The sequence below is a fragment of the Psychrobacter sp. Pi2-51 genome (genome assembly GCF_904846665.1).
GTDB classification, from domain to species: domain Bacteria; phylum Pseudomonadota; class Gammaproteobacteria; order Pseudomonadales; family Moraxellaceae; genus Psychrobacter; species Psychrobacter glaciei.
The window spans coordinates 57,672-115,342 of record NZ_CAJHBP010000006.1 but is presented as its reverse complement, the minus strand read 5'-3'; the positions used below and the strand labels follow the sequence as shown (position 1 = coordinate 115,342).

The 57,671-nt window shown below is 43.4% G+C and carries 49 protein-coding genes and 1 other RNA gene (2 of these 50 cut by a window edge); 20 read left to right on the top strand and 30 right to left on the bottom strand.

The window, feature by feature from the left end; genetic code table 11:
- From creC to JMY08_RS04965, 3 genes are all read right to left on the bottom strand, one after another.
- Positions 1-274: the 5' portion of a two-component system sensor histidine kinase CreC gene (gene creC, locus JMY08_RS04975; RefSeq protein ID WP_201591704.1), read on the bottom strand. The gene continues 1,556 nt to the left of window position 1, outside the view; 274 of the gene's 1,830 nt are visible here — the first part of the coding sequence; it begins with the start codon at positions 272-274; the stop codon falls past the left edge of the window.
- A gap of 493 nt (positions 275-767) precedes the next feature.
- Positions 768-1,550, bottom strand: a complete 783-nt coding sequence (locus tag JMY08_RS04970; protein WP_201591701.1) for a response regulator — start codon at positions 1,548-1,550, stop codon at positions 768-770.
- 414 nt (positions 1,551-1,964) lie between these two features.
- On the bottom strand, positions 1,965-3,350 hold the full coding sequence (locus JMY08_RS04965) for a glycerophosphodiester phosphodiesterase family protein (protein WP_201591698.1): 1,386 nt from the start codon (positions 3,348-3,350) through the stop codon (positions 1,965-1,967).
- Positions 3,351-3,524: 174 nt separating this feature from the next.
- Between JMY08_RS04965 and JMY08_RS04960 the strand changes: the two genes are divergently transcribed.
- The 3 genes from JMY08_RS04960 (at position 3,525) to JMY08_RS04950 (ending at position 5,405) form a co-directional block, all read left to right on the top strand.
- The gene (locus JMY08_RS04960) at positions 3,525-4,196 is read left to right on the top strand and encodes an alpha/beta hydrolase (protein ID WP_201591695.1); all 672 of its coding nucleotides are present in this window, start codon (positions 3,525-3,527) and stop codon (positions 4,194-4,196) included.
- Between the two features lie 85 nt (positions 4,197-4,281).
- Positions 4,282-4,660: a transfer-messenger RNA gene (gene ssrA / locus JMY08_RS04955) on the top strand.
- Between the two features lie 367 nt (positions 4,661-5,027).
- On the top strand, positions 5,028-5,405 hold the full coding sequence (locus JMY08_RS04950; protein ID WP_189584386.1) for a hypothetical protein: 378 nt from the start codon (positions 5,028-5,030) through the stop codon (positions 5,403-5,405).
- Between the two features lie 159 nt (positions 5,406-5,564).
- Here the strand turns inward: JMY08_RS04950 and JMY08_RS04945 are convergent, their stop codons facing one another.
- From JMY08_RS04945 to JMY08_RS04935, 3 genes are all read right to left on the bottom strand, one after another.
- Positions 5,565-7,226: an alkaline phosphatase D family protein gene (locus JMY08_RS04945; RefSeq protein ID WP_201591692.1), complete on the bottom strand. Its 1,662-nt coding sequence runs from the start codon at positions 7,224-7,226 to the stop codon at positions 5,565-5,567.
- Between the two features lie 148 nt (positions 7,227-7,374).
- Entirely contained in the window at positions 7,375-7,764 is a 390-nt protein-coding gene (locus JMY08_RS04940) for a hypothetical protein (protein ID WP_201591689.1), read from the bottom strand.
- Between the two features lie 179 nt (positions 7,765-7,943).
- Positions 7,944-8,459, bottom strand: a complete 516-nt coding sequence (locus tag JMY08_RS04935; RefSeq protein WP_010199475.1) for a hypothetical protein — start codon at positions 8,457-8,459, stop codon at positions 7,944-7,946.
- Positions 8,460-8,779: 320 nt separating this feature from the next.
- Here JMY08_RS04935 and recJ point away from each other — a divergent pair, with 320 nt between their 5' ends.
- A complete protein-coding gene (gene recJ / locus JMY08_RS04930; RefSeq protein WP_201591686.1) occupies positions 8,780-10,591 on the top strand; it encodes a single-stranded-DNA-specific exonuclease RecJ in 1,812 nt (603 codons plus the stop codon).
- Positions 10,592-10,856: 265 nt separating this feature from the next.
- Here the strand turns inward: recJ and JMY08_RS04925 are convergent, their stop codons facing one another.
- The 6 genes from JMY08_RS04925 to JMY08_RS04900 all read right to left on the bottom strand — a co-directional run bounded on the left by JMY08_RS04925 (position 10,857) and on the right by JMY08_RS04900 (position 16,355).
- Positions 10,857-11,522: a trimeric intracellular cation channel family protein gene (locus JMY08_RS04925; protein WP_010199481.1), complete on the bottom strand. Its 666-nt coding sequence runs from the start codon at positions 11,520-11,522 to the stop codon at positions 10,857-10,859.
- Positions 11,523-11,611: 89 nt separating this feature from the next.
- Positions 11,612-12,247 carry a trimeric intracellular cation channel family protein gene (locus JMY08_RS04920; protein ID WP_189584397.1) on the bottom strand — a complete coding sequence of 212 codons (636 nt, stop codon included), beginning with the start codon at positions 12,245-12,247 and terminating at the stop codon, positions 11,612-11,614.
- A gap of 14 nt (positions 12,248-12,261) precedes the next feature.
- Positions 12,262-13,398, bottom strand: a complete 1,137-nt coding sequence (locus JMY08_RS04915) for a multidrug resistance efflux transporter family protein (RefSeq protein WP_201591682.1) — start codon at positions 13,396-13,398, stop codon at positions 12,262-12,264.
- 70 nt (positions 13,399-13,468) lie between these two features.
- Positions 13,469-14,200, bottom strand: coding sequence for a 7-carboxy-7-deazaguanine synthase QueE (gene queE / locus JMY08_RS04910; protein ID WP_189584403.1), 732 nt, complete (start codon positions 14,198-14,200; stop codon positions 13,469-13,471).
- 226 nt (positions 14,201-14,426) lie between these two features.
- Positions 14,427-15,248, bottom strand: coding sequence for a 2,3,4,5-tetrahydropyridine-2,6-dicarboxylate N-succinyltransferase (dapD, locus tag JMY08_RS04905; protein ID WP_010199491.1), 822 nt, complete (start codon positions 15,246-15,248; stop codon positions 14,427-14,429).
- 165 nt (positions 15,249-15,413) lie between these two features.
- Positions 15,414-16,355, bottom strand: coding sequence for an alpha/beta fold hydrolase (locus tag JMY08_RS04900; protein WP_201591679.1), 942 nt, complete (start codon positions 16,353-16,355; stop codon positions 15,414-15,416).
- 302 nt (positions 16,356-16,657) lie between these two features.
- Between JMY08_RS04900 and JMY08_RS04895 the strand changes: the two genes are divergently transcribed.
- From JMY08_RS04895 to JMY08_RS04870, 6 genes are all read left to right on the top strand, one after another.
- Positions 16,658-17,773: an FAD-dependent oxidoreductase gene (locus tag JMY08_RS04895; protein WP_201591676.1), complete on the top strand. Its 1,116-nt coding sequence runs from the start codon at positions 16,658-16,660 to the stop codon at positions 17,771-17,773.
- Positions 17,774-18,043: 270 nt separating this feature from the next.
- Positions 18,044-19,042, top strand: a complete 999-nt coding sequence (arsS, locus tag JMY08_RS04890) for an arsenosugar biosynthesis radical SAM (seleno)protein ArsS (protein WP_201591673.1) — start codon at positions 18,044-18,046, stop codon at positions 19,040-19,042.
- A gap of 12 nt (positions 19,043-19,054) precedes the next feature.
- Positions 19,055-19,900 carry a DUF547 domain-containing protein gene (locus JMY08_RS04885; protein WP_201591655.1) on the top strand — a complete coding sequence of 282 codons (846 nt, stop codon included), beginning with the start codon at positions 19,055-19,057 and terminating at the stop codon, positions 19,898-19,900.
- A 14-nt stretch (positions 19,901-19,914) separates the two neighbouring features.
- Positions 19,915-20,628, top strand: a complete 714-nt coding sequence (locus JMY08_RS04880) for a TIGR04283 family arsenosugar biosynthesis glycosyltransferase (RefSeq protein WP_201591652.1) — start codon at positions 19,915-19,917, stop codon at positions 20,626-20,628.
- Between the two features lie 17 nt (positions 20,629-20,645).
- Complete coding sequence (locus tag JMY08_RS04875; RefSeq protein WP_201591639.1) at positions 20,646-21,293, top strand: TIGR04282 family arsenosugar biosynthesis glycosyltransferase; 648 nt, start codon at positions 20,646-20,648, stop codon at positions 21,291-21,293.
- 98 nt (positions 21,294-21,391) lie between these two features.
- Complete coding sequence (locus tag JMY08_RS04870; RefSeq protein ID WP_201591626.1) at positions 21,392-22,435, top strand: methyltransferase domain-containing protein; 1,044 nt, start codon at positions 21,392-21,394, stop codon at positions 22,433-22,435.
- Between the two features lie 312 nt (positions 22,436-22,747).
- Here the strand turns inward: JMY08_RS04870 and mtnP are convergent, their stop codons facing one another.
- Together mtnP and JMY08_RS04860 are read right to left on the bottom strand one after the other, a co-directional pair.
- On the bottom strand, positions 22,748-23,641 hold the full coding sequence (mtnP, locus tag JMY08_RS04865; RefSeq protein ID WP_201591623.1) for an S-methyl-5'-thioadenosine phosphorylase: 894 nt from the start codon (positions 23,639-23,641) through the stop codon (positions 22,748-22,750).
- 409 nt (positions 23,642-24,050) lie between these two features.
- On the bottom strand, positions 24,051-24,527 hold the full coding sequence (locus JMY08_RS04860) for a GFA family protein (protein WP_189584441.1): 477 nt from the start codon (positions 24,525-24,527) through the stop codon (positions 24,051-24,053).
- A 496-nt stretch (positions 24,528-25,023) separates the two neighbouring features.
- Between JMY08_RS04860 and JMY08_RS04855 the strand changes: the two genes are divergently transcribed.
- From JMY08_RS04855 to JMY08_RS04845, 3 genes are read left to right on the top strand one after another with little or no spacing between them, the layout of a single operon-like run.
- Positions 25,024-26,049 carry a TAXI family TRAP transporter solute-binding subunit gene (locus JMY08_RS04855; protein WP_201591607.1) on the top strand — a complete coding sequence of 342 codons (1,026 nt, stop codon included), beginning with the start codon at positions 25,024-25,026 and terminating at the stop codon, positions 26,047-26,049.
- Positions 26,027-26,572: a DUF1850 domain-containing protein gene (locus JMY08_RS04850; protein WP_189584445.1), complete on the top strand. Its 546-nt coding sequence runs from the start codon at positions 26,027-26,029 to the stop codon at positions 26,570-26,572. Before JMY08_RS04855 ends, JMY08_RS04850 begins: the two co-directional genes overlap by 23 nt.
- A 10-nt stretch (positions 26,573-26,582) precedes the next feature.
- Entirely contained in the window at positions 26,583-28,586 is a 2,004-nt protein-coding gene (locus tag JMY08_RS04845) for a TRAP transporter permease (protein WP_201591851.1), read from the top strand.
- A gap of 141 nt (positions 28,587-28,727) precedes the next feature.
- Here JMY08_RS04845 and lipA read toward each other — a convergent pair whose 3' ends face one another.
- Entirely contained in the window at positions 28,728-29,774 is a 1,047-nt protein-coding gene (lipA, locus tag JMY08_RS04840; protein ID WP_189584448.1) for a lipoyl synthase, read from the bottom strand.
- 368 nt (positions 29,775-30,142) lie between these two features.
- Between lipA and acnB the strand changes: the two genes are divergently transcribed.
- The 3 genes from acnB to JMY08_RS04825 all read left to right on the top strand — a co-directional run bounded on the left by acnB (position 30,143) and on the right by JMY08_RS04825 (position 34,380).
- Positions 30,143-32,746: a bifunctional aconitate hydratase 2/2-methylisocitrate dehydratase gene (acnB, locus tag JMY08_RS04835; protein WP_201591604.1), complete on the top strand. Its 2,604-nt coding sequence runs from the start codon at positions 30,143-30,145 to the stop codon at positions 32,744-32,746.
- 201 nt (positions 32,747-32,947) lie between these two features.
- Complete coding sequence (locus tag JMY08_RS04830) at positions 32,948-33,703, top strand: hypothetical protein (RefSeq protein WP_201591590.1); 756 nt, start codon at positions 32,948-32,950, stop codon at positions 33,701-33,703.
- 233 nt (positions 33,704-33,936) lie between these two features.
- Entirely contained in the window at positions 33,937-34,380 is a 444-nt protein-coding gene (locus JMY08_RS04825; RefSeq protein WP_227679596.1) for a PACE efflux transporter, read from the top strand.
- Between the two features lie 119 nt (positions 34,381-34,499).
- Here JMY08_RS04825 and JMY08_RS04820 read toward each other — a convergent pair whose 3' ends face one another.
- On the bottom strand, positions 34,500-35,297 hold the full coding sequence (locus JMY08_RS04820) for an enoyl-CoA hydratase/isomerase family protein (protein WP_201591560.1): 798 nt from the start codon (positions 35,295-35,297) through the stop codon (positions 34,500-34,502).
- 369 nt (positions 35,298-35,666) lie between these two features.
- Between JMY08_RS04820 and JMY08_RS04815 the strand changes: the two genes are divergently transcribed.
- Complete coding sequence (locus tag JMY08_RS04815; RefSeq protein ID WP_201591557.1) at positions 35,667-36,479, top strand: alpha/beta fold hydrolase; 813 nt, start codon at positions 35,667-35,669, stop codon at positions 36,477-36,479.
- A gap of 112 nt (positions 36,480-36,591) precedes the next feature.
- On the opposite strand, the gene JMY08_RS04810 is transcribed toward JMY08_RS04815, so the two are convergent.
- The 5 genes from JMY08_RS04810 to JMY08_RS04790 form a co-directional block, all read right to left on the bottom strand.
- Positions 36,592-37,707, bottom strand: coding sequence for an HpcH/HpaI aldolase/citrate lyase family protein (locus tag JMY08_RS04810; RefSeq protein WP_201591554.1), 1,116 nt, complete (start codon positions 37,705-37,707; stop codon positions 36,592-36,594).
- A 69-nt stretch (positions 37,708-37,776) separates the two neighbouring features.
- Positions 37,777-39,033 carry a cysteine protease StiP domain-containing protein gene (locus JMY08_RS04805; RefSeq protein ID WP_201591551.1) on the bottom strand — a complete coding sequence of 419 codons (1,257 nt, stop codon included), beginning with the start codon at positions 39,031-39,033 and terminating at the stop codon, positions 37,777-37,779.
- A gap of 38 nt (positions 39,034-39,071) precedes the next feature.
- Positions 39,072-39,890 (bottom strand): HAD hydrolase family protein, encoded by an 819-nt coding sequence (locus JMY08_RS04800; protein WP_201591548.1) that lies wholly within the window; start codon positions 39,888-39,890, stop codon positions 39,072-39,074.
- 42 nt (positions 39,891-39,932) lie between these two features.
- On the bottom strand, positions 39,933-41,255 hold the full coding sequence (locus JMY08_RS04795) for a phosphoribosyltransferase domain-containing protein (RefSeq protein ID WP_201591545.1): 1,323 nt from the start codon (positions 41,253-41,255) through the stop codon (positions 39,933-39,935).
- Between the two features lie 65 nt (positions 41,256-41,320).
- Positions 41,321-42,553: a S1 family peptidase gene (locus JMY08_RS04790; protein ID WP_201591542.1), complete on the bottom strand. Its 1,233-nt coding sequence runs from the start codon at positions 42,551-42,553 to the stop codon at positions 41,321-41,323.
- 859 nt (positions 42,554-43,412) lie between these two features.
- On the opposite strand from JMY08_RS04790, the gene JMY08_RS04785 reads away from it, so the two are divergent.
- Both JMY08_RS04785 and JMY08_RS04780 read left to right on the top strand, forming a co-directional pair.
- Positions 43,413-44,120: a hypothetical protein gene (locus tag JMY08_RS04785; protein WP_201591539.1), complete on the top strand. Its 708-nt coding sequence runs from the start codon at positions 43,413-43,415 to the stop codon at positions 44,118-44,120.
- Between the two features lie 121 nt (positions 44,121-44,241).
- Positions 44,242-44,982, top strand: coding sequence for an MHYT domain-containing protein (locus JMY08_RS04780; RefSeq protein WP_189584481.1), 741 nt, complete (start codon positions 44,242-44,244; stop codon positions 44,980-44,982).
- A gap of 248 nt (positions 44,983-45,230) precedes the next feature.
- On the opposite strand, the gene JMY08_RS04775 is transcribed toward JMY08_RS04780, so the two are convergent.
- Positions 45,231-46,385: an ATP-grasp domain-containing protein gene (locus tag JMY08_RS04775; RefSeq protein ID WP_201591536.1), complete on the bottom strand. Its 1,155-nt coding sequence runs from the start codon at positions 46,383-46,385 to the stop codon at positions 45,231-45,233.
- Positions 46,386-46,830: 445 nt separating this feature from the next.
- Between JMY08_RS04775 and JMY08_RS04770 the strand changes: the two genes are divergently transcribed.
- Positions 46,831-48,135 carry a TerD family protein gene (locus JMY08_RS04770; protein ID WP_201591534.1) on the top strand — a complete coding sequence of 435 codons (1,305 nt, stop codon included), beginning with the start codon at positions 46,831-46,833 and terminating at the stop codon, positions 48,133-48,135.
- Positions 48,136-48,274: 139 nt separating this feature from the next.
- Here the strand turns inward: JMY08_RS04770 and JMY08_RS04765 are convergent, their stop codons facing one another.
- The 8 genes from JMY08_RS04765 to JMY08_RS04730 form a co-directional block, all read right to left on the bottom strand.
- On the bottom strand, positions 48,275-48,883 hold the full coding sequence (locus JMY08_RS04765) for a TerD family protein (protein WP_010199561.1): 609 nt from the start codon (positions 48,881-48,883) through the stop codon (positions 48,275-48,277).
- 168 nt (positions 48,884-49,051) lie between these two features.
- Positions 49,052-49,804, bottom strand: a complete 753-nt coding sequence (locus JMY08_RS04760; RefSeq protein WP_201591515.1) for a TIGR00266 family protein — start codon at positions 49,802-49,804, stop codon at positions 49,052-49,054.
- A gap of 222 nt (positions 49,805-50,026) precedes the next feature.
- Complete coding sequence (locus tag JMY08_RS04755; protein ID WP_189584493.1) at positions 50,027-50,602, bottom strand: TerD family protein; 576 nt, start codon at positions 50,600-50,602, stop codon at positions 50,027-50,029.
- 480 nt (positions 50,603-51,082) lie between these two features.
- On the bottom strand, positions 51,083-52,150 hold the full coding sequence (locus JMY08_RS04750) for a DUF475 domain-containing protein (protein ID WP_189584496.1): 1,068 nt from the start codon (positions 52,148-52,150) through the stop codon (positions 51,083-51,085).
- Positions 52,151-52,444: 294 nt separating this feature from the next.
- Positions 52,445-53,020, bottom strand: a complete 576-nt coding sequence (locus tag JMY08_RS04745; protein WP_189584499.1) for a TerD family protein — start codon at positions 53,018-53,020, stop codon at positions 52,445-52,447.
- 254 nt (positions 53,021-53,274) lie between these two features.
- The gene (gene rlmKL, locus JMY08_RS04740; RefSeq protein WP_201591512.1) at positions 53,275-55,617 is read right to left on the bottom strand and encodes a bifunctional 23S rRNA (guanine(2069)-N(7))-methyltransferase RlmK/23S rRNA (guanine(2445)-N(2))-methyltransferase RlmL; all 2,343 of its coding nucleotides are present in this window, start codon (positions 55,615-55,617) and stop codon (positions 53,275-53,277) included.
- Positions 55,618-56,230: 613 nt separating this feature from the next.
- On the bottom strand, positions 56,231-56,758 hold the full coding sequence (locus JMY08_RS04735) for a peroxiredoxin (protein WP_201591496.1): 528 nt from the start codon (positions 56,756-56,758) through the stop codon (positions 56,231-56,233).
- 401 nt (positions 56,759-57,159) lie between these two features.
- Positions 57,160-57,671 carry the 3' end of a mechanosensitive ion channel family protein gene (locus tag JMY08_RS04730; RefSeq protein WP_227679595.1) on the bottom strand. The gene runs 676 nt beyond the window's last position, so the window shows 512 of its 1,188 coding nt (coding positions 677-1,188); its start codon lies off the right edge, out of view; the stop codon is at positions 57,160-57,162.

Here is a 57,671-nt window from a genome sequence, read left to right as displayed (position 1 = left end):
CGATGACTTGCTGCGCCGTCGGTTTGACATAACCAAACAGCTGAGTAAATGCGACCACACCGCAGATAATCAATACTAACGCCAACGCGAGCCAAATCCTAAAAAAAATACTCAAATTCAGCAGTCGTTTTGGTTTGGTGGTTTGCTGCGCGGTGCCAATGGGATGCAGTTTTGCATACCAATTGCTTTGGCTGGCATCAGTGCTATTGTCAGCTTTGTTATTAATATGAGTATTAGGGCGGCTATTAGCGCTATCACTGGTTTTATGATTCATATTTTTAGGTATGCTATTTGACGTTATAGAAGGTCGGTTTTAATCAAAATATGGCTATATAGTCGATACTAAATAAAATGGGTACACGACATAATGATGCGTGACTGGCACAAACTTTTCTTGCTTGCTGTGCCTACGCAGACAGAGGCTACGAAAAATTTATACCAGTCACGCTGTCTCTTTTTTATATTGACCTGACTACAGGGCGTGTTGAACATTCAACCATGGCACTGACAGAAACTATTTTTTAGACAGTTCGACGTTAAAAACAGTAAGTTTAGTTATTCTAAGCGTCTATTTTTAACAATGAAGTGGCAAAAAAGAGTTCTGTCTCCCTCTGTTGATATTAGAGCTGATGCTAAAACTTCCCCATACTGTGTTGTAAACCTAGTTAAGGCACTAGCATTACCGTCGTTTTACGCCTTGTTTGGAGCAGTTTTAGCGATCAGCAGTGCCTATTTGTGAATGTTCAACACGCCCTAGTTAGTTATGACTAAGCGGGACATAATGCGTAACCCAATCCACGATGAGTATGAATGACCTCAATGCTCGCGTCGACAGTGGACAGCTGCTTACGAATGGACTTGATATGACTGTCTATGGTTCTGGCCAAGCGATGATCAGGGTAGTCGCTCACAGCGCTGAGTAATTGCTCACGGCTAAAGACTTGATTGGGTGCTTGCAATAATGTCAGCAAAATTTTGCGCTCGGTATTGCTGAGCTCCAGCTTTTGCTCTTGCCACATCAAGGAATAATTGAGCGGTTGGTAATGCCAAACGCCAGATTGACATTCAAACGTCAATGCTTGCCCTGACATACTGTTCGAAGAAGCACGGTTAGTTGTATTATCGGTGGCTGTTGTATGAGTAGCAGATTGCTTAGACAGTAATTGCTCACGTCGCCAAATGGCTTTTAGACGGGCAACCAACTCGCGCGGGCTAAAAGGTTTGGCACAATAATCATCACCGCCCATCTCTAAACCCAAAATCCTATCAACCTCGTCACTACGAGCCGTCAAAAATACGATAGGGATGTCTTTTAAGCTATCGATATCGGGAGTGTGTCGTATTTGTTGGCAGAGGCTGAGACCATCACCATCTGGCAAGCCAACATCCAAAATAATCGCCGATAGATCTTGCGCCTCAAGGCTATGAAGCATTGGTAACACGCTGCTCGCATTGTCTAGCCAAGTGATTTTCCAGCCTTCACGTTTGCAAGTAACTTTGAGTGACATCGCAATAGCAGGGTCATCTTCCACCAGTAAAATATGGGTCATAGTTTCTATATCGTTTTATAATTTTAGTAAATTATCGTAGCACAAAACAGCAGCCTGCTCTTGCTACCACTATCCAAACAGTGTGAAAACTTGATGGAAAAGCAGGGTATTAGGGCATGTTCTCATTTTGAAAATGGAAATAAAAAGAGATAGATTTTTGCCAATCGATGGAAATTTTGCAGAGAATATGAACATATTGTCTATAAATTTTCGAAAAGTGGCGAGAATATAGCCTTTTTAAACCCATTTAAAAGGTTTTGTTCAGATTGAGGACACGCCCTAAGCAAATGGTCTATTATTTAATGATGCTGATACAACCAATGGAAAATAAAAAACCAGCTTAACAATAATTAAGCTGGTATTGGGTGTGTCTTAATATTAGACACTTAGATAAGAAAAAGGAGTTGGATTAACCTATTTTAAGCCTTTACAGTTGGCATAATAACTCACCGTAGCGGGCCAATCTGAAAAGATGCCTTGGACACCGACGTCTTGTGCCAACACATCGATATAATTCATCATATCACCATCATTATTGATAGCCTCGCCAAGACCACTATAATACCAGTCACCGCCATCGGTTAATGGCCCTGAACGCTCTATCGACCACGTAATGATTTTTAGGTCATTGGCTTTTGCTTGTTTTGCATAGGCTGACGGTATCATTTTTCCATTGTCATCAGTTGTGACTAATAGCCAAAGTGCTGGCGCAATGATGTTAATGCCACGGGCTTTGATCTCAGCCAAGGAGTGCTTCCATGTCGTCGCATCATCTTTATCAAACGTTTTGTTTTCAGCGGTTTCATTACTGTCATCGATGAGATAAACGGCATTGGCACCATAAGCTGGCTCATTTTTTATCCAGTAATCAAGGTCTTCTATATTGAATGACTGCGCAAATACATCATTTGCAGGCACACCCGCTGCCTTATAAGTCTCTATGAGCTGTTGGCGGTAATCGTCTAAACGATAACCATTGAACGGCATGGTCACGGCAGGCGCTTTTAGCTCAGGCGTGTGCTTCATGCCCAGTTGGCGTGCCAATGCGATATGCTCTTTCAAAGTCAATACCTTGCCATTTTGCGAGTACAAGTCTGTTCGCCAAGGCGCAGTCGCATTCATATATTCATCGATACTGGTCGCTTTTTTATTTGCGGCGTCCATTTTGCCCGTCAATGTTTTAAATTGATTGGCACTGATGTCTGAGGTACGGCATTCAATACTGTCGGCATTGGTCAGTACACCATTGGCATCTATGATTGGCGGCACGGTGCACTGTTTGGCCAGCGGGGTAGCAAGGATATTAGTAGTGGTATGCAGATCGTCTTGCGCATGGCGGCAGACCAGCTCGCCGTCATTGGTAAAAGCCACGTCACATTCCAAGATACCTGCGCCCATTTGCGCTGAGGCAACATAGCTATCATAAGTGTGTTCTGGCAGTTGTAATGGCGCACCTCGATGGGCAATAGAAAAGTTCGTTTTGCTAGGTAATTGTGCTTTGCAAGCCAACAGCTCTTCTTTTAATGGGCTCTCATCCATATCATTGACCAAATAGAAAGGCCGAACACCATAGGTATAAGCTTGAGGCGTGGCAGGCAGGTTTTTTGGTAGTTGTTTTAGTGATGGCTTGATAGTTTGATTGGATGTTTGAGTCAATGTGGTATTGCGTATATCGTCTGCGGCCATTGATAGGGTGCAAGTGGCCCCTAGTGCTATGGCTATACTGACCGTCTTAACGGTTTTAAATGGCGTTTTTTTGAGTTGATTGAGCGTCGCCACTGAATTATCTAACATTGTCATGTAAACTGTCCCTACAAAAAGTGAAAAATAATAAGTACAATATTGCTGTCATTTATCCATCCCTTACGTTACCTGATAATTTTTAAAAGATAATGACAGGCGAGTGATTGTTACAAAAATATTTCACTCCCAATTCTCAAAGCTAAACTATCAAAATTGTATTAAGGATCAGTCATGACTGACTATTTAGACGCTGTTATTGTTGAACATAACCCTTCTCAAAAAAAGATAGATCGCGCTGTCATTTGGTTGCATGGCTTGGGTGCCAGCGGCCATGATTTTGAGCCTGTGGTACCGCAGCTGGGCTTGGCTGATGATATGGCTGTACGATTTATTTTCCCACATGCACCAAAGCGAGCGGTGACGGTAAACGGTGGTATGGTCATGCCAGCTTGGTATGATATTTTAGAGATGAGTCTAGAACGTAAAATCGATGTGGCTCAAATTGAAGAGTCTGCCCAACAAATCAATGACTTGATCAGCCGCGAGATGGAGCGCGGTGTTGCTCCTGAGCATATTGTGATTGCAGGGTTTTCGCAGGGCGGGGCAGTGGCTTATCATGTGGCACTCGGCTATCCGAAGCGCTTGGCTGGCTTAATGACGCTCTCTACGTACTTAGCAACCAATGACAACATTAATTATAGTGCGGCTAATAAAGACATGCCAATATTGATTGAGCATGGTACTCACGACCCAGTCGTCCCTGTGATCTTAGGCGAGCAAGCGCAGCAGCTTTTATCAGCAAAAGATTATAATGTGTCTTATAATACCTATCCAATGGCACATCAGGTTTGTATGCCACAAATTCAAAATATTGGTAAATGGTTAAATAAAGTATTGGCTTAGAGAATTGAGCTGTAACGTAATGTAATGAGGGTGTTTTATAGGTTGAAAGTTGGCACTTAATTCCTATATAATACTCGACCTTATTGGGGATGTTCTGGCTTCGACGCTGGTGATGAAACTCAATGATGCATGTCGAGAGTATATGTCCTCTCGTTAATCCAACATATATTGTTATAGTCGCAAACGACGAAAATTACGCTCTAGCAGCATAAACCCAGTTTACTTGGTTTAGACCCTGCTTACTAAGTTGCTGATCACCTACAGTTGGTCAACTAAGTTGAAGCGTCCGCATGTAGGCTCGCCACAAGGGATTGTCTCAATCGCTTGGGTTCAAAAGTAGAGAATCGGCTAATCCATCCTGACTGTCGGATCGGTGCAGACTAAAATTAAAGACAGAAACTAAACATGTAGATTCATGAGCGTAATGCTGGCGGACGCGGGTTCAACTCCCGCCATCTCCACCAAATATTTTAAATGAAGTCAGTCACTTAGGTGGCTGGCTTTTTTTATGGCAATTTTTTTGTTATTAGCTTTCCTGATTAGCTTATATAAGCTTAACCATATCAACTATAGACAATAGTTACTTGGAGGAGTTTAGTTGATTCGGTGTAATGGACATTTTTTATGCTGGCTCAGATTTTAAATCTATATACCGTCTCACTATTACCAACCGCACACGCAGTTTTACATTTCCTGTCTTAAAAAATAGCCCTCTATCTTATAGGATAGATTAACAAAGCACGACCTACCAAGCATGCAAATGAATGCTGGGTGATGGTCATAAAGTCAGGCGTGCTAACGTATATTATAATTGAGGTCAGGGATATATCCATGTTTGATATCAAATCATTTTTTAAAAGAGAAGTAGAGAAAAAACTCATCAATGTAGACGATTATATTTTTATGCCTGAGCGAGTAGAGATGGAGCTGGAGGACGGATTATTAAATTGTGTACTCAACAGTGATGGTCGAGTCGATATTTTTTATAGTAAGCAAGGCGTGACAGAGGTCAGCTCGGCATCGCGTAAGCATCCCTTTACGGCATTCGAAACCGAACTATATCATGGTGTTTATGATGACGTTATTAATGATTTGATCAAAGAAGTAGACAAGATTATCGATGGCTCTTCTAAGTATTTTAGTCGCAGTAAAATACTGCCTTTTGCAGCAGCTCTGTCACAGAGTCCAGTTGACAAAAACAAGTTCTAAGCCAAAGTAATAAGCCAAAGTAATAAGCTGAGAGGAGTGGATGGTACAAGGACTCAGCAATAAAAAGGGTGCATTATAAATAATGCACCCTTTTTATTGTTTTGTATTCTCAACGAACATTACTTTAATGCTTTAAATATCTGTAGCACTTAACGATACTTATATTTTCATCTCGACGGCTTTATTTGCAGCAGCTAAAGCAGAGACGTTGGTGATAGGACGAGATTGACTACCTTCAACCAAGTGATTGGTCTTCGTCTGAGTATACAGCCCTTTGGCAAAGCGAGTACTGTCATCGCGCTCAGTCAGTGTATCCGTATAATACCAATCGCACTGGCAGGCCTGCTCGGTGATATCAAGTAGCATATACCCATGATCGGTTTGATTGTTAAACTTCTGATGGGGATTAGCCTCTGGTCCATTGTTATTTTCAGGGAAGGCAAGGGAAGTCAGAGCAGGGCAAACGAACTCGACGGCCAGCGACCCTGCACCAGTATTTGGGTTGTAGCTGATAGCATCGAATGGGTTTTTACAGACATCAAAAGCGAAAGAAGCGTGATAATCGCCAGTCAGCACGACGGTGTTATCGATATTGTTGTCTTCAATAAAATTGAGCAGACGATCGCGCGCACTTGCGTAGCCATTCCAAATATCTCCGGAGTTGGTCGCAGATGCACCTTTGAACGGCGCTAAAATGACTTGTTGTCCCAGTATTTGCCATGTCGCATCGCGGCGCTTTCCCTCTAGCATATTTAGATAGAGCCAGTTTTCTTGCTCAAGTCCTAGCAGTTGACGCTCGGGCTCATTACTGGCTGTCGCATCTAGCTTTTCACGGCCAAATATACGCGTGTCTAACATATTTAGATCAAACAATTTACCAAACTCAAAGCGTCGATAAATCCGCAGCTGACTGTCGAGCTCGTTGCTACTATCGTCACGGATAGGCATCCACTCGTGATAGGCGCGAACCGCTGACATTTTACGTTCTATATAGCTGCCTTTACTGTCAGTATGGAACCGAGCACCACCCTTCCATGAGTTGTCTGCGATCTCATGATCATCCCAAACAGCGATAAAGGGATGTTGGCGATGACATTCTTGCAAGTCAATATCAGTGCGATAGCAGGCATAGCGACGGCGATAATCTTCTAAGCTAATGATTTCATTCTTTGGGTCTATCGGACGCTCTTCTATCAAGGATTGATCGCGATAAAACCCCTCTGGATACTCATAAATATAGTCACCCAAATGCAACACGGCTGATATATCTGCTTGTTTAGCGATATCTGCATAGCCGTTAAAATAGCCATAACCATAATTAGAGCAGGAAACCACTGCTAAGCGCACGCGATCTACTTCGCTGGCTGGCAAGTCTGCATTGGGTATCGTGCGCGTGCGACCGATAGGGGATGTATAGCCTAAAGCTTCAAAAGCGTAATAGTAAGTGGTATTAGGTTGGGGAAGCTTTGGGTCGACTTTGACCGTAAAGTCAGACTCTGAGGTGGCGAATGCTCTGCCGCTAGCGACAATGTTTTTGAGCTCTGGATCTGTCGCGATGACATATCCGACTGGAATGCTAGTGGCACTGATACTGCCGTCATTGGTGATTCGTGTCCACAGTATCACTCGATCATGCAAAGGGTCACCGCTGGCGATACCGTGTACGAAAGGCGCTGCACCTTGATAACCTAAATCGTCTACCTTATCTAAGGTATTCGAATTGGTGGAGTCATCGTCTGATGAGCAAGCACTAAGCTGGGTCAATAATGCGCCAGCGACAGTAGCTTGACCGCCTAGTTTTATAAACTCACGTCTTTTCATCTATCATCCTTGATATAAAGTGAATTTCATTTACAACTAATTTATACGAGTAAGCTGGGTTAAGCAATCGCTAACCCAGCTTGTGTCAATATTAATATCAATGTCGAAAATACATTGTCAAAAATGTATTTGGCTATTTATTAAAAGTTTATTTGGTGAAACTTGCATAACACGTTTGTAGAGATTTGGCGACGACTCTGGTTACCAACTGTGTGCGATACTGTGTGTCTATCGCTGCATTACCCAATTCAACAAGGGTCACTTGCTGCGGGGCTTGCTCACTGACACAGCCACAGACATTGCTTTTTATGGCTTCTTCTTGCGTGTCAGTCATGGCTACACTGGCAATGCGCCAAGCGCTTTGATTTTCAATCTGACTACGGCACTGATTATCAACTGCTGCTTTAAATACGTTCATACCGATATTGTTTGCTGTGCCAATCGCAGTGCCAGCATTAGTATTCATACCGTCCGTCGTTGTGCAACCCGCTAGGGCGAAGGTAGCAAGCATAGCCGTTGAGATTAAGATTTTTTTCATGGGTTAGTCCTTTAAAGTGTCGGTGCCATCTAAAACTGTATATTATCAGCAAAACCTAATAATGACACCATCAACCAACTGGCTTATTTTAACTTCCAATTATGTGGTTCATGAAAAAGCCAGCTAAGTAGTTACTTAACTGGCTTGATACAGATGTAAACGAGATTGCTCAATTTGTCTTAGACATTCTTACCGTGTTGCTTTTGCTGAATGTCTTTTGCAAGCTTGTAGCACTCTTCGATATGATCATTCGCGATTTTTTTGAAAATCATATAGCCCATCGTAGCAGCAACCATTTGGCCACCTAACGGGATGAATTTCGTCACTTGCTTGGCAGCGATACGACCGCCGAAACCTTGTACGGTCTTTTTGACGATACCGCGCGTCGCCATTAATCCTGCAAAATCGACAGTACGATCTTTTAGAGCGCCCCAATGAATCGCGCGTGACTCTAGGTCAACTGCTGATTGACGTCCTTCAATCAAGCCAAAGCGTTCACTGATTTCTGGCAATAGCTGAGTAAGCATACCCGCATCCACAGCAACATCAAAAAATGGCACAGGAATGATGGCGACACCGGCAGAATATTTGGCGCGTTTTTTGACTAGCTTTTGGCACTCTTTTTTGACTGTTTCCAAATCTAAGCTAGGATCGATGGTATTTGGTAGTTTTTCAGCGGTTGGTGTGGTTTTCATAACGCATCCTTATAAATAGTTAAAATAAAAAAATCAGATTAAAAGTCTCAATAGATAGCAAGTCTCTCAGTTGGTTACTATTTTATGGATTTATAAGAGGCATACAATCATTGCTTTGTAGCAAAATGCAGAAAAATACAGTCACTATGCACCGTTTTTGTAAATGCGCAGTTATGTGCGCTAGGCAGGTAAGCATGGATAACTTGTTTTATGCAGGCAGTAAAGTATGATTTATTACAATGTAATGCAATCAAAAACGATATACCGAGACATTATAAATTACCATTGTGACCCTCTGCTAAAGCCAGTAGAATAGCCTCATGCTAAATTTAACCCCCCGTTATACCAGCACTCGCATCGACGAGTTGCCCACCGCGTTGCAACCACTTGCCGCCCAATCATTAACGCTCGCTCGCTTATATGCAGCTCGCGGTATTACCCAGCCCGATGAGCTTGAGACCGGATTGTCAGGTCTATTGCCTGCAGAGATGCTGCATGGCGTCACAGAAGCAGTGCGTCTATTAGACGTGGCTATCGATGACGGTCAGCGTATCCTTATCGTGGGCGATTTTGACTGTGATGGCGCGACCAGTACCGCGCTGATGATGCGAGCGCTCACAAAAATGGGCGCAGTCGTCGACTTCCTAGTACCAGATCGCTTTAAATACGGCTATGGTTTGACACCAGAAATTGTCGAATTAGGCATTAAGACGTATCAGCCAGAGTTGATTGTCACGGTAGACAACGGTATATCAAGTCATGAAGGCGTGGCACGTGCGCAAGCCGATGGCATCACTGTGGTCATTACAGATCATCATCTGACGACCAAAGCAACACCGCCTGCTGAAGCGGTGGTCAATCCCAATCAGCTCGACTGCAACTTTACCAGCAAAGCGCTCGTAGGGGTCGGCGTGGCATTTTATGTGCTCGGACGCTTAGCCAAGCTGCGCCGTGAAGCCGATAAATCTACCGTGCAAGTCAGTCAATATTTGGATTTGGTGGCGCTTGGGACGATTGCTGACGTTGGTGTACTGGATAAAAACAATCGCATCTTAGTGCATCATGGTCTAGCGGCTATCCAGCAAGGACGCTGCTGTCTGGGTATATTGGCATTGCTTGAACAAGCAGGTCGTGATCCCAAAAAAATGCAGGCACAAGATTTTGGTTTTGTGTTAGGGCCTCGTATCAATGCTGCCGGACGTATGGACAATATGCGCATCGGTATCGAGTGTTTGTTGACCGAAGACTGGAGTACGGCGCAGCGCTTGGCGCAAGAGCTTGAGCAGCTAAACCGTACCCGTCGTCACGTAGAAGGTGAGATGCGCGCGCAAGCGGATAGCATCGTACAAGCATTAGCTGCTACTAATAACGATAATGATGCTGACGAAAGCGGCGATACTATTATTCAGCATAAAACTGAGAGACAGGCTGTTAATAATCAAGATCGCAGCATTATTTTATATCAAGATGACTGGCATCAAGGTGTTATCGGTATCGTCGCTGGACGTTTAAAAGAAAGTCATTATTTGCCCAGTATCGTTTTTGCACCAGCAGATACAGAGCGTACAGGTGACGACGATGCTATCAAAGGTTCCGCGCGCTCTATCGCTGGCGTGCACATTCGTGATGCGATTGAACAAGTTGCTGAACGCCATCCTGACCTAATTAGCCATTTTGGTGGTCATGCGATGGCAGCAGGTCTGACCTTGAAGCGTCGCAATTTTGAGGCGTTTGCCACAGCGTTTAATGACGTCATGGCAGAGATGGAGGATGACGTATTTGCAGAGCAGAAGTTCACTGATGGAGCGTTGCAAGCAGGCGACTTTAGCTTATGGTTCGCTGAGCATTTGGCCAATGCCAGTATTTGGGGTCATGGCTTTGCACCGCCGATATTTGATGGGGTATTCGACGTATTAAGCTTTAAGGTATTAAAAGACAAGCACCTTAAACTATCACTGCGTTATCCTGATGTGCAGTATCCGATTGAAGCGATTTATTTTAACTTCGATAGCGAGGCATGGGACTATCGTGCCGAAAAAGTGCATGTGTTATTTCAATTGGATATTAATGAATGGAATGGCAAGCAAAGTCTGCAACTGATGATAAGGGACTTAGCAGTCGTTAATGAATAAGGATGTTACCTTATTCTAAGACTACGAAAAGACAATAATAAGGCGTCAACTGTGTTTAAGGTTGACGCTTTTTTAATATTGGCATTGTAGGGCGTGTCTTCATTTCAGAAATGGCGATAAAAATGAGATAAATTGCCGTCAAACAAGAAAAATAGCGTAGATAATATCGGGATATTAACAAGCTATTTGACGATGTTTGGCAAGATTTAGCCATTTTTAGCCCATTTAGATGACTATCGAGTGAATTGAAGACACGCCCTAGGGTTCAATACTTCCATTCAAGAGCAGGGAATTGCCAATCGTAGCGAATGGCGAGCATTCTTAACGTAAAAATCGTAGTCATGGCAGAGATGTCAGCAATCCAATCCGCCACGCCTAAATTGTGCAGGGCAAAGTATAGAATGCCGCCTGTTAAGGCTGCGGTGATATAAATCTCTTGCTGTAGCACCAGCGGAATCTCATTGCAAATCATATCGCGGATGATGCCGCCGACAATAATAGTAATCACCCCAAGTAATAACGCCACAGGCACATTGGCGCCCATGCTATCGGCAACCTTGATACCGATCAAGGTAAAGGCTGACAGACCAATGGTGTCGGAGAGCTTGAGAAATCTATCGACGCGTCTTGAATTAGGACGAAAAAATATTTGTGTCGCTAATGAGCAGAAGGTGATGACGGTCAAGTAGCTCATATCTACCATCCAAAACAGCGGATGACGATCCAAAATCACATCACGTACCGTACCGCCGCCGATAGCGGTCACGATTGATACCAACAAGCAGCCAAAAACGTCAAATTTTTTATGTTTTGCTAGGATAGTCCCTGAGATACTACAAGCCACAATGCCGATCATGTCAAACAAGTAGAGCAAAGAACGCGGGTCGAACGTCGTGATCAGTACCGTAGGGTCCAATGCGATAGCCAACATGTGCGAATCTCAGTAAGTTTTTATGATGATTGGCTAAGCATTATAAGCGAATATAAGAGAGGTTGCTTTTTAAACAATCCAAATCCGTCTTATTTAACCAAGCGAATAGAAGGCAGGTGCCAATCAAAGCGCAACGCTAACATTCGCACTGCAAAGATAACGCCCAGCATAACAAATTCATTCAATCCGGCATCCATACCCAAACTGTCAAGCAGCAAATAAGTGACCGAGCCTACAATACTTGCAGAGATATAAATCTCGCGCTGTAGCACCAGCGGTATCTCATTACAAATAATATCACGTAGCATACCGCCAATGATGGCTGTCCAAACACCCATCATAATGGCAATCACGGGCGACATATCTTGGGTCAATGCTATTTTGAAACCAATAACGCTAAAGGCGGCTAGTCCAATGGCATCAAAGAGTTTGAGGGCGTTATCAATCTTGTGATACAGATGAAAAAATATCTGTAGGATAAGGGAGGTGACGGTGATGACAATCACATAGTTAAGATCGGTCATCCAAAATAGCGGATGGCGATCCAGCGCCATATCGCGTAGCGTACCACCGCCAATGGCATTGACCATCGAAACTAAGATGCAGCCAGCAATATCGAAGCCTTTATGTTGGGCGAGCAAAGTACCGGCGATAGCACAAGCAATCACACCAACCATATCGAGCAAATATAGCAGAATATCAGGAAAAATAAAATTATTCATCATAGCGTTATTTGGTCTCACCCATCTTTGGCAAATAGTACCAGTCCCAACATAATCAGCCCAATACCGACCAACCCCAATGTGGAAGGTATCTCGTTGTTGAGCAATAATATACCGCCTATCAAGGCAAATATCACCTCGCTGGCTTGGGTAGAATCAACGCCCGCAACCTCACTTGAGGTAACCGCTTGCTCACGTGCATACAAAAATATGGTGGTCGCTGCCACACCCGCCAATAGAGCAACGAGCAACGTATTAAATATTTGTGAGACTTGCGGTTGATCAGGGCGCACTATAATGCCTAAAAACATCCAAAATGGCAAACTCCCGAGCGTCATTAGCCATACTTTATTAAAGGCATTTTGCAGCAGCGTGGTTTCGATAGAAGGAATACGAGCAATTAGATTTTGTAGGGATGATGTTGCCGTCTCACTTTTATATGTACTATCGATATCGGTAGCATCATAAGTGGCAGCTGGTAAATCATAGGCTTCAGATATAAGTGGCTCATTATTATTGAGATTGTCTCGTTGAGCCTTTAACGCCGCTGCTTCTTGTAGATGAGTATTACGCTGGCGAGCATTATGAGACGCTTGCCAAACCAATTGATTGCCAATGGGATAGCTAAAAGCGGCGATGAGAGCAGGTAATGCGCCATAGAGCAGCATATCAGACATGGGGACGGCATCAGCATCGACTATGGCCGCCGCGTGCAAGCCTTCGCTGACATTGACCAGTACCACACCGATAAAGACAATAACGGCATATACAATGAATTTTTTATCAAAACGTTGGCCAAATGCCAGTAAGACGAGCAGGCTAGTCACGACGGTAAACATAAAGGTGGCTGCTACCACCCAACCGGCGACATGGTCGGCGGCATAGCAAATACCCGTATAAAATAGCCCGAACCCGATACTGCCAGTCACGCACCAAAAACCCCAGTGCTGAAAAAAAATCGCTGTCAGCGCTTTGATACGGCCAAAACCATGCTGCATCACGATAACAGCGGTGATAATCAACCACATAAAGACATAGCGGAGACTGGCTGACCAAAACCAGTGACCGCCTGCATCACTCATCAGCTCGTTTAAAATAAAAGTGGAACTAAAGAACGCACCCGCCAACAAGCCGAGTAAAATGAGTTTGACCATCCCTGAATCCTTACCGTTGGCTATATGTCCGTTCGTTTAGTAATTTTTACCTGCTTTTTTATGTGCTTTTCTATTTACCTTTAGCATCTGCCCAAATGATTTTATGCAATTGTAATTGAAAGCGGACAGGCAAGGCATCAGCCAGCATCCATTCAGCAAGTTCTCGTGCTAACACAGGTACGTCAGGGCTAAACTGTTCATCGATATCATCGGCGACGTTAAACATCGGCGAAAACCAAACGGTTCCGACCAATTCATTTAGCTTATGCTCGATTAGCATAGCTTGCGCCCAGTCGTAATCTTTACGGTTCATGATGACAAACTTAATTTGGTCATGCTGAGTAAGATGGTCCAAATTTGACCATAAGTTTTTATCGACCTCGCCTGAGCTTGGCGTTTTAAGATCCATCACCTTGCTGACCGCTGTTGGTACGTTTTCTACCGTGAGCGCGCCTGCGGTTTCAAGGGATATCTCATAATCATCGCTCAGCAAACGTTTCATCAATTCAATGGCATTCGGCTGTGCTAATGGTTCGCCGCCTGTCAGACAAATACGCTTGCAAGGATAAGCTTTGATGGTTTCTATAATGGTCTCTAGCGACTGACGTTCGCCGCCCGTAAAGGCATATTCGGTATCACAATAGACACAGCGCAGCGGGCAGCCAGTTAGACGCACAAATATCGTCGGCAAGCCTGACGTTATCGCCTCACCTTGCAAAGAGTAAAAAATTTCAGTCAGACGTAATCCTGCTTCAGGATCAGTGACAGGAATAGCGGCGGTGCGTAATGGTGATTCACTCATAATATGTCAAATACAGTTAAAGGTTGATAAGGCGATCAGGCACTTATCAATCGTAATAAAAAAGGCAGATGGTTGTGTGGGTGTTTTTATGTTTGCATAAAGCCAAACCAACAAAGGATTATAACGCAACACCTTATATTAAGCTGCAAAAAAGATGCTGGAGTCATCCTCCAGCATCTTTTTATAAAGCAATATGATTTAACAGCTAATGGTACGTGCTAAATATTTAGGCTAAGCGTAATAGCTCATTTACTGATGTTTTTGCACGAGTTTGCGCATCTACTTTTTTCACGATGATAGCAGCGTACAAGCTGTGTGTGCCATCTTCTGACGGTAAGCTACCCGGTACGACAACAGAACCTGCTGGTACACGGCCGCGATGAATCTCGCCAGTCTCGCGATCATAGATACGCGTTGACTGACCGATAAATACACCCATCGAGATGACTGAGCCTTCTTCGACGATCACGCCTTCAACGATTTCAGAACGCGCACCGATGAAGCAGTTGTCTTCGATGATCGTTGGATTCGCTTGCAATGGCTCCAATACACCGCCGATACCCACGCCGCCTGATAGATGCACGTTTTTACCGATTTGGGCACATGAACCGACCGTTGCCCACGTATCGACCATCGCGCCTTGATCGACATATGCGCCGATGTTGACATACGACGGCATTAATACTGCGCCTGCCGCGATGAATGAGCCTTTACGAGCGACTGCCGGTGGTACAACGCGTACGCCTGCTTCTTTAAACTGTGCTTCAGTCCAGTTAGCAAATTTAGTCGGTACTTTGTCATAAAACTGTACATGCTCGCCAGCTGCTTGAACGTAGTTGTCGTTTAAGCGGAATGATAGTAATACCGCTTTTTTTGCCCATTGATTGACGACCCATTCGCCGTCTTTCTTTTCGGCAACGCGCAAGCTACCATTGTCTAGTTGCTCAAGGACTTGATTAATAGCATCACGTACGTCTTGTGGCATAGTGCTTGGGCTGTATTCATTGCGGTTTTCAAAGGCTTGTTCGATGGTTTGTTGTAATGACATGGATAAAAATTCCTAAGATGGATGAAAGGTAAATAAAAAGATTTTATCGTTAACTATATCGTAAAGAATCGACTAAAAATATTGCCTGCCACATTGTCGCTAATTTGGCAGCTTTTAGCAAATAAGTTGGGCGTAATGGCCATTGCTTATAATAAATAATGCCGTCTAGACCGTTGAGCTATTATCGTCTATCCATTCTAAGATATCGTGATAGACCACTTTATTAGCCTGCTCATGTAGGGGCTCATGGCGCATGTTTGGATAGAGCTTTACACTCACGTTATTAAAATTTTGTTTCTTTAGGCGGCTGACAATATTGCGAATGCCGCTGCCCATGTCACCGATGGGGTCGCTTTTTCCACTAGCAAAAAGCATCGGAAAGTCTTTGGCAATTGTCGTGGCCCAGCCTTTATGCAAGCTAGTTGCCATCAAGGTAAACAACGTCATAAAACCATTATTGGTAAAGTCAAAACCTGTGAGTGGATCGGCTTCATAAGCGGCGATATTGGCTGGGTTTTCACTGATCCAAGCAAACTGTGAATCAGAAGTACGGTTATTAAGCTTGCTGTTAAGTACCTTGTTCATTACCTTGGCAAATACGGCGTTTGGCTTTCTTGGTGCAGCTTTTGCCAATAGTTTATTGATTGGTAGTAGCACTTTGGTCAACGGATTGGCATCAGCAGTGCCCATCAAGATAGCACCGGCAAAGTCTTGAGCATGATGTTTGAGGACATTACGGACAATAAATGAGCCCATAGAGTGTCCCATGACAAAGTGCGGCACATGAGGATGACGAGCCTTTAAGCTATCAGCCATAACGATGACGTCTTTTAACAATGACTGCACCGGATGCTCGCTGCCAAAAAACCCCAAATCAGCGTGTGTTTTTACCGTTTGACCATGACCAAGCTGATCGTAAGTTGCTACTGCAATACCATTATCAGCCAAAAACTGGGCAAAGTCCGCATAGCGACCGCTATGCTCTGACATGCCATGGACGATCAGTAGCGTGGCTGTAATCTTTTTGTCGCTATCGCGCGGCTCAAAGAAGGTATGATGCAGATAGTGGGTATTATCAGAGGAGGTGATCTGGTCAGAATTACTCATAAGCGTAGAATCCTTGCATGGTTAGAGGATAAAAACAAACTGTTTTTATGGTTTTTAAGTGTTTAACGACGAGCACTAAACGTATTGTCAATATGGCTTTGCTAGAGAATAAGCCGTCAGTCAGGTTGTATTATCACGATAGATGATTGCTGCCACCAATTTAATCACAAAGCCTTAGTAGGTCAATATTATTTACTGAATCGTCGTTATCGTACAATAGTCTTGCTTTAAATGCTTTTAACTTATGTTTTAATTTCTATTGCCAAACCATTCAAAAACCATCAAAGACACTGAGCGATGAGATGCCCACAAAAAAAATGCCTGTAAAAAAACTGCTGTTGGCAGGTGCTGGTCATGCGCATATTGGCTTGTTGCGTCGACGCTGTATGACACCTTCCATCAAATTAGATATCACATTAATCAGCGCACAGCCGCAGTTTGTTTACTCTGGTATGTTGCCTGGTTGGATGGCGGGACACTATACCTTAGATAATATCCGTATCGATATAAAGTCACTCTGCTCTCAAGCAGGTGTGCGCTTTATTCAGCAGCCAATCACAGCAGTAGACGCTAAATCTCAGCAAGTCATGACCACTGACGATAGGCATTATAGCTATGATGTATTGTCATTAAACACCGGTGCAGATACCGATATGCGCTGGTCACATAATGCTGAGACGAGTAGCGTTATCGCTATTAGGCCATTATCAGAATTTATCACACATTGGCAGCAGATTCTGACGGATGCTCGACAATCTAAAAAATATCAACTGGCTATCATTGGGGCTGGAGCGGCAGCGATAGAGTTGGTCATGGCTGCTCAAGTCGCACTACAGCAAATCAACACTAACCATCAAGTGACACTGGTGTGCGGTGAGCATCTTTTATCGGGATTTAATCCGCGTTTTCAGCAGCGTGTTATGAAGCAGCTGCATCGCCATGGCATTAAGATGGTTCAGGAGCGTGCAACAGATTATCGTGATGGTCAGTTGTCAACCGCTACTGACTCGTTGACGATGGATACGGTTATCGCAGCGACTGGCGTGATGGGGTCGGCATGGACAGCCGCTACTGACTTGCAAACCATTGATAATGGTTTTATCGCTGTCAATGCCCTGCAACAAAGCGTCTCCCATCCGAATGTGTTTGCTGTCGGCGATGTAGCCACGCGAGTAGATGAAGACATGGCACATTCGGGAGTTCATGCGGTACGTGGCGGTGCTATAGAAGCTGATAATTTGCTAGCATATCTGAGAGGTGAGCCTATGCAGAACTATCAGCCCAAAACACGCACGCTATATTTATTGTCTTGCGGCGATAAATACGCTATCGGCAGTTGGGGCAGATTTAGCGTACAAGGTCGCTGGGTTTGGTATCTAAAGCGGCAAATCGACAAGCGCTTTATAAATACAAAATAACCCTGTTGACCCGCTTTATAATTTACATTTGACCATGATATTTCCTTTTTAATAAAAATATTAGGGACATAATACGGTATCATTGATTAGTTAAACTGGAAAGAAAGCATAAATTGATTAGTAACTTGTCAATAATAGCTATGATTTCTATTGTGGTTTAATGATGATACTCAAGATTTTTCATTATCAATGAGTTTGTATGACTACTGAGACTGAGTCAAAACTGACTTAATCTGCTAATAAAATGCTACTGAATGGATTCAATAATTTATGAAATCTACCATTGAACTACTCGAATTTACCGATTTCCCCGCTATCAAGCGCCGGCAACTGACGATATTACAAGTCAATATGGGTTACTTATGCAATATGTCTTGCGTCCATTGCCACGTGGCTGCCAGTCCTTATCGGACAGAGATGATGTCGCGTGAGCTGGTTGAGATGATACCCAAAGTGCTGCAAGCGCAAAATATTGATACGCTCGATTTGACGGGCGGTGCGCCTGAGATGCATGAGGACTTTAAGTATTTGGTAAAGGCGGCTCGCGCCTTAGGTGTCAAAGTAATAGATCGCTGTAATCTGACTATCCTCATGGAAGATGGGTATGAGGACATGGCGCAGTTTTTAGCAGACAATCAAGTTGAAGTAGTGGCATCCTTACCGTGTTATTCCTTAGAAAATGTAGACAAACAGCGGGGTAAGGGCGCGTTTGATGACAGTATATTGGGACTGCAAAAGCTCAATGCTTTAGGTTATGGCAAGCCTGATTCAGATTTGACATTGAATTTGGTCTATAACCCACAAGGTGCCACGCTGCCGCCCAATCAACAGCAGCTTGAAGCGGACTATAAGCGCGAGCTAAAAGAACATTTCGAGATTGAGTTTAATCAGTTGTTCGCTTTGACCAATATGCCGATTCAGCGTTTTGGCGCGGTGCTGTTGGCCAAAAACCAATTCCACCCGTATATGGATTTGCTCAAAGAAAATTACGTGGCTGCCAACTTAGCGGAAGTCATGTGCCGCTCGACCATCAGTGTCAACTGGTTGGGTGAATTGTTCGATTGTGACTTCAATCAGCAGTTAGAGATTCCTGTACCCAATAAGTCGCGTCAGCACCTAAGCGATTTGCTGACTCAAAACCCTTCTGGTGATGTTATCGCTATTGCTGACCATTGTTATGGTTGCACAGCAGGACAGGGGAGTAGTTGCGGTGGCGCGCTAGAAGAAGAGACAGCAGACCAGACGATAGAAAACACCTCATCGATTTAAACGGAGTTACTTATGAATATTTTTGATAGCATCAGTAAGAGCACAAGCAGTTTTTCAAGCAGTCGTTTAATGATAAAAACGGCAGTGGCCACTTCTATATTATTGGCCAGTGTCGCCAGTTATGCTGATTTCAATCATAGCACTTGGGACAGCTTACTCAACAAAAACGTCACTATGACCAATGGTGGTAAAGCCTCTGTCGTTAATTATAATGGCATGAAAGCGGACAAGAGCAAGCTTGATAGCTATATGGCGGCCACTAGCAAAGTCAGCCAGTCAGAATTTAACCGCTGGAGCAAAGACGAGCAGTTGGCATTTTTGATCAATGTCTATAACGCAGGTACGGTAGAGCTAGTGTTGACCAAGTATCCTAGTATTAAGTCGATTAAAGATATCGGTGGGATATTTGGCTCGCCATGGAAACAAGATTTTGTCACGCTACTAGGCAAAAAGCGCTCGCTCGATGACATCGAGCACAATCTAATCCGTGGCTCCAAACGCTACAATGAACCACGTATTCACTTTGCGGTGAACTGTGCTAGCATTGGCTGTCCAGCCTTGTTAGACGATGCTTTTACAGGCAGCAAATTGGATAAGCAATTAGAGCAAGTAACCAGTAAGTTCTTAGCTGATAGCAGCCGCAATCGTCTCAAAGGCGGCACACTTGAGGTATCGCCAATCTTTAAATGGTATAAAGAAGACTTTGAGTCGAATTGGCGCGGCACCAAAGATTTAGAAGGATTTTTAGCTCGCTATAGCTCGTCTTTAAGTCTTGATAAATCGCAAACGGCTGATCTAAAAGCAGGTAAAACGAAGATTGGCTATACCGATTACAATTGGAATTTGAATAAAAAGTAAGAATACGGCCAACTATGACATCGACGGTTTCTATCATTATTCCAGTACTCAATGAGGCAGATAATTTGCCTCATCTGTTTGCAAATATAGACAGCCTAAATCCCACACCGCAGCAAGCTATCTTGGTAGATGGTGGCTCAAACGATGATTCTATCGGCATAATTCAAAGCTTTATTAAAGAGTCAACGCTCGATAATTACCATAAAGTGGATTGGCAAATGATTGAGTCCAGAGCAGGGCGTGCGCAGCAAATGAATGCAGGTGCAGCATTAGCAACTGGCGATATCTTGCTGTTTTTGCATGCCGATACGCAACTGCCAATCCAAGCTATTGCAGAAGTAACCACCGCTATAAAACACTCAGAATGGGGTCGTTTCGATGTGCAGCTGAATAGCCGTCAGCCGATGCTTTGGCTAGTAAGTCGTATGATTAACTGGCGCTCACGATTGAGCGGAATCGCTACGGGTGACCAAGCTCTTTTTATCAAGCGTAAGCTTTTCGAACAAATCGGTGGTTATCCTAAACAGTCGCTGATGGAAGATGTCGAGTTATGCAAGCAGCTAAAAGGTGTCGCCAAACCTGCATGTTTGAAAAGTAAAGTCATCACCTCGGCCAGACGCTGGCAACAATATGGCACTTGGCGGACGATTGTCTTAATGTGGCATTTACGTTTTGATTATTGGCGTGGCGTGTCGGCTGATAATATTAAAGCGCGCTATTATAAATAAAAGAATAAACGCTTACTATGAATCAAAAATCACAAACTTGCATCATTCTTTTTGCCAAATTTCCCGCACAGGGTATGGCAAAGACCCGTTTGCAACCAGCGCTTGGCATTGAAGGTGCCGCGCAAATGGCACGGCAACTGCTGCTGCATAGCATAGAACAGGCCGTCGCTACTGGCTTTACGGTTGAGCTATGTGTTAGTCCTGCGCCAAGTGATCCTTGCTGGCAAGCGCTTGATTTGCCTGACTCACTGCAATGGTCAGCGCAAGTGGAGGGTGACTTGGGTTTTCGTATGCTGGGAGCCAGTCAGCGAGTATTGCAACGTTTTGAAAAGGTTTTATTAATTGGTACGGATTGTCCTAGCCTCACGGCAGCGCGTATTCAACTAGCAGCACAGCAGTTAGATCAGCATGATGCAGTCATGATTCCTGCATCAGATGGTGGTTATGTGTTGCTCGGATTTAAACAAGCGGATAAAAGTCTTTTTTCAAATATCAGCTGGAGTACGGCTAGCGTGGCTGCAGTGACTAGGCAGCGCTTTGCAACATTAGGTTGGACACTCGCACTATTATCACCTTTACATGATATTGATGAGCCTGAAGATTTGCAGTATTTGCCAAATGGCTGGCTGGATTCTCACGTCAATATCAAGGTCGATGACAGCTGATAAGCGTTTCAATAAATTGGCTAAAATAGTGCGGCTATATTTATCAAGGTCATCACTAAGACTTTCAACTGGATTGTACATTCAATAAGGATATTGTTATGCAGGACGTGGTTCAGGATTATTATGGTAAACAGCTACAAAGCACTGCTGATTTAAAGACCTCGGCGTGTTGCGATATTAGTAATATGCCTGAATGGCTCAAACCGCTGCTGGCTAATATCCATGATGACGTCTTGAGTCGTTATTATGGTTGCGGATTGGTTTGTCCGGCGTTACTTGAAGGCTGCCGCATTTTAGACTTAGGAAGTGGTTCGGGCCGCGATGTCTACGCACTAGCGCAATTGGTTGGCGAGACGGGGCATGTAGTCGGTGTTGATATGACCGATGAGCAATTGGCAATCGCAAAACAGCATCAAGACTATCATGTCGACAAGTTTGGCTATGATAATGTGACTTTTATAAAAGGCTATCTTGAAAAGTTAGATGAGCTAGCGTTAGCAGATAATAGCTTTGATATTATCGTCTCAAATTGCGTCATCAATTTATCCACTGATAAAGCCGCAGTGATGGCCAGTGTGCAGCGTTTACTTAAGCCCGGTGGAGAGTTTTATTTTTCTGACGTCTATGCTGATCGCCGTATTCCACAACACCTAATCGACGATCCTGTCCTTTATGGAGAGTGTTTGAGTGGTGCCTTGTACTGGAAGGACTTTAGCCGTTTGGCAAGAGGCGCAGGATTTTTAGACCCGCGTCTGGTCGAGGATCGCCCACTTGAGATTACTGATCCCGCATTGGCGGCTAAAATCGGTGACATTCAGTTTTTCTCTGCTACTTATCGTTTGTTTAAGATTGCCGCGCTTGAAGACGCCTGCGAAGATCATGGACAAGCAGTGATATACAAAGGATCTATTGAACAGTCACCTCATCGTTTTGATCTCGATAAGCACCATGCTATTGAGGCTGGTCGAGTATTCCCTGTCTGTGGCAATACGTTTCGAATGCTACAAGAATCTCGCTTTGCACCGCATTTTGAATTTATCGGTGATGACAGTCGCCACTACGGTATTTTTGCAGGTTGCGGCGAGCTAATGCCATTTAATCAGTCTGTAACGCTAGCATCTGAGCTGGGCGGCTGTTGTTAGTGTCAAAGCTGTGTATAGTCAGTGAAAAGTAATATCGATACATGACGTACTGCTGATATCAATTTTTCTTGCTTACTGTGCCTGCGCAGACAGAGGCTACAAAAAATTGATATCAGCAATACCGTAGCGTTTTTAGGATACTTTGACTATAGTTAGCGTACGTTGCAAATATACGAGCCAAAACCCTAAAAAAGGCCATTAATTCAAGTTAATGGCCTTTTTGTATATGCATGTTTGTATGTGTATGGGAATTTAACACTTTGCTGTCTGTCATTATTTCAAACAAGCATCTATCGATACACTTTTAAATATTTAGTACAGTAATGCAGCAAGTCTGGTTTTGGTCTGCTCGTCCATTACGTTCACAGGCGTTACCAGTGCTTGTGCTAAGGCATTATGTGCGATTGAATCTGGCAGCTCGGCGGCAATCAAAGCGACCGCTTCCTTAATTACTTTCTGAGCATTTTCGGCATTTTTCATCAGGTTTTTTATGGCGTAATCCGCACTGACTGCTTCTTCGGTAGGATGCCAACAATCAAAATCTGTCACCAAGGCCAACGTTGCATAAGCAATGCTGGCTTCACGTGCCAGTTTGGCTTCTGGCATATTGGTCATGCCGATAATACCTGCCTGCATTTGCCGATACCACTGGGACTCTGCACGAGTTGAGAACTGTGGTCCCTCGATACAGACATAAGTTGCCTGTGAGTGACATGCTCCCTCAAAAATATCTGCTTTGTCGTAAGCTCGCTTTAGGATATCTGCTAGGGCAGGACATAGTGGATCTGCCATCGATACATGAGCGACTGCGCCTTCACCAAAAAACGTACTGACTCGCTGCTTGGTCATGTCAATCATTTGATCGGGTATGACCATATCTAACGGCTCAATATGCTCTTGCAAAGAACCGACTGCGGATACTGATACGATATAGCGCACGCCTAATGTCTTTAGTGCATAAATATTGGCGCGATAAGGAACTTCGGACGGGATGAGTTTATGACCTTGACCATGCCGTGTCAAAAAAGCAACCGTCACACCCTCTAATTCACCAAGGACAATATCATCAGAAGGGCTACCATAAGGCGTCTGTATGGTGATATTGCGTTTATTGGTGAGTGATTGCATTTGATAGAGACCACTGCCGCCAATGATAGCAATGTCGGCAGAGTATTTTTGCGTGTTTTCTACTGCAATTGAAGTCATATCAGGTTCCAAATGATAGCTAGTAAAAGTTGTAAAAGCTGGTGTTACTCGCTTTTTCCTCAAAATATAGACAATAACAAAGGTCTTGGTAAACGGATTTTTTAGAAAGGGTTTTACATTCTAAATATAGCCACTAACGTTTAGGGCGTGTTGAACATTCACAAATAGGCACTGCTGATTGCGAAAACTGTTCTAGACAAGGCGTAAAACGACGGTAATGCTCATGCCTTAACTAGGTTTACAACGCAGCATAGGGCAGTTTTCGCATCAGCTCTAATATCAACAGAGGGAGACAGGACTATTTTTTGCCATTTCATGGTTAAAAATAGACGCTTAGAATGACTAAACTTACTGTTTTTAACATCGAACTGTCTAAAAAATAGTCTCTGTCAGTGCCATGGTCGAATGTTCAACACGCCCTAGTGACTCTCTTATACATACCTTGAGCAAGCGCCTTAACTGTCATCGCCTGACTTTGTACAAAGCCATTGCACTTAGGCAGGTCATCATCCATATCTTGGACTCGGCGATTATAAAATAGATGCATGCTAGGTTCAGGTAGCGCGGCGACATTAGGGAGATTTGTCGTGGGTATTAATATGAGGTTTCCGCCCACTGCTGTTTCTATACTGGGTTTATTGCAGCGCGTACACAGCCCGCGGCTAATATTTGGCGGAAGTTTCCAACGGCGGAATTTGGTTCTAATCAGGTTTAACTTACTCACATCCGATTTGAGTAAAATCGTTACATCATTATACGCTTGGCCAGTGAATTCTTGGCAAATAGTACAGTGGCAGATAAAGCGGCCGATGGGCTTATTATTGATAGTATAGGTGTTGCTAGAACAGGAGCAAGAGCCTTCCTGTGGTATAAATTCGCTGCTCATTGGTCAATCCTTATCAACAAAGTTGTTATTATTTATCGTACTCAAAACATAGCACTATCTTAGCTTACTATAGTCGGTTCAAGATGATTTAGATACAAGAAAGGCGTGTGAAAATACTACACATAGTAGACTGAGCAAGCCTGACCCCTTGTCCAATTTTTATAGGATTGACTGCACTATAAGTATTGCTACGGGTAATCATAAATACCCTTATTTCTGTTTGGGTAATGATAAAGGTTTACACTCGGTCTAATTTTTGTTTAAATAGTTTAACTAATGAAACTTTGTTCCGCATGGCAGAACATTCTAAATGCCCATCAATTAGACAAATTACTATTTTTGACTCAAAACGCTTTATTTGTAAGGTTTTGATAGAAGGTAGGCTACGGTTTATTTATGACAGAAATTACTATACTATTACAGGTCTGTAACGCATTAACATTTAAATGTTGATGCAGTTAGATGTATTAAACTGATTATTTCAAGGATGAATGCAATGCTCAAATTCACAAAATCTCCGTTATTTTTATCAGCGATGTTAAGTGCCACTCTAGGCCTAACTGCATGCTCATCGCCAAGCTCAGAAAGCACTGACAGTACGGAAACAGACAGTGCTGCCACTGCTGATGCTACTGCCGCCGATAAGCTAGATACCAAATTTCTTACCATCGCCACAGGCGGGGCATCTGGTCCTTATAACATCATTGGGACGTCATTGTCCGAAATCTATGTCAAAACTTTTGGGGTCAACTCAAAGACACAAACCACGGGCGCATCAGTCGAAAACGTCAATCTATTGACCCAAGGTAAAGTCGATATGGTATTGGCGCTCAGTGATGTGGTCACGGACGCAGTCGAAGGTAAAAATAACTTTGATAAGCCGATCGCTAACATTCAACAAATTGCTGTCTTGTACCCTAATGTGGTGCAAATCGTCACCACCAAAAAATCCGGTATCAAAAGCATTGAAGACTTACGAGGCAAGCGCATCGCTGTAGGCGATCAAGGCTCTGGAACGGAAGTAAATGCGCGAACTTTATTAGAAGGGTTTGGCATCACGTATGATGATGTCACAGTCGATTATTTGGGCTTTTCTGAAGCGGCTGATGGTATGAAAGCAGGTAAAATTGAAGCGGCTTTCTTTAGCAGTGGTCTTCCGAACTCTTCATTGATGGAGCTAGAGCAGGGCTTAGACTTGCAATTGATTACCATCAACCAAGACAAGCTAAAAGAAATCATTGCGACCAAGCCTTACTTCAAAACCTTTGAGATTCCTGCTGGCACGTATGGCAACGAAACCGCTATTCCAACCGCAGCAATCATGAATGCTCTGTTGGTTAGCTCTGATCTATCTGAAGCTGATGGTTATAAGTTAACCAAAACATTATTTGAGAACTTGGAAGGTCTAAAAACAGCACACCAAGCGGCAAATGATATCAGCTTAGAGACTGCCCGTGAAGGCATGGTCGCCCCAATCCATCCTGGCGCTAAAAAGTACTATGACGAACAAGCAGCCAAATAATTCATTATGGCTATCAACTGGCGCAGCATTTATTGCCGCGCTGGTTTTTTTTACGCTATGGATGGGCTTTGTTCTCCAGCCTGTGGTCGAAGTGCGGATCAAAGGGCTAGAGGGGTCTGACGATAAGGTGTGTTACTTCGTCGAGCCTGATTTTCAGCTACGCTGGATACATTCTGTAGAAAAGCAATGGTGGGAGGAGCAATACCAACGTGAGAGCGATGGCCTGCTGCTGACCACCACGTATTTTGAAGCTTTTGGCGCAGGTACACCCTCAACCGAAGCGCTTGCTCCCATACAAAAACCTGGCTATCTGGGTTATCAAATCAATGAAAAGCTCCCTAACTTAAATTGGATCGTATCCAGACTGACCAAAGGCGAGATTGATTATGGCGACCACCGTGTTTTGATTCACCAGATGGTGCCGGACTATTCTGAAGTAGTGATCATGCCTAAGACGTATGGTTTAATTGATAGACTTAAAAAGGACTTGTGTCATGAACTCCCAAGTGACGGATCACGGTAGCGTAACTACCATGCCAGACGCTGATGTTGATAAAGATGCTGAGGCAGATGCGATCAACAAAGCGGTATTGGAAAAATATGACCGAGAGTCAATCACGCGTCATATCACCCAAGGACCAGTGAAGTATCTCATCGCTGGAATTTGTATACTCTATTCCCTTTTTCACTTATATATTACTTTTAATCCGATGCCAGCATTGCTACAACGCTCTGTACACGTGGGCGTTGGTTTTGCATTAATATTTTTGATTTTCCCTGCTAGCAAAAAAAGTAGCCGAAAAAGTGTGGCATGGTATGACTGGATTTGGTTTGCGCTGTCTTTATCTGGCATGGGCTATCTGATTTATGAGTATCAAGACATTGTGACCTCGCGTGGCGGTATGGCAAATCAGGTTGATGTGATATTTTCACTGATTACCGTGGTCTGTGTACTAGAAGGCAGTCGCCGAATCACTGGTTGGATTTTGCCGATATTAGCAGGGATATTCTTAGCGTATCCATTTGTCAGTCATTTGGATTTTATGCCCGATCGGCTACTGACTCGCCCTTATGATATGGGTGATATTTTTGGTCAACTATTCTTAAAAACGGAAGGCTTGTATTCGGTTGCGATTGGTGCATCAGTCACGTTCATTTTCTTGTTCATTCTCTTTGGTGCGTTCTTAGCACGCTCAGGAATGGGACAGTTATTTAATGATTTGGCACTGGCCATCGCTGGTCACAAAAAGGGTGGGCCTGCAAAAGTAGCGGTCATCTCTAGTGGTTTTATGGGCAGTATTAATGGCTCTGCGTTATCGAACGTGGTCAGTACCGGTGCCTTTACCATTCCGTTAATGAAAAAGGTCGGCTACCACAAAGATTTCGCGGGTGCCGTTGAGGCGAGTGCCTCTGTTGGCGGGCAGATATTGCCACCGATTATGGGTGCGAGTGCGTTCATTATGGCGGAGACCACAGGCTTGCCGTATAGCACGATTGCATTAGCAGCATTACTACCAGCGATTTTGTATTACTTGGGCGTCATTGCGCAGGTGCATTTTCGCGCTGGACGTCGTGATTTAAAAGGCATCGCTAAAGAGAACTTGCCAGCAGTAAAAGAGGTGCTAAAAGCGCGCGGTCATATGCTATTACCGATTGTCTTTTTGGTTTTCTTATTAATCAGAAATGTCCCTGTCGGTTATGCAGCGGCTTATACCATTGGTTTTACGGTTGTAGTCAGTATGCTGCGAAAAGAGACTAGAATGGGCTTTTCCGACATTTTGGGGGCATTAGAAGATGGCGCTCGCCAATCGCTTGCCGTGATGGCTGCTTGTGCGGTCGTCGGTATTATCATCGGGGTCGTGAGTTTGACCAGCTTTGGTACGGTCATGACGTCATCTATCGTAACGCTAGGCGCAGGGTCGTTATTCTTTACGCTTATTTTAACGATGCTTGCCTCAATGGTTTTAGGTATGGGATTACCGTCTATTCCGGCCTATATCATTACCGCGACGATGGCAGCGCCTGCATTAGCAGGTTTTGATATTCCGATTTTGTCAGCGCACATGTTTGTTTTCTATTTTGGTATCTTTGCCAATATCACACCGCCTGTATGTCTGGCAGCCTTTGCTGGTGCGGGTATATCCGGTGGCGATCCGATGAAAACAGGATTTTTATCGCTGAAACTAGCTTTGGCTGGATTCATCGTACCGTTTATGTTTATCTACAATCCAACGATGCTGATGATAGATCCAACAGGTTTGGCAGTTACGGCGAAAGATTTCCCATTGCCGCCTATTATCGATATCATCACGGTGGTAGTGACTTCAGTGACGGGTGTCATCGCGTTAAGCTCGGCACTCGAAGGATACTTCAGAGGCGGTATGAATACACTGACTCGTATCATCTTAGCTATTGGTGCTTTACTATTGATTTATCCTGAGATTACCACTGGTATCGCAGGTGGGATTATTGTCCTTGGTATTGCTATGTTGAATATAAAAACGAACGGAAAGCCAACACCAACTTTAACTGTTTAAAGCGTTGGCTTTGAAAGCTTTAAAGCCTTTAAAGGTTTATTAAAGTCACAAAAAAAGGGTGAATAACAAATCTGTTATTCACCCTTTTTCTATTCTTAGGATATGTCTTAGCAACTAGTCTCACATCACTTTATTGCTAAATTAGCAGCCAAGTTTGCCTTCAGCTTCTAATGCTTTTTTGCTGCGAATTGGTGCAGGGCAATCTTCGCCATAGTATTGACGATCTGCGAAGTAGCTTGAGCGTACCATTGGGCCTGCCCAAATGCTAAAGAAACCAATTTTTTTGCCGTAGTCCATATAGCGTTGGAACTCATCTGGATGGACATAACGGTCAACGGGCGCATGATTTTTACTAGGCTGTAGATACTGACCAACCGTAATCATGTCTACGTCATGGGCTTTTAGATCATCAAGTAGTGCATAAATCTCTTCTTCAGTTTCACCAAGGCCGACCATGAAGCCACATTTGGTAGCGATATCTGGACGACGCTCTTTATACAGCTTGAGCAAGTCGAGTGAATGCTGATAATCAGAACCCGGACGGAACGCTTTATATAGGCGTGGCACGGTTTCGATATTGTGGTTAAAGACATCTGGTGGCGTTTCAGTTAGCAAGTCTAATGCTACTTCCATACGACCACGGAAATCAGGAACCAATATCTCAATCAAGCAATTTGGGCTGAGCGCTCTGGCTTCATTAAGCACTTCAACAAAATGAGCAGCACCGCCATCTTTTAGATCATCGCGATCGACGGAGGTAATAACCGCATACTTCAGTTTTAGACCTAAGATCGTCTCAGCCGTATGACGAGGTTCGTCGGCATCGAGATTGTTAGGGCGACCATGTCCGACATCACAGAAAGGACAGCGACGGGTACAGATATCACCCATAATCATAAAGGTGGCTGTACCATCAGCGAAGCACTGTGGCAAGTTTGGACAAGCCGCTTCTTCACAGACGGTATAGAGCTTTTGCTCACGTAGCGTTGCTTTGATGCGAGCCACTTCAGCAGGTGATGACATTTTGACCCGAATCCAATCTGGCTTTTTCTTCGCCTCGATGGTCGGGATCACTTTAATTGGGATACGGGCAACTTTATCGTAGCCACGTAGTTTTTCTCCCTGAACTGCTTTTTTGGGTTTAGCTTTGGCAGCAGGAACGTGTGTTTGTACGGCTAATGAGCTCATAGTCTTATCCTAAACCCTGATAATCCTAAACCTTTGTAGGATAAGGGTTTTGTTTATTATTTTCTAAGAATAGGTCGTAAAATTCGTATAGGGATTATAGCAAATCTCAGTCTAAATTTCATCCAACCGTTTTATAATACTGTTATTGATTTTTCAGCATTGAAACAGGCCAAGTAACCGTATAAAAATACCTTATATTTTTTTAATAAATATTGACTATGGAGGCGGGAAAGCGCTTTGCTGGTTAACATTTTGCCCATTTTAAGCTATATTAGCGGGGATAATTATTCCATTTGGTACATAGGCGCAGGCTGTCATGCTGACTACCCACGTATTGTGCTAATCCCCAACTAACGAGGACGACTATTGTGTTAGAAGCTTATCGTAAACATGTCGAAGAACGTGCTGAGCTAGGAACGGTTCCGCTACCACTGAACGAAAAACAAGTAGCAGAGTTGGTTGAACTTTTAAAAACGCCACCTGCAGGTGAAGATGCGTTCTTGATGAACTTGCTAGAAAACCGTATTCCTGCTGGTGTTGACCAAGCTGCTTACGTTAAAGCGGCATTTTTAGCGGCGATCCTTAAGGGTGAAACATCTTCACCGCTTATCAGCAAGCAAAAAGCTGTTGAAATTCTAGGCACCATGCAAGGTGGTTACAACGTGCAGCCATTGGTTGCCGCATTAGATGATAAAGAAGTTGCACAAGACGCAGCTGAAGCATTGAAAAAGACGTTGCTAGTATTTGATGCGTTCAATGACGTGACTGAAAAAGCAGAAGCGGGCAATACCATCGCAAAAGAAGTCGTTCAATCTTGGGCTGACGCTGAATGGTTCTTGAACCGTGCTGCCGTACCAGAAAAGACCACTTACACGACGTTTAAAGTCACTGGCGAAACCAACACCGATGACTTGTCACCTGCGCAAGATGCATGGAGTCGTCCAGACATCCCATTGCATTCATTAGCCATGCACAAAAACTCTCGTGACGGCATCAATGCTGATGACGAAGGCGTTGTTGGCCCAATGAAGCAGATCGAAGAGCTGAAGAAAAAAGGCCATCAATTGGCTTATGTTGGTGATGTCGTCGGTACAGGTTCTAGCCGTAAGTCTGCGACCAACTCAGTACTTTGGTTAATGGGTGATGATATCCCTAACGTGCCAAACAAACGTGGCGGCGGTCTAGTACTTGGTAACAACATCGCGCCTATCTTCTTTAACACTATGGAAGATTCTGGCGCATTGCCAATCGAAAAAGTGAATGTTGATAACCTAAACATGGGTGATGTATTTGACATCTATCCGTATGAAGGCAAAATCACTAAGCATGACTCTGATGAAGTATTGTCTACGTTCAAGCTAAACTCGCCAACTTTGCTTGATGAAGTTCGCGCTGGTGGCCGTATTCCATTGATCGTTGGTCGTGGTTTGACCAACCGTGCTCGTGAATACATGGGTCTTGGTCATTCAGACATTTTCGCTAAGCCAGAAGAGCCAGTTGATACTGGTAAAGGCTTTACTCTAGCGCAAAAAATGGTTGGTAAAGCTTGTGGTCTAGAGGGCGTACGTCCTGGTATGTACTGTGAGCCTAAGATGACTACGGTCGGCTCTCAGGATACGACTGGTCCGATGACGCGTGATGAGCTAAAAGATTTGGCTTGCCTAGGTTTCCAAGCAGATCTAGTGATGCAGTCATTCTGCCACACTGCTGCTTATCCAAAGCCAGTTGACGTTGAAACTCAGCACACACTACCTGACTTTATCATGAACCGAGGCGGCGTAAGCTTACGTCCGGGCGATGGTATCATCCACTCATGGTTGAACCGTATGTTACTTCCAGATACCGTTGGTACTGGTGGTGACTCGCATACTCGTTTCCCAATGGGTATCTCGTTCCCAGCGGGTTCTGGTCTGGTTGCATTTGCAGCAGCGACTGGTGTTATGCCACTTGATATGCCTGAGTCTGTCCGTGTACGCTTCGTTGGCGAACGTCAGCCTGGTATCACGCTACGTGACTTAGTGCATGCTATTCCTTATCAAGCGATCAAAGAAGGTCTCTTGACTGTCGATAAGAAAGGTAAAGTCAACGAGTTCAACGGCCGTATTCTTGAAATCGAAGGTCTAGAAGACTTGACTGCTGAGCAGGCGTTCGAATTGTCTGATGCGTCAGCTGAGCGTAGTGCTGCTGGTTGTACGATTACTCTATCTGAAGCGTCAGTGACTGAGTATTTAAACTCAAACATCACGCTACTTAAGTGGATGATCTCAGAAGGCTATGGCGATGCGCGTACTATCAGCCGTCGTGTTGAGCAGATGCAAGATTGGTTGGCTAACCCAAGCCTGATGCGTGCTGATGCTGATGCTGAGTACACGATCGATATGACTATCGATATGAGCACGATTAAAGAGCCGATTCTTTGCTGCCCGAATGATCCAGATGATGCTAAGACACTAGCTGACGTCGCTGGTGATACCATTGATGAAGTATTCATTGGTTCATGTATGACCAACATCGGTCATTTCCGTGCCGCTGGTAAACTGCTACAAGATGTACCAGCAGGTAGCTTAAAAACTCGTCTATGGATTGCGCCACCAACGAAGATGGATGCGCGTCAATTGATGGAAGAAGGTTATTACAACATCTATGCACAAGCCGGCGCTCGTACTGAGATGCCAGGTTGTTCATTATGTATGGGTAACCAAGCACGTATCGCACCGAAGTCTACTGCGGTATCGACCTCAACTCGTAACTTCCCGAACCGTTTAGGTCAAGGCGCTAACGTATACCTTGCTTCTGCAGAGCTTGCAGCGGTAGCAGCGGTACTTGGTAAATTGCCAACGAACGACGAATATCAGCAGTATGCTGGTATGCTTGATAGCATGGGCGAGGAAGTGTATCAGTACATGAACTTCGACCGTATGACTGATTATACTGAAGAAGCAGATAAAATTAACGTTGCTCAGTTGACCTAATTTTGGTTAAATTTTAAGTTAAACGTTTTTAAGTTTTAAAAATAAGCCCCGTATCATGATGATGCGGGGTTTTTTATTTTCAATATCAATAATGCATTTAACTATAATCACGACAGGAGTTGTCGTAATAGACATACGTCTATACTCAAAATTCTTAAAATATATGTATAATCAAGAAATAAAATTGTCATAGGAATTAGAATGAGTTTTTCAATAGAAATACTATTAGGACTTTTAGCAGTGATAGCCGCTATTACTGTGCCACTCATTATCTATTTCCTGCAAAAAAGTAAAAAGAGATTGGCTTATGAAGTTGTTTCAAATACACAGTTAGTTGGAGTTAAAAGTGAGGTTCAAAATAAGATTAAAATTTATTATGAAAATAAACTTGTTGAAAATGTACATCTAGTATCAATTAGGATAATTAATAGTGGTAACCAACCGATTTCAATAGACGATTTTGCGAGACCAATCAGTATACAACTTGGTAGTAGTACAAACATTTTGACGTGTGAAGTGTTAGAACAAAGTCCGAAAGACTTAGATATAAGTATTTTAAAAATGCAAAATAGTGTCGAAATTCAACCTCTATTACTTAATCCAAATGACAGTTTTAATTTAAATATTCTTCTAAGTGATTACAGGGAAGAGCTAGAGGTTTCTGCTAGGGTCAAAGGGGTTGCTAAGGTTGAAATTTATAGAGAACCTCCACCAGTTTTAAATCTTATTTTGCTATTTATAATGGGTCTTTCAGTATCTTTATGCTTGCTCTATGTTGTCTTTAAAGACCTTGTGGAGAGTTATTTCGGTACTAATAGTGAAATATTAGTTTATATTATAATAAGCCCTATTATTATTATATTTACTTATATAATTAGTAGCCTTATTGTTGAGATTATAAAAAGCTGTTTTGTGAGGAAAGTTAAAGAGATCAATTCTGAGAAAAATGAGGAGTAATCTTTCTGTAAAATACTCAATATTCTTTTAAATAATATTCATACAAGCCGTTGTTCATACTTCAAGGTACTTTATCAGGTCTCATAATATGATAGGTGTACTGGCTGATTTTTTACACCATCTTCTGTATAATATAGGGGCAGGCGGAAACCGTGGCTCTGCACTCAATCTATCTTTTTTCTCTCGGGACGGACCGATACTTTGATATGCACTTAGGTGCTTTGGAGTCTTGGTTGATTACTTTATCCCCACTCAAACGTCGTATTGTCTACGTGATTCTGTTTGAGATTATCGCAATTATTTCCTCTACCTTTGTATTGATGAAACTGAGCAATAGCGATGCAGCAGACTCTCTACCCGTCGCGATGATGGTATCTCTGGCTGCAATCATTTGGAACTTTGTATACAACACCGCTTTTGAAACTTGGGAGGAGCGCAGGCAGATAGCAGAGCGCACGCTGCTGATTCGTAGTGTCCATGCATTGATATTTGAAATCGGTTTGGTTTTGATCTGTTTGCCGTTATATATGTTTTGGTATCAGGTTGGTTTGCTCCAAGCATTTATAATGGAAGCCGCTTTACTCGTATTTTTCTTGATTTATAATTTTGTGTTTACCTTTATCTTTGACAAGGTATTTACCTTACCTTATCACTATAAGTCAGCATCTGCTTCTTAACCACAGACATAAACGAAAAAAGGGCTACCATATTGGTAGCCCTTTTTTTGATGCTATGGATAGTGAATTATCTGGTTAAGAATAGGTTCAGCCGCCAAATTGAACAGCCTATTACCCAGTTATTTTCCCTGATAAACTGGCTTGCGCTTTTCCATAAAAGCGGTAATGCCTTCTTTAAAGTCATCGGTGACTGCCATCGTATTTTGTTGTTCAACTTCCATATCAAGCGCTTCGTTTAATCCAGAAAAAGCGTGAACATTGATCATATGTTTCATTGATGCCAATGCTTTACCCGGTAATTGACTCAAACGAGTGGCAAGAGCCTGCACACTTGCGTCTAATTCATCTGCGCTGACGACACTATTTACTAAGTCTAAACGTGCCACATCGTCTGCTTTGAGCTTATCACCTAGCATCACCAGCTCAGTGGTCTTGGCAGCACCGATTAATTGATTTAGTAGATAAATACCACCAGCATCTGGAATCAGACCGATATTGACAAAGGCTTGGACGAATTTTGCATTGTCAGCGGCGATACGGAAATCGCAAGTCAGTGCCAGATTCATGCCCGCACCAGCGACCGCACCTTCCAATTTAGCAATAATTGGCTTGTGAATATTACGCAGCTTTAAACTCACTTCAGCGACTTCACGTAGCATAAAATCCAGCTTCGCAACCAATGCCTCAGACTCCATACCGTTCTCTAGCATTTCACCGATATGACCACCACTAGAAAAATTATTGTTTGACCCTTGTAGCACAATCACGCGTACGTCTGCGTCTTTATCCGCTTGATCAAGCGCATCTATCATTGCGTTTTTTAATGGCGTGCTAAAGGCATTTAGGGTCTTAGGATCGTTCATGGTGATGGTAGCGATATGATTTTCGCTTTGATACTCGACTAGAGATGGTGACATCTTGGCTTTCCTTAGTTAAATTAGCTGGGTAATAGAGGGTTCAAAATAGAAGCTGAGCAGGTTTTGTAACAAATAATTCACTATTGATTACTATAGCAGCTTGCTATGATTATAAAAGCAAGTTTTGTGGGCGCTTAGGACAAATAGACAGTGTGGTTTAATTTATCTCGCTGTGCTAATTCCTAAGGAAGTAGCGATAAAAACGGTCCATTCAGAAATAAGACTGTTAACTGAGTGGCTGGTGAATTATGCTAAAAGAACAGTGGAAAAAGTAAAGTGTTAGAAAGACAGGGCTAAAAAGAAAAGACAGTCATACGCTTAGGATCTGTTGAACATTAATTTTTTGATCGATTACACAAGGAAGTTGTTATGCCAAAGATAAAAATCAATAACGCCAATATCTATTACGAAGATAGCGCCCCAAATGATACGCAAAAACCAGTCATGGTCTTTGCTCACGGGCTACTTTGGAACACTAGAATCTATGACAAACAAGTCGAGTATTTTCAGGACAGCTATCGCTGCATCGCTTTTGACTTTCGCGGACAAGGTCAGTCGCAAATTACCAAAGACGGCTACGACATGGACACCTTGGCAGATGATGCTATTGGTCTACTAGCAGCACTCGATATAGACAGCTGTCATTATGTCGGTCTATCGATGGGCGGCTTCGTTGGACAACGCATCGCTATCAAAAAACCAGAGCTGTTAAACTCATTGACCCTAATAGATACTTCGGCTGATGCTGAAGACCCTGATAATATTCCTGGCTACAAAAAGCTCATTACGGCTATTCGTTGGTTGGGTATGAAAAGGGTGAGTAAAAAAGTCATGCCTATTATGTTTGGCAGCACTTTTTTGACAGACAAAGCCCGTAAAACCGATCAAAAAGAATGGTTGGCGATGCTCAACGGTAATCGCAAAGGTGGCGTCGTCAAAGCCACGATGGGAGTCATCGAACGTGACGCTGTCTATGATCAGCTCGATAGCATCACGACGCCTACTTTAATCATCGTTGGTGATGAGGATGTCGCTACTCCTTACGACAAAGCTGAGCGTATGCACTTCGCCATCGATGGCTCTAAGCTTGCGATAATAAAAGGCTCTGGACATACTTCAACGGTAGAAGAGCCTGAACAAGTCAATAAAGTGCTGAGTCATTTTTTGACGAGCTGTGTATGATAAATACTGCTAACTCATAATAATAAAGACGCCGTTATCATTGATTTGATAACGGCGTCTTTGGTTTCAATGCTAAATAATCTAGAGTTACAGTCGTGATGTGTAGCTAAAGCTACAGTCGTGATGCATAGTCACTATGACCATCATTGATGGTGCCGAATACGTCGGCACGATTGACGATTTCGGTCGCCCATGCACGATGCGTGGCAGGCTCTAGCATGGTGTTGTTGTATTTGAACACCGCTTTGGCTTCGCTATGCAATATGGCTTGTGCCTCATCTAACGTGCTCATCGGCACACAGTAGGCCTGCTGGACTAAAGCGATTTGGCTAGGATGGATGACTGTTTTACCGACTAAGCCCAAGCTGACATCTCGGGTCAGCTCTTGCATAAACAGCGTTGGCTGATCTAAATACTCAAAGACCGGCGCAGTGAGGTAAAAGCCATGCGGCACAAAGCAGCCAAGCAGCTGATAAACAAGAGTACCGATAGGGGTGTCATAGACAATACTGTTTTTCGGACGACGCAAGCGCAGCGCGGCAAACAAGTCATTGCCGCCGATACGTAGCGCAAAGACTGGCTGGCTAAAGGCTTCTTTAAAACCAATGGCCAGTTCTTGATTGTGATGCGGGTTAAATAGGGCCGCGGTCTCAAGCGTGGGCATGAGCAACTGATCGATACTGAGATTCTGACAGGCCATCCGCCAGTCGGATAAGCTATACATATCGACTTTGGGCATGACGAAGCCGTCGATAAGATCTATATGAGTATAATCTGCCAGTTGTTGCAACATCATCGGATTGCGCGGGCGTATAAAGACCAGTGGGCGCGTCGGATGCTGGTTTTTTTGTTCTGACTGCTGTTCTGACTGCTGTTCTGATTGCTGCTCTGATTGCTGCTCTGATTGAAGGCCAGATTCTCTTGATGGATCATTGATACTATCGACGTGTATCGCCCAAGTATTGAGCAGGGTTTGCAGTCGTGTCAGTGCCAGCTCGACATCGCTGTGACTAACGGCATCTTCTAGGCAGATAATAATACTATTAATCGTTGGTAATTTATCACGCTTAATGACTTGCCAAATATCTTGGCGAGTAGCAGGCATATAAAGGCTCGCACCCAGCTGATACGGATGATGAGTACTGGGCTTGACCATCACATGCCGTTCAGTGATGAGATGCGCATAAGACTGAGTATAGTTATAAAGGTTTGATTCGTTATTTGACATAATTGGCATCGTAAATAGTGATAAATGAGTGGTTATACATGGTCATAACAGACAGCTTATATCGTTGATTCAGCTGTCTTTGCTACGCTGCTTGATAAGAGTGATGGCTTGATAGGGTAGTATTTTATCACCTAATACACTGATATTGATATTTCGCTGCGCACATAAATGTCGCAACAATACAGTATCAGGATGCTCAGCAGTGGCTAATAGGATGCGCTCAGGATCACGGCGCAATATCGCCCGTGTTGCCTCTGCAATCGTTGGCTTAATACGGTTGCGATTGGTGATAGCGTAGTCCGCTGCCAGCTTATGGATTAATTCAGCAGTTTGGTAGCGCGGCTGCTGGTAGGTTGGCAAGCACTGTGGAGGCGTGCTCAATGAACGCCGTGCCGCATCAATATGATTGATAAATGCTAAGCTATGATCTACCGCGACCAAATTATCATAAAAGACGCTGCGATGGAGACCTGATTGCGGCTCGGTATACAAGCTACGCGAAATCAAACCCGAGACGGTACTGTTTAGCAGTCCCGATGGTATCAACCAATCTTCTTCACTAGCCGACAGCCAAGCAACGCCAGCGGGATCAGCGAGTGTTAAGAGGGGTATGACGGTAGTGTTATTGACAGTACCTTGATCAGAAGTGCTTTGATCAGAAGTGCTTTGATCAAAAGTATCTTGACCAAAAGTGCCTTGACCAAAAGTGCTTTGATGAAAAATATTGGCAAAATGTACATGACTAGGGTCGCTGAACGCTTCAAGACTCCGCGCCAATTCTTGATAAATGGCACCTTTGCCCGTCCAGCCATCGACGAATACCATGGGGCTGTCTGGATAAGCATCCAGCAGCATTTGCAACGCGACTGGATCAAGCCCGCGATCTCGAATGATGCTGATGCCATAATGCACACATGGCAATGTGTAGCTGCTATCGATATCTGTTAAAGCGCGCTGCAATAATACCCCAATCGGCAAACCTGCTCGTACCAAGCTGACCAATACTAATGGGCGCTCAGCGTTAACCGCTTGCTCGAAAGTATTGTGCAATGTGTAAGCCAAGTTGGCAATATCAGTCGCAGTCCTCGTCGTGCCTTGCGTTAGTGCCTGAGAATATAGCTGCTCGTGCATCGCAGTTGGCGCGGCCTCTAAGGTCAGCATGTCTGAATAGTGCCGTTGCCCACTTTGGATCAGCGCTTCTTTTTGGCTAACAGGTACATCAGCGACCGCGTCTTTATCGACAATATCGAGCAGCACGGTCACATCGCTGGCAAGATAGCTGCCTGAGCCGTATTTCTCTAGTTTTTGAATATAAAGGTTAGTCATAGAAGGTTTTTTACTCGTATAAGCTGCTGTTGTTATAATTATTGAGAACTAAGATGGTCATGTAGCTGACCATGGTTGGGCATACCGTACCAGTCCAATAGCTGTAGAAAAGGCAAGTCGGCTAAGCTATCACCAAAACCAAAACTGGGGCGCTGGCTGTCTAAATGATTCTCTAATAAAAACTGTACTGCATGGCGCTTGTGAACCGCATGCGGCAGTATCGCTAAGTTATTGGCATTCACATGGACATAAAAATCTTGATCAAAATTTGGTATGAGTGTGGGTAGCTGCTTGGCTAAATCGGCTAATACTTGATGATCTTTTTGCGCGTGTTTAATCGCCAAATAAATAGTGAGTTCACTGGCAATAAAAACATCGCTATGCGGGGTAAGTTTTAAGCCATTATTAGCCTTGATGTCTTCTTGGTTATGATTACCAATCAAGTCAGTCAACTGCTTTAGTTTGGCTTGTAATGGTGCAAGCTGCTCATGCATATACTGCTGCCATGCGCTTAACAGCTCACCCTCAGCCGTTAAAATAATCGCGCCATGGGTTAAGACTTGCCAACTGTAAAAAGGCAATTTAACACGTTTGATTTCATCACGGTCACGTGCCGTCACTACTATCAATTCGGTACTAGCCAAGAGCCAATTAAAGAGTGAGGCTTGGCGCTGACTCATAAAGCTTAACGGTTCGCCTTGCTTATTGACCGTGGCGCAAACCAAATTTTCAGGTTCAGTAGTAGGCAAATCCCATGCGTCGATTTTACGCTGGGTTTGAAATAAGGTATCGTCCAAATCCATAAGTGCGTAAGGTTTAATAATGTCGGGATTGGCTTGGAAAAATGGCGTAGTCATAGAAATGTCCGTAAATCATGGGTTTAAAAATCATTGAATAACTTACAGCGTAGGACTCACCACCAGTACATTGTCTAAATTTTGCCACAGGTCATCAACACTATCGCTTGCGGTTTCTACACACAATACGATCAAGTCCCAATCACTAGGCTCAACATTATAAGCAAAGTTGGTCATACCAAGCCCATAATTATCGCCAAAGCTCAGCATCGTCGTAATCGCACCACCAAGCGCAATCGGTGAGCGGGTCAACGCACTAAAGTTAACGATAGCACCTGTGTCTGAGTCTGGCTTTTGAGCCGCTGCCTCAAGCCATTCCGCCAATAAAAATGGTAACCAAACAAACTCATTGCTGCCCAATACCAAAATTCTTTTTGGCAACTGAGTAACATCAAAGATTTTTTGATCATTAAAGCTTTCTTGGTCATTAAAACGTGCAAATGCAGCCTGAAAACTTGAAAGATACTTATCAAACCCCTCTGTACTGTCTAGCGTTGGAAAACGCCCCCAGTTGCCCGTATGACCAAGCGCCTGACTACCAGCAGCAGTGGTATCAACTGATGGCATCGTGATGGGTTCAGGATTGGGTGCATCTGTCCATTGCCATGCGCCAGACAATAAGTGATGACGATGAAACTCAATACCCGTCAAACGATCCGCCATCCGCGCAGGCTTGGCATCCTCTGTCTGCTTGTTCGTGTTTTCTTGATCCAATGACCAATCCACCAAAGTGGTGAGATGTACTTGCTTTAATTGTGTCAGCCCTGCATTGCGTAAGGCAGTGACGACATTGACGCATGTATTACCCGTTGACGCCTCATCATCGACCATAATCAGCGTTTTACTGGCCAGTAACTGCTCTTGAGCGACACTATCAGAGCTTTGATAAATTAAATGCTGGCTGGCATGACTGTGGTCTTCACAAAAAGTCGTCAGTAAAGAGTCGGCACCATTAGGATCACTACTTTCATCGTGCTGCGCATGACGAGTAGAGTTCAATAGTAGCGCTTGAGGATAGCGCGTTTGTAATGCTTGATGGACACCAGCAGATAGACCAACAGCGGTCTCTGCCATACCAATGACCAAAATTGGCGCTGGCAATTCATTAGGCACTAAGTTTGCCAAATCCGTAAAAGCATGTCGCATGGTACTGGGCGCGACTGGAATATGGCGACCTAGCACTTTTGAGACAAATAAAAATGCACGTTTGGGATTAATGCGCTGAGCAAAGCCAAGCAAGTCTTTTAATTGATAGCTATCGTTTTTTTCTGAATCACGGTTACTCACGACCATATTCGTTTGATAAGTGAGATCAAGCGTACCGCGTGGTAGCGTGATGGTGGTGCTTTGTTGCTTGTTTGACATTCATATTCCTTAACACACTCTGTTGAAGTGGCTATTTTTATATTAACTTGATTTTTTTAGATATTTTAACCTTGACAGCCCACCAGCCAAAGCGCCCCGCGACTCTGTTTACTGAGTTGCGGGGTAGTCAGTGGAGCAGTTGTGGCGTTAGATCCGTGAGCAGCGCTATCCAAACTGATACCAGCGCTCGCAAGTAGGGCAGATAATAACTGAAATTTTACCGCATAGTTCATATTTTGTGCATGTTCATGGACGAGGCTGGCAGTCACCATGCCGATTACCTCGCCTGTTGGCAGTAACAGTGGACTGCCACTAGAGCCGGGCTGAATTGGTGCGGTAAATTGCATGTAACGAATGTCATCGCTTAAGCCTGTTAGTCCTGAAATACAGCCCTGCGTGACTTGTAGTTGACTACTAAGTCCTGATAGCGGGAAGCCCAAAGTGGTGATAGTCTCGCCCAAAATATCCGAACACTGCTGCGCCAATGGCAGGTGGCAAGGTAAAGGGTCGCTCACTCTAATAATGGCTGAATCGCTACCGATATCACTGAGTACCACTTGCGCCTCACGGTCAGGCTGACCTTGCTGGCGTACACCAATCATCGCCGCCGATTCAATGACATGATAACAAGTCAGTAGGTGATACTCATCAATCGCAAAAGCCGTACCTGTCCATGTTTCACCAGCTTGAACTTGGCGAGGCGTGCGAGTGTCACTATTGGGAGAACCACGCTGCTGCTGCTGCGCCTCTTGAATGAGCGCATGAGTATCTGGCGGACGAATATCTAGACTGACTTGTACTCGTTGCTCAAGGCTTGCCAGTCCTTGAGTCGAGCTTTCACCGAGCGCTCGACATTTAAATTGCCCATTGCGTTTGTAAATCTCAAACACGATTGCGGCTTTGACATGGCGCTCGCTTGCTAGGAAGTCATAGTGAATAGCACCACCGTTTAATGTCAAACTTACCTTGTGTAATTCGACAGCGGGTAAATTAAGTGTTGGCTCTTGATAAGTATAAGCGATTAGTTGTAAGAAGCTAACCCCTTGCACATCAAATAAATCAGGTAAATCAAGCTGCCATTCGCGTGGCGTATCGCTATTGTCCAGCTTTGCCCAGTCTTTAGGCTCGTGCAAATAGGCGGGACTACAGACCGCTTTGCGCTGCTCATTTAGAGGTAGCCATAATAGTCCAAGTTGCTGCCCAAACCTAAGCGAATCTGAGGTCGTAAATTCAACAGTACAGCGTTCTTGAGTGATCACTGTGTTTGCGCCTAACACTAATGTGGTCTGTGCTGTCATCGTATGTATCCTAATTGATATTTTCGTGTAGTCGTACTCGCGCGGAGGCTTTATTCGTATGACTGCGATAGAAACCATATTTAGCTATGCTAAGAGTTTAACTCAGATGTTATATCAGTGATTTTAGAAAAATGAATATGCTATGGGGTAAATAGTAAGTGAAAAGCATAGCGTCAGTTTAAAGTAAAAAACGTGTACTCGTCACAATGTTTTGCTGACAAGCTTTCGCTATTAATAAGAATGATAGAAGCTAAAGAAAATCTATTAATAACGTCACATAGTTTTAATATGATTCGATAGAAACTCTATTGAGTTGAGTAAAACCTTATCCAAATCATGGCTTTAAAGAAATAAGATGTCTACAAATTAGTAAACTTATATTCTGTATTATGCCTTGAGCCATCTATCGGATAATGTCACCACCTATCGGACAATGGCTTGTGAAGTATTGCTAGACCATAAGAATATCGTGATAATGCGATAAAAATTCATTACTGTTTAGAAACTTTACTGTAGCCTACTGCTCGTAAAGAGATTTCAAAAGTAACCCCGTATCTGAGACCACCGTTCCTGTCTTATTTTAGCGCTCACTTTTTATTTTTAAATATACAAAAAGCTAAGAATTGCATAGCTGCGAGTAATGCTGTGTTTGATAACTATGCCTATAAATTTATCAGTTATTACAAGTAAGACGGTTTAGTCACTCTATGTTTAATCGCATAGTTAGAAAAGAATTTTACATATTGCCTTCCCATCATATTTATACGACATAACAGTTAACGAGATAGAAGCTCGCTGTCTGATTTATACAAATGGTTTGGTATAAAAGCTTAGCAGTATTTTAGAAAAGGAATGACTTTTGAAATTTTCTTGTGCATTAGAGACGTCTTCTGAACGCATTCGTTTGGTTAATGTTATTTCACCACTTATCAAAGCAGGTTATCAGCTCGTCTCCCAGAGACAAGAATCATCAGGCAGTGGTGGCAACATCATTCATGTGATTGCGAGAAGTATAGGCGCTAAGACGCAAGCGGATTTGATCGACGACTTGTCCTCTATTGATGGTTGCACCTTGTTTAAACTCGAAATTGATGAAGAAGATATTTCCTCATCAGCACCTGTGCAAACAGGCGAGGATGAAAAAACGACGTTAGCCGCTATTGGTGCTCAATACCCCAAAATAACAGATATCGTCAGCCAATACGAGGCCAGCTTGCCTAGCGAGCAGCGTGCTACTGCACTGCATCAGTTAGGACGAAAGGTTGGCGGTGGTATTTATCAACGTGATTATTCACTTGGTAGTCCGCTAAAAATGCCAACGACAATCAGCCGAGAACTCGTACCAGCCTTGAAAGGGTTTTGTAAGGTCAAAGCAAAGAATAATGTGGTTTCTTTAATTAAATGTCCATTCTGTAAGTCATCAGACAGCAATCATTCAGGATGTCATTTTGTCATCGGTTATATCGAAGGATTTTTGGCGAGTAATCCTGCTATAGAGACAGTCCAAGTTGAGGAAACCAGCTGCGGTGCTGGTAGTACCAATATTTGTGAATTTACCATCGGGTAAACAAAATGAATCATAGACGACTCAATGTCTATATAAAACAATAGTGAGCGCATGGCGTATAAGGGCTTATTCAAGTCTACGCTAAAAGGCTCAATTCTCATTAAATACAAAAGGCGAAAAAATGATTGAAGTTGAATATAACCTGCTTTTGGTGTTGGTTTCATATGCCATCGCAGTGTTCGGCTCTTATGTGGGTCTAAATCTTGCCATTCGAGTGCCATCTGCTAAGCCAGGATCAGACCTATATTTTTGGGTCGCGCTATCTTCGATTGCCATTGGTGGTGCTATTTGGTCAATGCATTATATTGGTATGATGGCAGTCGATATGAAAATGCCAGTTACCTATAATCTGGGCATGACAATTGTTTCGATGCTGCTTGCGGTTGGTTTTGTGGCTATTGGTATCATGATCGTAGGGCGCGGTGCGTCTAGCATGAGTAAACTGATTGGCGGTGGTGTCTTGACTGGACTTGGCGTTGCAGCCATGCACTATACTGGTATGGCTTCAATGCAGATGGAAGCTACGATGTCATACAATATTCCACTTCTGATCACCTCAGTGGTTATTGCCATTGTAGCTGCTATCGCAGCATTATGGTTGGCATTTAACCTACGCGGTACCTTACAGCGTTTCGGTAGTGCGTTCATTATGGGTCTTGCCGTTTGTGGTATGCACTATACTGGTATGGCGGCTATGGAGATGGATGCTACTAACCATATGATGTCTATGAGTTATACGCATGATAGTGCAATCTCTTCAGCGATCATTATTTTTATTGGCTCAGCGATCGTATTGAGCTTGTTGTGGGTTCTTGCATCTAAGAATGCCCCTAAGAAAGCAACGCTAGTATTTGGCGAGTAATTCTCAGCCGTTGTTTTTCATCGTTAATGTACGATGTAAACAGTAAAAAAGGTTTTTAGATTGCTATCTAAAAACCTTTTTTGTGCTTGACGATCTTGACTATCAATGAGGCTTATAGTCAATGAGGCTTATAGTCGATTCAATTTAAAAGTAGTACAAGGCAACCGAGTGTAGATGTATATGTGATACTTCAATCGAGGTTATCGAGGTTAACGCTGTAATACTTTTATAGTGGAATGACTATATCCTCACTTAGTAATTGACTCAGCGTCTGTCTCTTCAATTTTGACGCTCATCATCAGCGAGCGCACCTGACATGGCTTAATTTTTTGAGCAATGTCCTCTAACTGTGGCTTTGCCGTTAATCCTAGCCAATAAGCAAATCCGACTTGTGTGAGATCGATACCGCTATGCGCTGTATAACCGATGCCGCCAGAAGGGCGACTGTTAATCTCAAGGACACGATGCTGACCGTCATCATCTGCCTTGGTCTGTACGCTGACGATACCATCGCAACCAAAGGCTTTAATTAATGGAATCACCACATCCATAACGTCCTGCTCGTAGCCGACATGCTGGATTTTGCCAGTTTTATGACGAGTAACGGCTGCCAGTACTTCACCATATTCGCACACCACATCGATAGAGTACTCTTGCCCTGATAGGTAAGGCATTAGCAGCATCGGAATAGGGCGCTCATGTACCATTTGGCTATGAGTGTAGGCATTCACAAACTGCGCGGTATTGATTTTTTTCTCTTCGGTAAAGTATAAGTGCTCAAAGCTATCGTAATGCTCGCCATCGTCTTTGGCCAGATCTAGCCGCCAAAAGCCTTGTGCAAAAATACCGGTGACAGGTTTGACGCATAAAGGCTGATGACCATGCTCGCTAAGTAAAGCCTCAAGCTCAGCAGTATTGTCAAAGCGCCAAGCGTCTGCCACCGGAATGTTATGGGCATGGCACTGCTGCATAAAGGCAAATTTATCATCGATACACTCTAGCGCTGCGACGCTGGTTGCTCCTGTTAATAAGCGAATACCAGCGGCACTAAATGCCTCACGCTGCGTTTCATAGTCGATACCATTACGACCAGTCAGCAATACTTTTACGTTGTGTTGTTTGGCTTGCTCTAAGACAAATTGCCAGCGCGGTGTGACGGGTTCAGGTATGATTTGCTCATCACTGTCGAGTAGGGTTTTGGATGGCTCAATATATGTGCTGTCGGCAAACTCAAAAATTTCAGGTCTGTCATGGCGGTGTGACGCTATAACATTAAAGGGCGAGTGCGCTTGTGCTTTTAGGGCTTGCAGGCTGGCTAACATATCACGCTGGCTAGACTGACCTTCTGCCAACCAAGCGGCAACGGGGGTCATAGAAAGGCTATCGTTAGCAAGGTTACTCATAATTCTCTCAGCATTATTATCAATGTTATAGGTAAGTGTTATAGGTATTGGATAACTGGGTGTGATTGTCGCACGTTTCTTGTCAAGATGGTCAATACTCATCCGTTGCCAAAAAAGCCACGCTGCACCGTCATTTATAGCAAAGTCTATTATATAGAAATGCTACGCTCTAAGGCATATCCTCATTTAAAAATGGCGATAAAAATGAGATAGGTTGCAGTCAGACAAGTACAGTAGCGCAGATGATATCGAGATATCAGTCAGCTATTTGACGCTATTTGGCATTGTTTGGCAAAATTCAGCTATTTTTAATCCATTTAGATGATCATCGATTAAATTGAGAGCACGCCTTAGTGTGCTGATTAAAAATCTGACATTATCCATGCTACTATACGACGATAGTGAACATAAAAAACGCTAATATAATAAATTTAAAGGATATAAGATGAGCCAGAACCAACCTCAAAAGCTGATTGCTGGTGCCAATGCGCCACTACCGACGGACAATATTAGCATTCGCATTTTAAGTCAAAATGCCATCGATTGTGCTGCTTATCGTTTGACCACTGACGGTAAAGTACGTGGTGATGGCGATATGATATTTTATGGGCAGACGCGTAGTGATGACGGCAATGTCAGCTTCCGAGGTCACGATAGTGATGGATTTTTCGACATTAATTTAGCAGCGCAACCGGCGAATATTGACAAAATTGCCTTGGCATTTTCTAGCGCGCAAGCCTTGGCGCAAATCGGTGATGTTGATATCCAAGTATTGCAAGGCAGTCAAGTGCTGATGACTTGTCAGCTTAGTAGTGCTGGGCGTAATGAAAAAGCCATTATCCTTGCAGAATGCTATCGTCGGCAGGGCAGCTGGAAGTTTCGCTTTATTGCCCAAGGTTTTGAAGGCGGTCTGAAGCCGTTGTCTGAGCATTTCGGTGTTGAAATCGCCGACGAAGCACCAGCTCAGCCCCCATCTCAAAACAACAATCAGGCTCAAAATCAAAACCAGTCACAGGGTCAGTCTCAACCTATCAATACGCAAAGACCTATTAACACGCAAAAAGCCGGCAGTGCCACTCAAGCAAGTACGCCGCCACCAATTCCAGCCAGTCCTTCGATCAATTTAAGCAAAATCACCTTAACCAAAAACCAATCCAGTATCAATCTTAAGAAGCGCGATGACTTTGGCAAAATCTCTGTCAACCTAAACTGGAACCAACGTCCAGATATGGATAAGCAAGCACCGAAAAAAGGCTTGTTGGGTGATCTGTTCAAGCAGCATAAAGCGGGCGGTATTGACCTTGATGTCGGGGCAATGATTCATCTAAAAAATGGCGAAAAAACCCTGATTCAAGCCTTAGGTAATCGCTTTGGCAGTTTGCAATCAGCACCTTACGTCTGTCTGCGTGCTGATGATAGGACAGGACAAGTGAGTGGCGGTGAGTGGCTCGATATCAATGGTCAGCAGTGGTCGCAAATTGAGGAAGTATTTATCTTTGCTTTCATCTACGAAGGCGCGCCGAACTGGGCAAAAACGGATGGGGTAGTGACCATTCATGTGCCCGATCAGTCGCCGATTGAGACGCGCTTAACAGAAGGCACAGGCAACTTGCCAATGTGTGCCATTGCGCGTTTGGTCAATCAACAAGGCAGTATCAACGTTGAGCGTATCAATCAATACTTTAAAGGCCATCAAGAAATGGATAAAGCCTTTAATTGGGGCTTTAGCTGGAAACGTGGTAGTAAGTAAGTGCTTGAATAGCACCCCTTAATACAAAAAATCAGCCCGTCTATTATAAATAGACGGGCTGATTGCTTTTGAGCGTTAACGTTTTAAAATGCTGATTTTCAAGCGTTACGAGCAAAAACTATTTAGACTTTATAAGTTATTAAGCATGTGGCGTAATAGCAGGCATCAAATCATGGAAAGTACGACCTGAGGCAGTTTCGCCAATGGCATGCATTTTCCATTCGTTATTATGACGATAGACTTTTGCCATTACCATCGCTGTATGACTGCCTTGCGCTGATAAGTTATAGCGCGCGACCTCTTGGTTATTATTGGCATTTACGATACGGCAAAAGGCGTTTTCTACTGTCTCAAAGGTCTGTCCGGTAAAGCTATTGACGGTAAATACCAGAGAGACGACATTAGCAGGGATTCTTGAAAGATCGACGTTGATAACTTCGTCATCGCCATCACCATCACCCGTGCGATTGTCGCCTGTGTGTACGATGCTGCCATCTTTTGATTTGAGCTGGCTGAACCAAATGGCATCGACTGCCTGCTTGTTGCTATCGAACATGATGCACGAAGCATCCAAATCGATAGAATCGCCGCCGCTACCGCCGCCAAATAATTTGCCTAAGAATCCACCTTTTTTCTCTTGCGGTCCTTGTGCTACGTCCCAACCTAGACCCAATTTTACTTGAGTCAGATCGCCGCCGGCTTCTTTGCTTAGGGATATTTTTTGTCCCTTTTGTAAACTAACTGCCATGATAAAATCCTTATATCACTCTCAAAATTACGATTAGCTGTGTCAAACTCGCTTAGTCTACAAGGCGTAGTACTTGCACTTGTTTTCCTTACTAATCAAATTTTTGTACATGATATTATAATAATTGTGGGTGATAAATTGTGAGTAAAATTGTCTTGAAAAACTAAGTTATAAAATATTATCTAAAAAACCACCACCGCCACCACGACCTCCGGAGCTACTGCCCAAGATGCTTTGTAGCCAGCCTTGATAGCTGTCACGATTGCGTGAGCAGATGATGACTTTACCATTGCCTGAGAAGTTCAACACCATGCCTTCGCCACTAGTGACTGAATTTATGATGCTGCTCATGATACCTTTCTTCTTGCTGGTTGAGACCGACAGCTTGTATTCAAGATTTGAGTCCCAGCAGACCACATGACCATTATCGATGATGACGTCTTTGTCTGGGGTGACATCAATCTCAAACAACGAGCCAAAGCCAGATACCACGACCTGACCTTGACCTTGCGTCTGCATAACCATAAAGCCACCAGTATCACCAAACACTGCGCCGCCAAGGTTACGCTGAATATTGGCTCTGATATCGACACCCGTTTGTGCAGCGACGAAAGCGCCATCGCTCAAGGTATATTGCTGATTACCGACATCAATGATTTGCATATCACCATCCAAGGTTGGCGCAAGCAAACAATCGCCTTCACCATTCACCGCTTCAATCTGCTGCTGAAACAATGATTCATCGTTCGCAAAACGGCGCATCAATGATTGCATGAGGCCACCTTGCAGCTTACCTTTAAGCTCAAGATTGGATTCCATCATGACCATCGCATTGGCTTCACAATAGATCGAGTCGCCTTTTTTGAGGTTGCAATGTAAAAAAGGCTCAATGGTACCGATTAAGCTAAACGTTGCGGCCATGGGGTGCAAATCCTTATTCTAATACAGTTGAAATATGCTTTTTTAATGCGACATCTGTGATTCTAAATCGTTAACTTGATTGATTTTAGAGACGCTATTAAATTTAAAGCCATCAAATGCTTTAAAAGGGCACACTTGATGGCTTATGTAGATAGCCAACAATCAGGTGTCTGACTGCCGCTATTAACTGTTTGAGTGATTAACGTTGCTATTAATAAACGTCTAAACGTTGACGCCATAAGAGCCGGCTAATGGTCCAAGACCACCGCTGAAGCCTTGACCAACGGCGCGGAATTTCCAATCACCGCTGTGACGATACAACTCGCCAAAGATCATCGCAGTTTCAGTGCTACCGTCTTCTGATAGGTCATAACGAGCGATTTCAGTATCGCCATTGTCGTTTACGACACGGATATAGGCTTCGCCTACTTGACCGAAGTTTTGGTTACGGCTTTGACCTTCATAAATGATGGCACAAATAGCAACTTTGCTGACATCAGCAGGGATACTAGCAAGGTTGATTTTGATTTTTTCATCATCACCATCGCCTTCACCAGTACGGTTATCGCCAGTATGCTCGACCGCGCCATTGTCTGATTTTAAGTTATTGAAGAAGATAAAATCTTGGTCGTTACGAACCTTACCTGCTTCATTGACCAAGAAGCCAATCGCATCCAAGTCAAATTCTTGACCGTCAGTGGCGCGTGGATCCCAGCCAAGACCGACCGTGATATTGGTCAAACCTGGTGCTTCTTTTGATAAGTTTACGTTGCCGCCTTTTGTTAAGCTAATAGCCATATAGATATCCTTTAGATTAATAATTAAGTGGATTGGGTTGTGAAATAAATGAACTAAAATTATGCAGTGACTGATATATGTGGGTAAATCATAAAAAAACTACCTGTATGCCATACCCTGCATATCATTACGTTTTACTATACTAAGCGTTTGCTCACTAAGCAAGGCGTATTTTGTGCGCTTACCAGATGGTTACTAAGGGACATATCAGTGCTGCAACTCTGATACTTTTTAACAAACCTAGTAACAGTGGTTAAGATATTGTTATCGCAAAGTATTTTATGAGTCTTCAGAAGTTGGCTAAAGGCTCAGATAATAAGCAGCTGAAAAACTTTGTAAAAGTTGCATGCCGTAAATAAAAAATGCTCATAAACGAAAACAGGTTATACCAACATCTTGGTATAACCTGTCATTAAAACGTATTATGCTAAACAAAACGTATTATGTTTGATGCTTACTACGCTTCAAACTCACTATTTATCAGTTAAGAGATTTTGCTTCTTGTTTGCGATAATTGAGTGAGGCCACAAACGCCCAACCAATAAAGGCAATACCGATAAGACCAGTGATAATTTCTGGTACATGAAACTTCACCGATAACAGCATGATAATGGCTAAAGCACCGATGGCGTAATGCGCACCATGCTCAAGATAGACAAACTCATCAAGCGTGCCTTTATCGACTAAGAAAATCGTCATCGAACGCACGAACATTGCACCGATTGCAAGACCGAGCATAATAACAATAACGTCATTGGTAATTGCAAATGCGCCAATCACGCCATCGAAACTGAAAGAGGCATCAAGAACTTCTAAGTACAAGAAGCCAATAATACCGCCTTTCATAATCGCGCTGGTCGCCGCAGCGCCCGAGCCATTTTCTCCGTTTTCTAGATCTTCTTCCAGATCACCTTCAAGCATACCAGAGACTACCTGTACGCCAAGGTAAACTAAGATACCCCAAACACCCGCAATCAAAACGGCAGAAGCTTGTTCAGCGGTGGCCCAAGATACTGAAATCATCAAGACAATAAGCGCAACGAAGACGCTCATGGCATCCACTTTGCCTAGCTTCGCAAGACGGCTCTCAAGCCAGTCAAACCAATGCACTTCTTTTTCATCGAATATAAAGTTTAAGAAGACCAGTAGTAAGAAAATACCACCAAATGCTGAAATTTCAGCATGATGTGCCATTAGTCTTGCTGAGTATTCTTTAGGATCGTTCAATGCCAAATCTATAACTTGCATCATACCAAGGTCAGCGGTAACCGCGACGATGACAATGGGGAACACCAAGCGCATACCAAATACGGCGATTAAAATACCAACCGTTAAAAATATCTTTTTCCAAAATTCGTCCCAGCCCTTTAGGACTGAGGCATTGACCACTGCGTTATCAAAAGACAACGAGATTTCCATAACGGCCAAAATAGCAGTAATCGAGAGAGTGGAAATCATACCACCCATACCGCCATGTGAATATCCCCACCATGCCGCGACCGCTAAGGCAATGGCCGTGAAGATAAAGTCTAAATAAAAATGTCTCATGACACATCCTGTCTAGTTGCGTAAAGCTAAGGTTGTCTATTATAGACACAGCACAAAAAAGCGGTTATCGCTAACCACTTTTTTATGCATAATTCTAAACGAAACATAAAGCATTATTGGTCGTTTAGCTATCAATAATTGTGGCTATTTTGCAACTAAAAGTACGTTATTCATTAGCTTATTCAGAACTCTACAAAGCTACTTAGCATAGCTAACTAATAAAGGTGCTTTGAACGCTAGTTTTAGCAGTGCTTATCACCCCAATTGTGATAATGATATCATCTAAACACGGGTTTAGATATCAACGCCGTATTGCTGACACATGGCTTGCAAGCCGCCAGAATAGCCCTGACCAACGGCGCGGAATTTCCATTCGCCGTTATGACGATAGACTTCACCAAATACCATTGCGGTCTCAACAGAGTAGTCTTCTGCCAAATCAAAACGTACTACTTCGGTGCCAGTATCTTCATTGACGACACGGATGAAAGCGTTGGCTACTTGCCCAAAGTTTTGGCTGCGAGCTGCCGCATCGTGAATGGTGACAGTGACGACGATTTTATCGACATCGGCAGGTACTTGGGTTAGGTTTACTTTGACGACTTCATCATCACCGTCACCTTCGCCAGTACGGTTGTCACCAGTATGCTCAACTGCGCCATTGTCAGATTTGAGCTGATTATAGAAGATAAAGTCATGATCGCCGCGTACTTTGCCAGCGGTGTTTAATAAAAATACGCTGGCATCAAGGTCAAACTCAGCACCAGAAGTAGCACGCTCATCCCAGCCAAGACCTATAAGTAGCTTGGTTAAATTTGGATCAGTTTTGGTTAGCGATAAATTACCGCCTTTATTAAGTGATAATGCCATGAGATTGTCCCTGTTGTTAGCGTAAAAATTTTTGGTATGAAATAATGAAAATAAAAGCGATGTTGAACCAAAATTGGTGCAAGACCATCGCTTGATAACGCTCTATCATAACAACAAAAAATGACCCAATCAAAGCCGATTGGGTCATTATTGTGTTTCATCATCGTTGAGCAAAAAAACCAAATTTTGAGTAGCTAGACTGCTGCAATGAATTTCTCTATTTGTCTAGTACTCTTGTATCGATAAGCGCTTGATTACAGGCTTTGACGGTGACGAATCTCAAAACTTTGATGAATGGGTTTTTTGATATTAAAATCGAAGCCAATGGTTTTTTGGGTGATATCAACGATGTCATAGCGCTCGATTAATTGCTCATCGAGCTCAAAGCGCGTAAAGTTATTAGAAAAATACAACACACCATCAGCGGTCAAGCGGTTCATCGCGCGATTAATAATAGCGGCATGATCTCGCTGCACATCAAAAGTACCTTGGAACTTTTTCGAGTTTGAAAAGGTCGGTGGATCGATAAAGATAATATCGAATTGCTCGGTATTTTCCTTAATCCATTCAAAAATATCGGCAGCAACGAATTGATATTTATTGCGGCTGACGTCCAAACCATTGAGCACAAAGTTTTGCTTGCCCCAATCGAGATAGTTCTGTGACAAGTCAACGCTGGTGACTTTTTTCGCGCCAGCCAATGCCGCATGTACACTTGCGGTACAGGTATAAGCAAATAAATTCAATACTGATTTATTACGACTGTTGTCTTTAATCCGAGCGCGCATATTACGATGGTCAATAAACAAACCGGTATCGAGATAGTCGGTAAAGTTGACGTAGAAATACGCGCCATCTTCGCGAGCAACATGAAACTTGCCACGCTTTTCTGTGGTGTTCTGCTTACTATACTGATCATTACCAGACTGGCGTGCCCGAGTTTTGATAAAGATTTGTTCGCGATTAATATCAAACACTTCACGAATACCCATCAAAGCTAGATTAAAGCGCTTCTTCGCGGTCTCGGGTGGAATGGTCTTTGGTGGTGCATATTCTTGCACGTGCGCATAGTCACCGTATAAGTCGATAGCCACCTTAAAGTCAGGCAGGTCAGCGTCGTAGACACGGATATTACTGACATTGTCTTTTTTAGCCAGTTTCTTGAGTTTAGCAAGATTTTTTTGCAAGCGATTGATAAAGTCTTGACCGTCTTCTACTTCAATATCACGTTTCTCAAAGCGGCTCACAAGATTACCTGTTTGCCCTGCAATCAACTTGCCATAGCGGAAATAAACGGTAATAGCACCATTATGACAGCGTAAGGTTTTTGGCTCTTTAATCGGTAAGATATCGACTTGCTCGACATGAGAGGCCAGGATACCAAGCATCGGATCGACACCACTACCAGCAAAGCTGTCTTGCAATATAAGCCCAATCGCTTGATACAAAGGCTTAATCATCTCTTCATCACCCAAACGCTCGCCATAAGGTGGGTTGGTGATAATTAGAGGATTGCTCAATCGACCATCATCGACCAACGGCTTTAGCACGCTGCTTAGCTGGTCAAGGGCGCGGGTTTCAATGTCGAGTAGCGGTAGCAAGTCTTGTAAACCAGCGGCAATCAGGTTCTTTTCTGTGGCGATAATCGCGCCACTATCGGCATCAAAACCCAAAATGAGCGGTAGGGTATCTGGCTGCTCGTTAGCGATTGCTAAGCCTTCACGGAAACGTGTCTGGGCGTCATCAATCATCTGCTGCCATAGCGTCTCGTCATGATGCTGCCATTGGTAAAAACCAAATTGATTGGCAGCTTTGTCGATACCCACCGCATAATCACAATGCATGAGTAGCGCTTCAATGATAAAGGTGCCAGAGCCACACATTGGATCGACTAAGGCATTATAGAAAGGTGCGTCGCCAGCATCATTTTTTTTATGCCAGCCTGCGCTATAAAGCAAAGCTGCTGCTAAGTTTTCTTTTAATGGTGCTTCGGTCATCGCCACGCGGTAGCCACGGCGATGCAAACTGGTGCCTGATAAATCTAAATACAGTTCGGCTTGCTTATCATTGACCGTCGCAAAAATAGCAAAATCTGGATGTTTGCTATCGACGTTAGGGCGACTGTCATAAACCTCATTAAACGTATCAGCAATGGCATCTTTGATACGTAGCATCGCAAACTGTTGACTGACGGCGACGCGTTTATCGACGGAAAGACGGATGGCAAAGGTTTGCTCTAGGTTAAATTGCTCCGTCCAATTGACCGATTTTGCCAAACCATAAAGCTGCTCAGCCACATCATACTCAGCATTAATGTTTCTGCGTTTGATTAACATCAATACCCGTGACGCTACCCGCGACCATAGGCAAATAGTATATAGGTCACGCAACGTACCCGTAACGGTCAGACGGCCCGTACTTTTGATATCGCTTGCAATACCAAAACTCGTCAGCTCAGTCTGTAGTGGTGCCTCAAGCCCATCGGCACAAGTGATAATCAGCTCAAGTGACAACTCTGCTGAGATCGCTGGTGAAAGTGCTTCTGACAACGCTGGTGAAGATGCGGCGGCAAGGGCTGGCGCGGTTGTTTCGGTCATACGGATACCTGTGGGCTAAATTGATAAGTAATGATAAATAAGGCACATCATAAGATAAGATGTTTAACCGTCAATTTTACCATAATTACGCTATGGATGGTTTAAGTGGCTTTGATTAAAAGACGGCGTTTAAAATTTTGGCGTTAAGGTGTTATTAAAACTACTGCTATCTATAGTGAGTGAAAACTATAGTGAGTGAAAAATAGTACAGATACACCACGCAATGCTGATATCCATTTTTCTTACTTGCTGTGCCTGCGCAGATAGAGGCTACAAAAAATTAATATCAGCAATACCGTCACATTTTTAGGATATTTTGGCTATAGCGTCAGATTAAAAAAATGGCGCATTATTGGTTTTTAATCTAGGGCGTGTGCTCATTTTAGTATGGTAATACAAATGAGATAAATTGCAGTCAAATGAGGAAAATAACACCGCTCAGTGATAGAGGTTCTTGTAAAAAACATAAAAAAACTGCGTAGCCCTTATGTTCAAGGACTATGCAGTTTGGCAGTTCGACAGTATTTGAGCCTCAGTATTCGAGCCTCAGTACTTAAGAATTTATCGACGCCTGATAATACCAGTCAAAAGTCAATGTACTTAAGCATTGTGATTAAGCATTACTTTTCAAATAATCTAACATGGTGTCTGCATCTGATACTTCAAATGGGTCTATTGGACAGTTGTCGCCAAAATCAGGTTCCTTAAACACTTTTTTGATGGCTTTGTTGTCGACAAGCATCGAATAACGCCATGAGCGCATACCAAAGCCAAGATTACTCTTATCAACCAGCATGCCCATTTTACGAGTGAACTCACCATTGCCATCAGGCAGCAAAAAAACGTTTTCACGGTTTTGCTTTAGGCCCCACTGATACATGACAAAGGCATCATTGACAGAAATACAAACGATTTCATCTACGCCTAACGCCTTAAACTCAGGGTAAAGCTCTTCATAACGAGGTAGATGGCTGGTCGAACACGTTGGCGTAAAGGCACCTGGTAGTGAGAACACAACCACTTTTTTATTGGCAAATAACTCATCTGTGGTGAGGTCATACCATGTAAATGGGTTATCTCCTCCAATAGATTCATCACGAACACGAGTTTTGAAAGTCACATCAGGGACATGGGTAATCATTATTTACTCCGATTTGGGTTATTGTCTTTTTGTTTTCAAAATGCTGCATTTATATGATAATAGTTATAGTAATCCATAAGCAAATCTTTAGGCTTATATTCAATATATAGTTAATACTAAATAAAATGGATAAGTTATTTAATAACGCGAAACTGTTATAAATTTTTCTGGCTTGCTGTGCCTATGCCGACAGAGGCTGCAAAAAATTCATCCCAGTCCCGCTGTATCTTTTTCATATTGGACTAACTATATAAGCTATCAAAATATATGAGCTTTTTTTAGACCTTACAAGCTACGCTAGCTACTTTGGCCATATCATAGAGGACCATGTTTGAAGTAGTCTCTGTCGCTTAAGATTTTTGAATTTACTTTTCCAGATTAGGGACACCCATTAATAAACGTTATTTATCATCCTTTGTCAGTGGTCGTTTTTCTGATACGACCTGCGTTGTGGTCGCAAAAGGTTTGGTGGCGATAGGATAATCAACATCTTTTGGCATCAGTAGGCGCATATGCGGGTAAGGGGTGGAGATATTGGCATCATCAAAGGCACGCTTGATATCCTCTTTTAGACCTTCCTTGATTTTGGGCATGCGCGCGACAGCGGCAGGCTTGACCCAAAAACGCACGATAAAAAACACTCCGTACTCACCAATTTCATCCACGGTGGCTGAGCTTTCAGGACGATTGAGCACCACTTCAGTATCAGCAAGGACTTGCAAAATTTCCTTGCGAGCAGTGTCGACATCATCTTCAAAAGCGATACGCACACGAATATCAAAGCGAATAAAGTTCTTGGAGGTTAAATTGGTCACTTCGGAGGAGGCAACGTTAGAGTTGGGAATAATGACGGTGATGTTGTCTCGAGTCAAAATATGAGTGGTGCGTAACGCAATGAGTACGACACGACCTT

Excerpts from the sequence above, each read along its gene's own strand:
- dapD (WP_010199491.1), bottom strand. The coding sequence starts at position 15,248 with ATGTCATTACAACAAACCATCGAACAAGCCTTTGAAAACCGCAATGAA.
- JMY08_RS04765 (WP_010199561.1), bottom strand. The coding sequence starts at position 48,883 with ATGGCAGTTAGTTTACAAAAGGGACAAAAAATATCCCTAAGCAAAGAA.
- JMY08_RS04885 (WP_201591655.1), top strand. The coding sequence starts at position 19,055 with ATGAATATTTTTGATAGCATCAGTAAGAGCACAAGCAGTTTTTCAAGC.
- JMY08_RS04850 (WP_189584445.1), top strand. The coding sequence starts at position 26,027 with ATGACGAACAAGCAGCCAAATAATTCATTATGGCTATCAACTGGCGCA.
- JMY08_RS04915 (WP_201591682.1), bottom strand. The coding sequence starts at position 13,398 with ATGGTCAAACTCATTTTACTCGGCTTGTTGGCGGGTGCGTTCTTTAGT.
- JMY08_RS04950 (WP_189584386.1), top strand. The coding sequence starts at position 5,028 with ATGTTTGATATCAAATCATTTTTTAAAAGAGAAGTAGAGAAAAAACTC.
- recJ (WP_201591686.1), top strand. The coding sequence starts at position 8,780 with ATGCTAAATTTAACCCCCCGTTATACCAGCACTCGCATCGACGAGTTG.
- JMY08_RS04755 (WP_189584493.1), bottom strand. The coding sequence starts at position 50,602 with ATGGCTATTAGCTTAACAAAAGGCGGCAACGTAAACTTATCAAAAGAA.
- JMY08_RS04745 (WP_189584499.1), bottom strand. The coding sequence starts at position 53,020 with ATGGCATTATCACTTAATAAAGGCGGTAATTTATCGCTAACCAAAACT.
- JMY08_RS04860 (WP_189584441.1), bottom strand. The coding sequence starts at position 24,527 with ATGAGCAGCGAATTTATACCACAGGAAGGCTCTTGCTCCTGTTCTAGC.
- JMY08_RS04820 (WP_201591560.1), bottom strand. The coding sequence starts at position 35,297 with ATGTCACCATCTCTAGTCGAGTATCAAAGCGAAAATCATATCGCTACC.
- JMY08_RS04965 (WP_201591698.1), bottom strand. The coding sequence starts at position 3,350 with ATGACAATGTTAGATAATTCAGTGGCGACGCTCAATCAACTCAAAAAA.
- JMY08_RS04895 (WP_201591676.1), top strand. The coding sequence starts at position 16,658 with ATGCCCACAAAAAAAATGCCTGTAAAAAAACTGCTGTTGGCAGGTGCT.
- JMY08_RS04790 (WP_201591542.1), bottom strand. The coding sequence starts at position 42,553 with ATGACAGCACAGACCACATTAGTGTTAGGCGCAAACACAGTGATCACT.
- JMY08_RS04940 (WP_201591689.1), bottom strand. The coding sequence starts at position 7,764 with ATGAAAAAAATCTTAATCTCAACGGCTATGCTTGCTACCTTCGCCCTA.
- JMY08_RS04800 (WP_201591548.1), bottom strand. The coding sequence starts at position 39,890 with ATGACTACGCCATTTTTCCAAGCCAATCCCGACATTATTAAACCTTAC.
- JMY08_RS04920 (WP_189584397.1), bottom strand. The coding sequence starts at position 12,247 with ATGATGAATAATTTTATTTTTCCTGATATTCTGCTATATTTGCTCGAT.
- JMY08_RS04935 (WP_010199475.1), bottom strand. The coding sequence starts at position 8,459 with ATGAAAACCACACCAACCGCTGAAAAACTACCAAATACCATCGATCCT.
- JMY08_RS04870 (WP_201591626.1), top strand. The coding sequence starts at position 21,392 with ATGCAGGACGTGGTTCAGGATTATTATGGTAAACAGCTACAAAGCACT.
- JMY08_RS04875 (WP_201591639.1), top strand. The coding sequence starts at position 20,646 with ATGAATCAAAAATCACAAACTTGCATCATTCTTTTTGCCAAATTTCCC.
- queE (WP_189584403.1), bottom strand. The coding sequence starts at position 14,200 with ATGAGTGAATCACCATTACGCACCGCCGCTATTCCTGTCACTGATCCT.
- JMY08_RS04815 (WP_201591557.1), top strand. The coding sequence starts at position 35,667 with ATGCCAAAGATAAAAATCAATAACGCCAATATCTATTACGAAGATAGC.
- JMY08_RS04845 (WP_201591851.1), top strand. The coding sequence starts at position 26,583 with ATGCCAGACGCTGATGTTGATAAAGATGCTGAGGCAGATGCGATCAAC.
- JMY08_RS04810 (WP_201591554.1), bottom strand. The coding sequence starts at position 37,707 with ATGTCAAATAACGAATCAAACCTTTATAACTATACTCAGTCTTATGCG.
- JMY08_RS04795 (WP_201591545.1), bottom strand. The coding sequence starts at position 41,255 with ATGTCAAACAAGCAACAAAGCACCACCATCACGCTACCACGCGGTACG.
- JMY08_RS04830 (WP_201591590.1), top strand. The coding sequence starts at position 32,948 with ATGAGTTTTTCAATAGAAATACTATTAGGACTTTTAGCAGTGATAGCC.
- JMY08_RS04900 (WP_201591679.1), bottom strand. The coding sequence starts at position 16,355 with ATGAGTAATTCTGACCAGATCACCTCCTCTGATAATACCCACTATCTG.
- JMY08_RS04945 (WP_201591692.1), bottom strand. The coding sequence starts at position 7,226 with ATGAAAAGACGTGAGTTTATAAAACTAGGCGGTCAAGCTACTGTCGCT.
- lipA (WP_189584448.1), bottom strand. The coding sequence starts at position 29,774 with ATGAGCTCATTAGCCGTACAAACACACGTTCCTGCTGCCAAAGCTAAA.
- JMY08_RS04780 (WP_189584481.1), top strand. The coding sequence starts at position 44,242 with ATGATTGAAGTTGAATATAACCTGCTTTTGGTGTTGGTTTCATATGCC.
- JMY08_RS04855 (WP_201591607.1), top strand. The coding sequence starts at position 25,024 with ATGCTCAAATTCACAAAATCTCCGTTATTTTTATCAGCGATGTTAAGT.
- rlmKL (WP_201591512.1), bottom strand. The coding sequence starts at position 55,617 with ATGACCGAAACAACCGCGCCAGCCCTTGCCGCCGCATCTTCACCAGCG.
- JMY08_RS04750 (WP_189584496.1), bottom strand. The coding sequence starts at position 52,150 with ATGAGACATTTTTATTTAGACTTTATCTTCACGGCCATTGCCTTAGCG.
- JMY08_RS04970 (WP_201591701.1), bottom strand. The coding sequence starts at position 1,550 with ATGACCCATATTTTACTGGTGGAAGATGACCCTGCTATTGCGATGTCA.
- mtnP (WP_201591623.1), bottom strand. The coding sequence starts at position 23,641 with ATGACTTCAATTGCAGTAGAAAACACGCAAAAATACTCTGCCGACATT.
- JMY08_RS04925 (WP_010199481.1), bottom strand. The coding sequence starts at position 11,522 with ATGTTGGCTATCGCATTGGACCCTACGGTACTGATCACGACGTTCGAC.
- JMY08_RS04770 (WP_201591534.1), top strand. The coding sequence starts at position 46,831 with ATGAGCCAGAACCAACCTCAAAAGCTGATTGCTGGTGCCAATGCGCCA.
- JMY08_RS04805 (WP_201591551.1), bottom strand. The coding sequence starts at position 39,033 with ATGACTAACCTTTATATTCAAAAACTAGAGAAATACGGCTCAGGCAGC.
- JMY08_RS04735 (WP_201591496.1), bottom strand. The coding sequence starts at position 56,758 with ATGATTACCCATGTCCCTGATGTGACTTTCAAAACTCGTGTTCGTGAT.
- JMY08_RS04880 (WP_201591652.1), top strand. The coding sequence starts at position 19,915 with ATGACATCGACGGTTTCTATCATTATTCCAGTACTCAATGAGGCAGAT.
- arsS (WP_201591673.1), top strand. The coding sequence starts at position 18,044 with ATGAAATCTACCATTGAACTACTCGAATTTACCGATTTCCCCGCTATC.
- JMY08_RS04760 (WP_201591515.1), bottom strand. The coding sequence starts at position 49,804 with ATGGCCGCAACGTTTAGCTTAATCGGTACCATTGAGCCTTTTTTACAT.
- JMY08_RS04960 (WP_201591695.1), top strand. The coding sequence starts at position 3,525 with ATGACTGACTATTTAGACGCTGTTATTGTTGAACATAACCCTTCTCAA.
- JMY08_RS04775 (WP_201591536.1), bottom strand. The coding sequence starts at position 46,385 with ATGAGTAACCTTGCTAACGATAGCCTTTCTATGACCCCCGTTGCCGCT.